Annotated in this window: 41 protein-coding genes; 26 read left to right on the forward strand and 15 right to left on the reverse strand. The window is 72.6% G+C overall.

Annotated elements, in window-relative coordinates; genetic code table 11:
* The 4 genes from E1262_RS25675 to E1262_RS25690 form a co-directional block, all read right to left on the reverse strand.
* A partial coding sequence (locus tag E1262_RS25675) for an FGGY family carbohydrate kinase (protein WP_238993057.1) occupies positions 1 to 756 on the reverse strand: 756 nt, incomplete at its 3' end.
* Positions 753 to 1,586: a carbohydrate ABC transporter permease gene (locus tag E1262_RS25680; RefSeq protein ID WP_132107005.1), complete on the reverse strand. Its 834-nt coding sequence runs from the start codon at positions 1,584 to 1,586 to the stop codon at positions 753 to 755. The genes E1262_RS25675 and E1262_RS25680, both read right to left, overlap by 4 nt.
* Positions 1,583 to 2,545, reverse strand: a complete 963-nt coding sequence (locus tag E1262_RS25685) for a carbohydrate ABC transporter permease (RefSeq protein ID WP_132107007.1) — start codon at positions 2,543 to 2,545, stop codon at positions 1,583 to 1,585. Before E1262_RS25685 ends, E1262_RS25680 begins: the two co-directional genes overlap by 4 nt.
* Positions 2,545 to 3,897 (reverse strand): ABC transporter substrate-binding protein, encoded by a 1,353-nt coding sequence (locus E1262_RS25690; RefSeq protein WP_132107008.1) that lies wholly within the window; start codon positions 3,895 to 3,897, stop codon positions 2,545 to 2,547. The genes E1262_RS25685 and E1262_RS25690 overlap by 1 nt, the downstream gene beginning before the upstream one ends.
* Positions 3,898 to 4,478: 581 nt before the next feature.
* On the opposite strand from E1262_RS25690, the gene E1262_RS25695 reads away from it, so the two are divergent.
* Complete coding sequence (locus tag E1262_RS25695) at positions 4,479 to 4,994, forward strand: hypothetical protein (protein WP_132107010.1); 516 nt, start codon at positions 4,479 to 4,481, stop codon at positions 4,992 to 4,994.
* 5 nt (positions 4,995 to 4,999) lie between these two features.
* Here E1262_RS25695 and E1262_RS25700 read toward each other — a convergent pair whose 3' ends face one another.
* A complete protein-coding gene (locus E1262_RS25700; protein WP_132107012.1) occupies positions 5,000 to 5,938 on the reverse strand; it encodes a carbohydrate kinase family protein in 939 nt (312 codons plus the stop codon).
* Complete coding sequence (locus E1262_RS25705; RefSeq protein ID WP_132107014.1) at positions 5,935 to 6,987, reverse strand: LacI family DNA-binding transcriptional regulator; 1,053 nt, start codon at positions 6,985 to 6,987, stop codon at positions 5,935 to 5,937. Before E1262_RS25705 ends, E1262_RS25700 begins: the two co-directional genes overlap by 4 nt.
* Positions 6,988 to 7,219: 232 nt before the next feature.
* Between E1262_RS25705 and E1262_RS30570 the strand changes: the two genes are divergently transcribed.
* The 8 genes from E1262_RS30570 to E1262_RS25740 all read left to right on the forward strand — a co-directional run bounded on the left by E1262_RS30570 (position 7,220) and on the right by E1262_RS25740 (position 14,993).
* Positions 7,220 to 7,372, forward strand: coding sequence for a hypothetical protein (locus tag E1262_RS30570; RefSeq protein WP_162606083.1), 153 nt, complete (start codon positions 7,220 to 7,222; stop codon positions 7,370 to 7,372).
* Between the two features lie 32 nt (positions 7,373 to 7,404).
* Positions 7,405 to 8,496: a substrate-binding domain-containing protein gene (locus tag E1262_RS25710; protein ID WP_132107016.1), complete on the forward strand. Its 1,092-nt coding sequence runs from the start codon at positions 7,405 to 7,407 to the stop codon at positions 8,494 to 8,496.
* Positions 8,484 to 9,515: an ABC transporter permease gene (locus E1262_RS25715; protein WP_203454425.1), complete on the forward strand. Its 1,032-nt coding sequence runs from the start codon at positions 8,484 to 8,486 to the stop codon at positions 9,513 to 9,515. Before E1262_RS25710 ends, E1262_RS25715 begins: the two co-directional genes overlap by 13 nt.
* Positions 9,512 to 10,279, forward strand: coding sequence for an ATP-binding cassette domain-containing protein (locus E1262_RS25720; RefSeq protein ID WP_132107018.1), 768 nt, complete (start codon positions 9,512 to 9,514; stop codon positions 10,277 to 10,279). Before E1262_RS25715 ends, E1262_RS25720 begins: the two co-directional genes overlap by 4 nt.
* A gap of 115 nt (positions 10,280 to 10,394) precedes the next feature.
* On the forward strand, positions 10,395 to 12,959 hold the full coding sequence (locus tag E1262_RS25725) for a GH32 C-terminal domain-containing protein (protein ID WP_132107020.1): 2,565 nt from the start codon (positions 10,395 to 10,397) through the stop codon (positions 12,957 to 12,959).
* A gap of 101 nt (positions 12,960 to 13,060) precedes the next feature.
* Positions 13,061 to 13,744 (forward strand): hypothetical protein, encoded by a 684-nt coding sequence (locus E1262_RS25730; RefSeq protein ID WP_132107022.1) that lies wholly within the window; start codon positions 13,061 to 13,063, stop codon positions 13,742 to 13,744.
* Positions 13,744 to 14,382: a hypothetical protein gene (locus E1262_RS25735; protein ID WP_132107024.1), complete on the forward strand. Its 639-nt coding sequence runs from the start codon at positions 13,744 to 13,746 to the stop codon at positions 14,380 to 14,382. The genes E1262_RS25730 and E1262_RS25735 overlap by 1 nt, the downstream gene beginning before the upstream one ends.
* Positions 14,379 to 14,993 carry a hypothetical protein gene (locus E1262_RS25740; RefSeq protein ID WP_132107026.1) on the forward strand — a complete coding sequence of 205 codons (615 nt, stop codon included), beginning with the start codon at positions 14,379 to 14,381 and terminating at the stop codon, positions 14,991 to 14,993. Before E1262_RS25735 ends, E1262_RS25740 begins: the two co-directional genes overlap by 4 nt.
* On the opposite strand, the gene E1262_RS25745 is transcribed toward E1262_RS25740, so the two are convergent.
* Entirely contained in the window at positions 14,980 to 16,293 is a 1,314-nt protein-coding gene (locus E1262_RS25745) for a hypothetical protein (RefSeq protein WP_132107028.1), read from the reverse strand. The two genes, E1262_RS25740 and E1262_RS25745, sit on opposite strands and share 14 nt — an antisense overlap.
* A 30-nt stretch (positions 16,294 to 16,323) precedes the next feature.
* Positions 16,324 to 17,040, reverse strand: coding sequence for an endonuclease/exonuclease/phosphatase family protein (locus E1262_RS25750; protein WP_132107030.1), 717 nt, complete (start codon positions 17,038 to 17,040; stop codon positions 16,324 to 16,326).
* A gap of 593 nt (positions 17,041 to 17,633) precedes the next feature.
* Between E1262_RS25750 and E1262_RS25755 the strand changes: the two genes are divergently transcribed.
* Positions 17,634 to 18,611, forward strand: coding sequence for a hypothetical protein (locus tag E1262_RS25755; protein ID WP_132107032.1), 978 nt, complete (start codon positions 17,634 to 17,636; stop codon positions 18,609 to 18,611).
* Between the two features lie 169 nt (positions 18,612 to 18,780).
* On the forward strand, positions 18,781 to 19,128 hold the full coding sequence (locus E1262_RS25760; RefSeq protein ID WP_132107034.1) for a hypothetical protein: 348 nt from the start codon (positions 18,781 to 18,783) through the stop codon (positions 19,126 to 19,128).
* On the opposite strand, the gene E1262_RS25765 is transcribed toward E1262_RS25760, so the two are convergent.
* Together E1262_RS25765 and E1262_RS25770 are read right to left on the reverse strand one after the other, a co-directional pair.
* Positions 19,061 to 20,218 carry a fatty acid desaturase family protein gene (locus tag E1262_RS25765; RefSeq protein ID WP_132107036.1) on the reverse strand — a complete coding sequence of 386 codons (1,158 nt, stop codon included), beginning with the start codon at positions 20,216 to 20,218 and terminating at the stop codon, positions 19,061 to 19,063. The genes E1262_RS25760 and E1262_RS25765 overlap by 68 nt on opposite strands.
* A 270-nt stretch (positions 20,219 to 20,488) precedes the next feature.
* Positions 20,489 to 21,262: an alpha/beta fold hydrolase gene (locus E1262_RS25770; protein WP_132107038.1), complete on the reverse strand. Its 774-nt coding sequence runs from the start codon at positions 21,260 to 21,262 to the stop codon at positions 20,489 to 20,491.
* A gap of 64 nt (positions 21,263 to 21,326) precedes the next feature.
* On the opposite strand from E1262_RS25770, the gene E1262_RS25775 reads away from it, so the two are divergent.
* From E1262_RS25775 to E1262_RS25785, 3 genes are all read left to right on the forward strand, one after another.
* On the forward strand, positions 21,327 to 21,947 hold the full coding sequence (locus E1262_RS25775; protein ID WP_132107040.1) for a TetR/AcrR family transcriptional regulator: 621 nt from the start codon (positions 21,327 to 21,329) through the stop codon (positions 21,945 to 21,947).
* Between the two features lie 93 nt (positions 21,948 to 22,040).
* Positions 22,041 to 22,223, forward strand: a complete 183-nt coding sequence (locus E1262_RS25780) for a hypothetical protein (RefSeq protein WP_132107042.1) — start codon at positions 22,041 to 22,043, stop codon at positions 22,221 to 22,223.
* Positions 22,224 to 22,290: 67 nt separating this feature from the next.
* On the forward strand, positions 22,291 to 22,506 hold the full coding sequence (locus E1262_RS25785; protein WP_132107044.1) for a hypothetical protein: 216 nt from the start codon (positions 22,291 to 22,293) through the stop codon (positions 22,504 to 22,506).
* A gap of 1 nt (position 22,507) precedes the next feature.
* On the opposite strand, the gene E1262_RS25790 is transcribed toward E1262_RS25785, so the two are convergent.
* Complete coding sequence (locus E1262_RS25790) at positions 22,508 to 25,144, reverse strand: alpha-L-rhamnosidase (RefSeq protein WP_132107046.1); 2,637 nt, start codon at positions 25,142 to 25,144, stop codon at positions 22,508 to 22,510.
* 108 nt (positions 25,145 to 25,252) lie between these two features.
* On the opposite strand from E1262_RS25790, the gene E1262_RS25795 reads away from it, so the two are divergent.
* A complete protein-coding gene (locus E1262_RS25795; protein WP_132107048.1) occupies positions 25,253 to 26,116 on the forward strand; it encodes an NAD-dependent epimerase/dehydratase family protein in 864 nt (287 codons plus the stop codon).
* On the opposite strand, the gene E1262_RS25800 is transcribed toward E1262_RS25795, so the two are convergent.
* Positions 26,098 to 26,985 (reverse strand): SMP-30/gluconolactonase/LRE family protein, encoded by an 888-nt coding sequence (locus E1262_RS25800; protein WP_203454434.1) that lies wholly within the window; start codon positions 26,983 to 26,985, stop codon positions 26,098 to 26,100. The two genes, E1262_RS25795 and E1262_RS25800, sit on opposite strands and share 19 nt — an antisense overlap.
* Positions 26,986 to 27,110: 125 nt before the next feature.
* Between E1262_RS25800 and E1262_RS25805 the strand changes: the two genes are divergently transcribed.
* Positions 27,111 to 27,971, forward strand: a complete 861-nt coding sequence (locus E1262_RS25805; RefSeq protein ID WP_132107050.1) for a phosphogluconate dehydrogenase C-terminal domain-containing protein — start codon at positions 27,111 to 27,113, stop codon at positions 27,969 to 27,971.
* Positions 27,972 to 27,975: 4 nt separating this feature from the next.
* Here E1262_RS25805 and E1262_RS25810 read toward each other — a convergent pair whose 3' ends face one another.
* Entirely contained in the window at positions 27,976 to 28,248 is a 273-nt protein-coding gene (locus tag E1262_RS25810) for a PNPOx family protein (protein WP_132107052.1), read from the reverse strand.
* A 362-nt stretch (positions 28,249 to 28,610) separates the two neighbouring features.
* On the opposite strand from E1262_RS25810, the gene E1262_RS25815 reads away from it, so the two are divergent.
* Genes E1262_RS25815 through E1262_RS25825 form a run of 3 tightly spaced genes read left to right on the forward strand, consistent with a single transcriptional unit; the run spans position 28,611 to position 31,194 of the window.
* Positions 28,611 to 29,495: a MetQ/NlpA family ABC transporter substrate-binding protein gene (locus E1262_RS25815; RefSeq protein WP_132107054.1), complete on the forward strand. Its 885-nt coding sequence runs from the start codon at positions 28,611 to 28,613 to the stop codon at positions 29,493 to 29,495.
* On the forward strand, positions 29,495 to 30,535 hold the full coding sequence (locus E1262_RS25820) for a methionine ABC transporter ATP-binding protein (protein ID WP_132107056.1): 1,041 nt from the start codon (positions 29,495 to 29,497) through the stop codon (positions 30,533 to 30,535). The genes E1262_RS25815 and E1262_RS25820 overlap by 1 nt, the downstream gene beginning before the upstream one ends.
* Complete coding sequence (locus tag E1262_RS25825; protein WP_132107057.1) at positions 30,532 to 31,194, forward strand: methionine ABC transporter permease; 663 nt, start codon at positions 30,532 to 30,534, stop codon at positions 31,192 to 31,194. The genes E1262_RS25820 and E1262_RS25825 overlap by 4 nt, the downstream gene beginning before the upstream one ends.
* Here E1262_RS25825 and E1262_RS25830 read toward each other — a convergent pair whose 3' ends face one another.
* On the reverse strand, positions 31,195 to 32,178 hold the full coding sequence (locus tag E1262_RS25830) for an ABC transporter substrate-binding protein (RefSeq protein ID WP_132107058.1): 984 nt from the start codon (positions 32,176 to 32,178) through the stop codon (positions 31,195 to 31,197).
* A 236-nt stretch (positions 32,179 to 32,414) separates the two neighbouring features.
* Here E1262_RS25830 and E1262_RS30575 point away from each other — a divergent pair, with 236 nt between their 5' ends.
* Together E1262_RS30575 and E1262_RS25835 are read left to right on the forward strand one after the other, a co-directional pair.
* Positions 32,415 to 32,558, forward strand: coding sequence for a hypothetical protein (locus tag E1262_RS30575; RefSeq protein WP_162606084.1), 144 nt, complete (start codon positions 32,415 to 32,417; stop codon positions 32,556 to 32,558).
* Between the two features lie 21 nt (positions 32,559 to 32,579).
* Positions 32,580 to 33,383 (forward strand): MBL fold metallo-hydrolase, encoded by an 804-nt coding sequence (locus E1262_RS25835; RefSeq protein ID WP_132107059.1) that lies wholly within the window; start codon positions 32,580 to 32,582, stop codon positions 33,381 to 33,383.
* A gap of 13 nt (positions 33,384 to 33,396) precedes the next feature.
* Here the strand turns inward: E1262_RS25835 and E1262_RS25840 are convergent, their stop codons facing one another.
* Positions 33,397 to 36,225, reverse strand: a complete 2,829-nt coding sequence (locus E1262_RS25840) for an FAD-binding and (Fe-S)-binding domain-containing protein (protein WP_203454436.1) — start codon at positions 36,223 to 36,225, stop codon at positions 33,397 to 33,399.
* 112 nt (positions 36,226 to 36,337) lie between these two features.
* Between E1262_RS25840 and E1262_RS25845 the strand changes: the two genes are divergently transcribed.
* The 5 genes from E1262_RS25845 to E1262_RS25865 are packed head-to-tail and all read left to right on the forward strand — an operon-like array spanning position 36,338 to position 42,882.
* Positions 36,338 to 37,597: a RuBisCO large subunit C-terminal-like domain-containing protein gene (locus E1262_RS25845; RefSeq protein ID WP_203454438.1), complete on the forward strand. Its 1,260-nt coding sequence runs from the start codon at positions 36,338 to 36,340 to the stop codon at positions 37,595 to 37,597.
* Entirely contained in the window at positions 37,594 to 38,841 is a 1,248-nt protein-coding gene (locus tag E1262_RS25850; protein WP_132107060.1) for a four-carbon acid sugar kinase family protein, read from the forward strand. The genes E1262_RS25845 and E1262_RS25850 overlap by 4 nt, the downstream gene beginning before the upstream one ends.
* Positions 38,831 to 40,822, forward strand: a complete 1,992-nt coding sequence (locus tag E1262_RS25855) for a glycoside hydrolase family 127 protein (protein WP_132107061.1) — start codon at positions 38,831 to 38,833, stop codon at positions 40,820 to 40,822. Before E1262_RS25850 ends, E1262_RS25855 begins: the two co-directional genes overlap by 11 nt.
* Positions 40,823 to 40,847: 25 nt before the next feature.
* Positions 40,848 to 41,513: an aspartate/glutamate racemase family protein gene (locus E1262_RS25860; RefSeq protein ID WP_132107062.1), complete on the forward strand. Its 666-nt coding sequence runs from the start codon at positions 40,848 to 40,850 to the stop codon at positions 41,511 to 41,513.
* A gap of 58 nt (positions 41,514 to 41,571) precedes the next feature.
* Complete coding sequence (locus E1262_RS25865; protein ID WP_132107064.1) at positions 41,572 to 42,882, forward strand: ABC transporter substrate-binding protein; 1,311 nt, start codon at positions 41,572 to 41,574, stop codon at positions 42,880 to 42,882.
* Positions 42,883 to 42,959 lie beyond the last annotated feature (77 nt).

The raw sequence follows: 42,959 nt of genomic DNA on the forward strand, positions 1-42,959 counted from the left end.
GGCGAGATCCTGCCCGACCTTCTTCGGGTCGACGTCGAACGCGGCGGCCTGGTCGTGCACCCCGGCGACGATCGGGGTGCCGGGACGCAGCCCGGTCGCCGCGGCCGCGCCCGCCGTCACCGCGCCGATCACCGTCCCGGCCAGGACCGGCTCGGACAGCAGTGCCGTGGGGACGTCCAGCGCGCCGAGGATCTCGTCGGACCAGCGCCCGGCGGTGACGTCGAACGCACCGGTCCGGGCCGCCATCGTCAGGTCTATCGCGGGCGCGGCGCCGAACCAGCCGGCGACGTGGTCGTCGACCGTCCGGACGGCCGCCGGGAGCGCGCCGCCGGGCAGCAGCTCGCGGACCTTGTGCACGGAGAACATCGGGTGCAGCGGCTGGCCGGTGATCGCCTGGACGCGGTCGCCGCCGAGCGCCGCCGCCAGCTTCTCCGCCGACGCCGTGCCGCGCAGGTCCATGCTCAGCGGCGCCGGCCCGAGCGCCGCCCCGTCCGGCCCGACGGGGACGATCGCCTCGCCGAGGGTGGAGAACGAGAGCGCCTCGACCGGGTCGGCGGCGACGGCCGGGTCCGCGGCCACCTCGCCGACCAGCCGGCCCACGGCGGCCCGGACGGCGTCGGCGTCGATCTCCGCGCGGCCCGGCGCCGGGCGGACGACGGCGGTGCGCTGCGCCTGCGCCGCCAGTTCGTGGCCGTCCGCGTCGTACGCCGCGACCCGCGACCCGGTGGTGCCGAGGTCGATGCCCAGGAAGCTCACTTGACCGACCCCGCCAGCCCGTTGACCAGGTAGCGCTGCACCGACAGGTACACCACCACGATGGGCACGGAGATCAGCACCAGCACGGCGAACAGCGCGCCCGGCTGGCTCAGGTAGATGCCGCGGTAGGCCAGCGGCACCAGCGTGAGCGGCTTGAGGTGGTTGTCGCCGATCGCGACCAGCGGCAGCAGGAAGTCGTTCCAGCTCATCATCAGCTGCCAGACCACGACGACGGCGGCGGCCGCCTTGCCGAGCGGGAAGTAGATGCGCCAGAAGATCGTCCACGTCGACGAGCCGTCCACCAGCGCCGCCTCGTACGTCTCGTCCGGAATGGCGAGGTACGTGGTGCGGATCATGATGACGGCGAACGGCAGGCCCAGCGCGGTGTAGGCGAGGACGAGGCCGAGCAGGTTGTCGTACAGCCCCAGCCCCTGCAGGATCTTGAACATCGCCGTCACCACGCCGGCCATCGGCAGCACCAGCGCCAGGATCAGCCCGACGAACACCACGCCCTTGAACGGCACCCGCAGCCGGGCCAGCGCGAACGCCGTCATCGACCCGAGCAGGAGCACCAGCACGATCGACGGCACCGACACCAGCAGGCTGTTGAGCAGATGCCGGCCGATCGGGTTCGTCTGGAAGATCGTCACGTAGTTGCGCAGCGTCGGCTCCTCGGGCAGCAGCCCGAGCGCCGTCGTCCCCGGGTTCGACGTCGGCAGCAGCGAGATGCCGACGACCATGACCACCGGGACCATCCACAGCACCGCGAGCGGGCCGAGCACCCAGTGCGCCCACCGCGGCGCCGCGTCCACGTCCCGCTGCCGCTTCACGATCGCTCCCCGGTGATGAAGCGCGAGCCGAACGTGCGCAGCATCGCCAGCGACGAGCCGACCGCGACGACCAGCAGGACGACCGCGATGGTCGCGCCGTAGCCGAACGACTGCAGCTGGAACGCCTGCTTGAACAGGTAGGTCGGCATCAGCTCCGACGCGTGGTTCGGCCCGCCCTCGGTGAGCACCCACACCAGCTCGAAGGTCTTCAGCGAGCCGATGATGCCGAGCAGCAGCAGCGCCAGGTGCGTCGGCTTGAGCAGCGGCAGCACGATGCGGCGGATCAGCTGCCAGCCGGTCGCGCCGTCGATGCGGGCCGCCTCGACGACGTTGTGGTCGACCAGCTGCAGCCCGGCGAGGTAGAAGAGCATCGAGAAGCCGGTCCACATCCAGACATTCACCACGATCACCGCGATGATGGCCGTCGACGGGTCCGACAGGTACGCCCGCGTCAGCACGTCGATGCCGGTGGCCCGGCCGAGCTGGGCGAGCACGCCATTGAATGGGTCCAGCAGCCGCTGCCAGACGATGCCGACGACCACCGGCGACAGCACCGCCGGCAGGAAGAACAGCGTCCGGTACACCGTCCGGCCGCGCAGGCGGGTGTTGAGCAGCCAGGCCAGCGCGAAGCCGAGCGCGGCCTGCGGGACGATCGTCAGCCCGATCCACAGCGCCGAGTTCCGCAGCGTCGTGTGGAACGTCGGGTCGGCGAGCAGGTCGCGGTAGTTGTCCAGCCCGGCCGGGGTGCCGGCGCTGACGCCGTCCCAGTCGAGCAGGCTGGCCTGGATGTTGAAGACGATCGGGTAGACCACGAAGACGGCGAACAGCGCGACCGCCGGTGCGATGAAGCCCAGCGCGACCAGGCGCTCGCGGGTGAGCCGGCGCGCCGGGCGGCGTGGGCCGGTCCCGGTGACCCGGGGGGCGCGGGTCACCTGGACGTCGGAGGTGTACGCGGCCATCAGTCCTGCTGGTCCTGCACGGCCTGGACCGACTCGGCGGCCTGCTGCGGCGTCAGCTGGCCCGCGGCGACGCCGGCGAGCGCGTCGGCGACGGCGGTGTCGATCTCCGGGCTCTGGAAGTACCGCGACCACTGCACCCGCGGCATCCAGTCCTGGGTCAGCTGGGTCCAGATCTGCTCCTGCTTGTCGCTGGTGAACTCCTGCGGGTCGAGGCCGGTCACCGCGGGCAGGTCGTTGAACGTGTTGATCAGCACCTGGGCGCCGTCGCCGGCGATCCAGTCGGTGAGCACGTCGCAGGCCAGGTCCGGGTTTGCGGCGTCGGCGGAGATGCCCAGCGCGACGTCGATGCCGCCGACCAGCTGCGGCTCCGGCGCGCCGCCCGGCAGCGTCGGGAACAGGAACGGCTCGTAGCCGGCCATGCCCTCCGACAGCGGTGCGATCTCCGCCTTCGACGGGTCGGACTGCTGGATCCACCAGGCGCCGAGCGGGATCATCGCGGCGTTGCCGGCCTCGAACTGGTTGACGCCGTTCGGGTACGAGTCCAGCGCGAGCGCGCCGTCCTGGGCGATGCCCTCGGTGAACAGCCTGCTCCAGTAGTCGAACGCCTCGACGATGCGGGCGTCGGTCCACGGGACCTCGCCGTTCTCCGCCTGGTAGACGCGGCCCGGCTCGAGGTTGTTGGCGATCTGCAGGAACACGACGTTGCGGAGCCAGCCGTCCTTCGCCGGCAGCAGGAACGGCGCGGCGTCACCGGCGTCGCGGAGGGTCGCGACCGCGGCCTGCAGGTCCTCCCACGTCGCCGGCGGCTCGATCCCGGCGGCGTCGAGCAGCTCCGCGTTCGCCCACAGGTTCACCGTCTGCACCAGCAGCGGCAGCGCGTAGTAGTGCTCGTCGCCGTCGGGGTTGCCCATGCGGGCCTGCTCGAGGCCGACCGGGTGGAACCGGCTCTCCCAGTCGTCGCCCCAGACCCGGGTGGCGCACTCCTCCAGCGGCATCAGCTTTTCGCGGTACTGCTGGGTCAGCGCCCCTGGCTGCAGCCCGACGATGTCCGGCATGGTGCCCGACGACGCCCGCGTCTGCAGGTCGACGATGTACTCCGGATAGTTGAAGATCGTCGCGTCGATCGTGACATCCGGGTTGGCCTCGGTGAACGAGTCGATCATCTGCCGCGTGGTCTGCTCGATCGGGCTCCACGAGCGGAACGTGACGGTCTGCTCGTCCCCGCCGCCGGCGGACTCCTCGGGGTCGGCGCTGCCGGCGCAGGCCGCCAGCGTGGCGCCCAGGCAGAGCGCCAGGCCGGCCTGGATGCCGCGGCGTGTCGCCTGGCGGCGGGCCGTGGGTGGGAGCGTCATTGCTTCCGTCCTCTCTGTGGATCGGCTCGGTGGATCGGCTCTGAGGGCTGGCTGCTGCGGGGCGGCGGGCTGGCCGCCAGTAGAGGCCGGGCCGCTGACCAGTGTCAACGCCGTCGCTCGCCGCCCGGCCGGAGGTTGGTGGCGGTGTCGGCCGATGCTCCGGCGGGCCGGGCGGACAGGGTGTGTCCGCTGTCCGGGCGGCCGTTGTCCGGTCACTGACAACGCCGCGGCCCGTGTCAGACACGGGCGGGCCGGCACGCTGCGGCGGGCGCCGCGTCTGTGCGCGACGACGGGCCGCTGACATCGCGGGTGGTGGTTGCTGTCCAGGACCGGCTCCGGTTCACGGTGGCACCGGCGACCGGCGCACGACAGCCCGGGTCACGATTTCGTTAATGTGAGCTGCCTCTCACCATGCGAGACGCCCCGCGAACTCGGTCCACCCGTCCGGGCGACGGCTGAAATGAATGAGGGATCCGGGTTGTCTGGCTACCCGGATCCCTCATCCATCGCCACCCGCACGGACCCACCGCAGCAGCAGGAGAGCCACTCTTCGTCCAGTTGGCTCCTCATACACTGGCGGCATGGCGCACCGGACGCCCGCTGCCGTCGTCGTGGCCGTGCTCTTCGCCGCCTGCTCCAGCGGCGAGCGGGACGCCGCCGACCCCAGCGCGCTGCCGGCGCCGACGCCGGCGGCCAGCGCGACGCCCACGGCGACGCTGGTGCCCGGGATCCCCGACTCCGCGCAGCTGTCCGAGCCGGTGGTCGTCCGGGGGCGCGTCCTGCGCGCCGACGGCACGGCAGTCGCGGAGGCGCTGGTGCAACTGACCACCGAGCCCACCGACGAACAACTGGCCACCATCGACCCGTTCCTCCATCCGCTCACCCCCGTCGCCGCGACCTCGAGCGGCCCGGACGGCCGGTACGAGCTGCGGATCCCGGCCGGCCGGCGGACGGAGCTGCCGGTGGACGAGGCCGGGCTGGTCCAGTTCGTCGTTCTGGTCGAGTCGCCCGAGGGCAGCGCCACCGAGTTCTGGACCGGGCCCGGCGAGCCGACCCATCCGCACACCGTCGATCTCGAGGTGCGCCCGGACAGCTGAGCGGGTCAGGCGGCGCCCGACCGGGCGACGGCGTCGAGTTCGTCGCGGGTGGGCGGGTTGGCGCCGGCCCGCGAGACGGTGACGGCGGCGGCCAGCGTGGCGCGGCGCACCACCCGCTCGACGACCGCGGCGGGGATCTCGCGCAGCCGCGGCCGCGCGGCGCCGCCGAGCAGGTCCTCGCGCCACAGCCCGTCGAGCAGGCCGGCGGTGAAGGAGTCGCCCGCGCCGACGGTGTCCGCGACGGTGACCGTCGCGGCCGGCACCCGCACCTCGTCCCGGCGGGTGACGGCGACGGCGCCGGCGCCGCCCAGCGTGACGACGACCAACGCCGGACCGAGCCGCAGCCAGTCGCGCGCGACGTCGGCCGGGTCACGGCCCGGTTCGAGGAAGGCGGTGTCCTGGTCGCTGGCCTTGACGACGTCGCTGGCCGCGACGAGCCGTTCGACTCGCTCGCGCAGCTCGGCGGCCGGGCCCATGAGCGCCGGCCGGATGTTGGGGTCGTAGCTGGTCGTGGTGTCCTGACGTACGGCGCCGAGCAGCCGCTCGACCGCCGCCGCCCCGGGCGCGACCGTCGTCGCCAGCGAGCCGGTGTGCAGCACCAGCGGCGCCTCCGTCAGCGCGACCGGGCCGAGGTCCCAGGTCAGCTCGAACCGGTAGTCGGCCGAGCCGTCCACCCCGAGGCTCGCGATCGCCGACGACGTCCGCGCGGCGCTCCACTGCGTGCGGACCTCGACGCCGGCGGAGGCGAGATGCGCCCTGATCGCGTCGCCGTCCCGGTCGGCGCCCAGCTCGGTGATCAACGCGGTCCGCCGGCCGAGCCGCCCGAGCCCGTAGGCGACGTTCGCCGGGCTGCCGCCCGGATGCCGGGTCTGCGAGCCGTCACGCTCGACGATGACGTCGGTGAGCGCCTCCCCCACGACGACGGCGCCGTCCACCGCCGTCATGGGCGCCCCGGCGGGATCTCGCCCGAGCCGCGCAACACGGTCGTCGTCGGCAGGAGGATCCGCCGCGGCCGGTCGCGCTCGCCGTCGAGCCGCTCGAACAGCAGCTCCGCGGCGGCCCGGCCCATCGCGGCCGGGTCCTGAGCGACGACGCTGACCCGCGGCTTGAGCAGGTCGGCGAGCGGGAAGTCGTCGAAGCCGAACAGCGCGACGCCCTGCTCCAGTCCGAGCTCCTGCAGCGCGGTGATGGCGCCGATGGTGACCAGGTTCTGGCTGGCGAACAGCGCCGTCGGCGCACCCTCGGACCGCAGCAGCGCCGTGGTCGCGCGAGCGGCGTCGTCGATGGTGTGCAGGTCGTGTACGACGTGCGCGGGGTCAAGCGGCAGCCCGCACTCCAGCAGGCCCCGCTGGTAGCCGGCGAAGCGCTGCTGAGCGGTCGGGATGATGGCGAGGTCGCCGAGGTAGGCGATGCGGCGGTGCCCGACCTCGGCGAGCTGGTGCACGGCATTGCGCGCGCCGGCCTCGTTGTCGGAGAGCACGCAGTCGGCGAGCAGGCCCTGCGGCTGGCGGTCGACGAACACCAGCGGCGTGCCGGCCTCCATCTCCGTCCGCAGGTAGCCCTGGTCCTCACCGACCGGTGCGATGATGAGGCCGTCGACCCGGCGCTCGGTGAACGCGCGGACCAGTGCCCGCTCGCGCTGCTGGTCCTCGTCCACGCTGCCGGCGAGGATGAGCACGCGCTTCTCGTTCGCGACGTCCTCGACGGCGCGCAACAGGGCGCTGGAGAACGGGTTGGCGAGGTCCTCGAGCACGGTGCCGATGGCGGCCGTGCGCCGGCTGGACCGGCGCAGCGCGCTGGCCGACACGTTCGGCCGGTAATCGAGCCGGCTGACGGCCAGCCGGACCGCGTCGACCTTCTGCGGCGTGACGCCGGCCTCGCCGTTGACCACCCGCGACACCGTCTTCATGCTGACGCCCGCCATGGCGGCGACGTCGCGCAGCGTCGCCCGCGGCCGGTACGGCGTGGTCACCGGATCGGCGTGTTCGGTCATGGACCCCTCCGATCGACACAGTACCGGCACGGGCCGCGCCGCCTCCAGGCCAGGCTTGACAACATTGTCAGACCGTCGTACCGGTCCGCATCATCGCCCCGTAACACCGCTGAAAGCAAGTATTGACACGCGGGCCTTGAGCCCTCAGACTCCCCTGACAAGGTTGTCAGACGCCACGCCTCGGCGCCTTTCATCTCCGGTTTCACGATCACTGGCAAGGGAGCTGGGACGTATGCGCAGGAGAGTCCGGTCCGCTATGGCGACGCTCGCCGCGGCGCCCGTCTTCGACGCCGTCGACGACACCATCGCCGGCGGCCAGTTCGGCCTCAACGTCGACAACGGCACCGCCGTCATCCAGAACGTCCAGGTCGGGCCTGTGTCGTGACCGTCAGCACCCACGAACAGAAGGAATCCACCATGACTCTCTCCCGCTCCGGACGGCGCCGGCTCGCCGCGCCCGTCGCGCTCGCGGCGGCCACGCTGCTCACGGCGAGCGCGTGCGGCGGCTCCGACGACCAGGCGTCCACAGCCGGCGAGGGCGACAGCGTCGCCGTCACCCTCATCACCAAGGACTCGATCAACCCGTTCTTCGTCGCCATGCAGGACGGCGCGAAGGAGGTCGCCGAGGAGGAGAACGTCGACCTCACCATCGCCGCGGGCGCCGAGGACGGCGACGAGGACGGCCAGATCCAGGCCATCGAGAACGCCATCGCCGCGGGCCAGCAGGGCATCCTCATCACGCCCAACGGCCCCGGCGTCAACCCGGCGATCGAGCGGGCCCGCGACGCCGGCCTCTACGTCATCGCGCTGGACACCCCGCCCGACCCGGCCGACACCGTCGACATCACCTTCGCCACGGACAACGTCGAGGCCGGCGAGCTGATCGGCCAGTGGACGGCGGCGCAGCTGGGCGGGCAGCCGGCCACCATCGCGCTGCTCGACCTGTTCAACGACAAGATCGTCTCGGTCGACTACAGCCGCGACCAGGGCTTCCTGTCCGGCATGGGCATCGACGTCGCCGATGAGACCCGCAACGGCGACGAGGCGCCCACGGGGAACTACTCCGGCGGCACTTACGAGATCGTCTGCAACGAGCCGACCGGCGGCGCCGAAGACGGCGGCCGCACGGCGATGGAGAACTGCCTGACCCGCAACCCCGACATCAACGTCGTCTACACGATCAACGAGCCGTCCGCGGCCGGGGCGTACGCCGCGCTCGAGGCGGCCGGTGCCGCCGAGGGCGTGCTGATCGTCTCCGTCGACGGCGGCTGCGACGGCGTCCAGGCGGTGAAGGACGGCCGCATCGGCGCGACGTCGCAGCAGTACCCGCTGCTCATGGCCTCGGAGGGCGTCAAGGCGATCGCCGACATCGCACGCGGCGGCGAGCCGCCGCAGCCCAGCGACGGCCTCGACTTCTTCAACACCGGGGTCGCGCTGGTGACGGACACGCCGGCCGACGGCGTCGAGAGCATCGACACGACCGAGGGCGCGGACAAGTGCTGGGGCTGACCATCGAACCGGGCAGCGCGGCGGCGGAGCTGGAGCGCCGCCGCCACTCCCCCGCCCAGCGCGTCCAGCACCTGCTGCACACCCACCCGGCGCTCAGCCCGGCGATCATCCTGCTGCTGACCTGCATCGCGTTCACTCTGCTCAACGACCGGTTCGCCGCGCCGGCCGCACTGTCGCTGCTGATCCAGCAGACGGCGATCGTGGCGGCGCTGGCGATCGGGCAGACGCTGATCATCCTGACTGCCGGCATCGACCTGTCCGTCGGCGCGATCGCGGTGGGTTCGTCCATGCTGGCCGCGATGCTCGCCGCCGAGCAGGGCGTGCCGGCGCCGCTGGCGCTGGTCGTCGGCGTGGCGGCCGGGCTGGTGGCGGGCAGCCTCAACGGGCTGCTGGTGACCCGGGTCGGGCTGCCGCCGTTCATCGTCACGCTCGGCACGCTGAGCGTGTTCACCGCCGTCGTGCTGATCTACACGGGCGGGCAGAGCGTCCCCGGCGCCGACCTTCCCGACGTGCTCACCTGGACCGGGACGACGTTCCCGCTGGGCGACTTCCGGCTGACCTACGGCGTGGTCATCGTCGCGCTGATGTACCTGGTGGTCGGCTGGGCGCTGAGCCAGACCGCCTGGGGCCGGCACGTGTACGCCGTCGGCGACGACTCCGACGCCGCCCGGCTGGCCGGCATCCGGGTCAGCCGCGTGCTGTTCAGCGTGTACGCCGTCGCCGGCCTGATCTACGGGCTGGCCGCGTGGGTGCTGATCGGGCGGGCCGGCGCGGCCAGCCCGAACGCGATCGCCGACGCCAACCTGGAGTCGATCACGGCGGTCGTCATCGGCGGGACCAGCCTGTTCGGCGGCCGCGGCGGCATCCTCGGCACGCTGCTCGGCGCGCTCATCGTCCAGTCGTTCGCCGTCGGGCTGTCGCTCGCCGGCGTCGACGACCAGTATCGCCTGCTCGCCGTCGGCATCCTCGTCATCGCCGCGGTGTCGGTGGACCAGTGGATCAGGAGGGTGCGAGCATGACGACGACGCAGACTCCGGTGCTCGCCGCGCGCGGGCTGGTGAAGACGTTCGGCCGGGTGGTCGGCCTCGACGGCGTCGACGTCGACGTATACGCGGGCGAAGTGCTGGCCGTCATCGGCGACAACGGTGCCGGCAAGTCGACGCTGATCAAGTGCCTCACCGGCGCGCTGATCCCGGATGCCGGGACGATCACCTGCGACGGCCGCGAGGTGACGTTCCGGCGCCCGCAGGACGCCCGCGCCGCCGGGATCGAGACCGTCTACCAGACGCTGGCCGTCGCGCCCGCCCTCGACGTCGCCAGCAACCTCTACCTCGGCCGCGAGGAACGCCGTCCGGGCCCGCTGGGCTCGGTGTTCCGCATGCTCGACAAGCAGGGCATGCGCAGGCGCGCCGAGGAGGCCGTCCGCGACCTCGGCATCAGCACGATCCAGAACATCACCCAGCCGGTCGAGTCGCTGTCCGGCGGGCAGCGGCAGGCCGTCGCGGTCGCGCGGGCGGCGGCGTTCGGCAGCCGCATCGTCGTGCTCGACGAGCCCACCGCCGCGCTCGGCGTCAAGGAGTCGAACCAGGTGCTGGCGCTGATCGAGCGGCTGCGCGAGAACGGGCTCGGCGTGCTGCTGATCAGCCACAACATGCCGCACGTCTGGCAGGTGGCCGACCGCATCCACGTCCAGCGGCTCGGCCGCTCGGCGGGCGTCATCACGCCCCAGTCGCACACCATGGCCGAGGGCGTGGCGATCATGACCGGCGCCGCGGCCGCCTGACCGGCGACCGGCAAGCCAAGGGATCGACATGAGCGTTGATGCTCCGCATCGCCGTCTTGGCGCTCAAGCCCGACGTCGCGTTTCCACGGCAATTCCCTACACCCCGAGGAGACCCATGAGATCCAAGCTGTCCACCGCGTGCGCGACCCTCGCCGTGGCCGCCCTGATCCCAGTCGTCGGGGTGTCGCCCGCGTCCTCCGTCGTGGACGTCACCGGCGACGGAGAAGTCCTCACCGAGGACTACCGTCCGCAGTTCCACTACACGCCGGCCAAGAACTGGATGAACGACCCGAACGGGCTCGTCTACTACAAGGGCGAGTACCACCTCTTCTACCAGCACAACCCGGACGCCAACTCCTGGGGGAACATGTCCTGGGGGCACGCGGTGAGCACCGACCTCGTGCACTGGACGGAGCTCCCGCTGGCGATCCCGCACGACGACGACGAGATGGTGTTCTCCGGCTCCGCGGTGATCGACTACGGCAACACCACGGGCTTCGGCTCCAAGGGCAACCCGGCGATGGTGGCGATCTACACCAGCGCCCTGAAGGGCCGGCCGGGTCAGGACCAGTCGCTGGCCTACAGCCTGGACCGCGGCCGCACCTGGACCAAGTACGAGGGCAACCCGGTCCTCGACATCGCCGACAACGAGTTCCGCGACCCCAAGGTGCAATGGCACGAGCCCACCGAGAGCTGGCTCATGACGGTCGTGAAGGCCCACGAGCGGAAGGTCGCCTTCTACTCCTCCAAGGACCTCAAGACCTGGACCCACCTGAGCGACTTCGGCCCCCACGGCGCCGTCGGCGGCGTGTGGGAGTGTCCCGACCTGTTCCGGCTCCCGGTCGACGGGAACCCGCGCCAGCAGAAGTGGGTCCTGGTCGTGAGCCTCAACCCGGGTCACCTCTACGGCGGCTCGGGCACGCAGTACTTCGTCGGTGAATTCGACGGCACCACGTTCACCCCCGACGACGACGGGTCCTTCGAGCCGCCCGCAGAGCTCGGCGTGCTCGAGGACTTCGAGAGCGAGACCTTCGAGGACTGGACCGCGACGGGCACGGCGTTCGGACCCGGGCCGGCCGCCGGTGCGGCGGCCGGCACCGACCAGGGCGGGGTGAGCAACTTCACGGGTGAGCGGCTGGTCAACAGCTTCCACGGCTACGACGGGAGTACCGGCACGCTGACGTCGCCGACGTTCACCGTGGAGGAGGACTACCTGAACTTCCTCATCGGTGGAGGCAACCACCCGCACCAGCCCGGGACGGTGCTGGACCCGCCCGTTCCGGTGCCGGCGACGATGATCGCCGACTTCGAGGGCGGCAGCTACGGCGAGGGCTGGACGACCACCGGTGACGCGTTCGGCGCCGCACCCGCGACCGGCACCCTTCAAGGCCAGCAGGAGGTCACCGGCTTCGAGGGCGACGGACTGGTCAACACGTTCCTCAACCAGGACAGCTCGGTGGGCACCCTCACGTCCCCCGAGTTCGAGATCACCAACGACTACATCAACTTCCTCATCGGTGGCGGGCGTCACCCGATGTCGGAGGCCGATCCCACCGCGGTGAACCTCCTGGTCGGAGGCGAGGTCGTGCGCACGGCGACCGGCAGCGACGGAGAGCGCCTCACCTGGTCCTCCTGGGACGTCTCCGAGCTCCGCGGGCAGACCGCCCGGCTGCAGGTCGTCGACCAGAACACCGGCGGCTGGGGGCACATCAATCTCGACTCGGTGATGCTCTCCGACGCCCCGGCGCAGATCGCGTCCGACGAGACCACGGTCAACCTGATCGTGAACGGAGAGACCGTCGACAGCGAGACCGGGGCCGACAGCGAGCGGCTGGACTGGGCGTCCTTCGACCTGCGCCGCTACCAGGGCCAGCAGGCACAGGTGAAGGTCATCGACGCCAACAGCGGCGGCTGGGGCCACATCCTGGCCGACCACTTCACCTTCTCCGACCAGCCCACACCGTCGGTGGTCGAGCGCGCTGACTGGGTCGACTTCGGTAGCGACAACTACGCCGGGGTCTCTTGGAACAACGTGCCCGGTGGCAAGCGCTACCTGATCGGCTGGATGAGCAACTGGAACTATGCCGGTGCCACGCCGACCGCGCCGTGGCGCGGGGCGATGACCGCGCCACGCGAACTGGCCCTCGAGACCATCGACGGCGAGGTCCGGCTGACCCAGCGGCCCGTCACGTCGCTGCGGTCCCTCCGCGACGGCGAGGCGATCACCGCTCGGAACGTCACTGTCGGTGAAGGCTCGCTCCCGTTCGCCCGCGGTCGCGCGGACGGCAAGGCCCTCGAGATCGACGCGACCTTCTCCGTCGCCGACGCGGACCGGTTCGGCCTCAAGGTGGCCACCGGGCCAGGCCAGGAGACGGTGATCGGCTACGACGTCCTGACCCAGGAGCTGTACGTGGACCGCACCCGCTCGGGCGCGGTCGGGTTCAACCCCGGGTTCTCCGGCGTCAATCGCGCACCGTTGCCGGCCCGGGACCGCAAGGTGCGGATCAAGGTCCTGCTGGACTGGTCCTCGGTGGAGGTATTCGGCGCCGACGGCGAGGTCGTGCTCACCGACCAGGTCTTCCCCGACCCCGGCAGCGACGGCGTCGAGCTGTTCGCAGAGGGAGGCACCGGCAGGCTCGACCAGATCCGCGTCTGGAGGCTGGACTCGTACCACCACTGAGTCGCCAGCACAGCGACGCCGGTACCGCGGCCGCCTGAGCGGTCGCGATACCGGCGTGCTCGGCAGCGGCGCTCCAGGCGCGCGCCTTACACTCTGGTTCCGTGATGGCGGAGTCGGGCGGCCGGCTGCGGCGCCTGGCCCTCGGGGCCCCGCGCCAGCACCTGACGCTGACGGGGAGCGCGGCCGGCGCGGTGGTGTTGGCCGTGCTGGTCGCCGGCGGGTTCGACCCGCTCGAGAAGCCCGAGGCGGACGTCGCGCCTCTGGCCGTCGGCGAGGCCGCCGACATCGGCCCGTTCACCGTCACCGTCGACCGCATGCGGGTGGTCGACGAGCTGCCCGGCATCTCCGAGGGGGACGACGACACCCGGGTGCTGGCGCTGGTCGGGACGGTGACGGCGACCGGCACGACGACGCAGTACGGAGCCATGCTCTCGGAGAGCGTCGCGCTGGACGGCGTGCCCGGCGTGCCGGCGGAGGTGCTGCCCGGCGAGACCACCGACCCGGGCGAGCCGGTGCCCGCCGGCGACGTGTACGTCATGGCCGACGGCACCCGTCTCGACGCCGTGCAGCCGGGCCTGGAGTACGAGGTCGCGTTCGTGTGGGAGCAGGACGCGCGGGCCGACGTCCCCTCGGAGGCGCGGCTGGTGCTGATCGGGCGGACGCTGCGGCAGAGCTCGATCGACCACTCCGACGAGTGGCTCGACCCGCTGCCCGTCGTCGCCGGCGACATCGAGGTGACCGAGCCGTCAGCCGAGCCGACCGAACCGGCCGAGGAGGACTCCTGATGGGCGGCCGCCGGGTCGCGCGTCCGCCGGCGAGGCGGCTGAACGGGCTGCCGCGGCGGGCCGCGTTCGCCGTCCTGCTGGTCGCCGCGCTGGCGACCGGTCGCGCCGTCGAGGGCCTGATGCCGGTCGACGACGAGACGGTCGCGCCGTTCGAGCGGACCGGTGGCATCGGCGACCGGGTCGAGGCGCGCTGGGGCGACGTGCAGGTGACCTCCGTCGCCGGCTCCACCCGCATCGAGGACCCCTACGGCACGGTCCATGTGACCGGAGGCGTGTACGTCGTCGTCGACTGGACGTACACCGCGGCCGGCGAGCCGCAGGTCCCGGCGTACGTCGCACTCCGCGACACCGAGGGCCGGGTGTTCCGCACCAGCGTCGAGCGCAACCCGTACAGCTCCGGTGGCGCGGCCCAGCCCGGCATCCCGCGGCGGGTGGCGGCCGCCATCGAGGTGCCCGCCGACGCCGTCGCCGGGGCGCGGCTGGTGGTCACGCTGGAGACGAACCCCGAGGACCACCGCCGTGACGACATCGTCGTGGTCGACCTCGGGCTCACCCAGGACGACGCCGACGCGTGGGCGACGTCGGAGGAGCCGGTAGAGGTGGCGGAGCCCGCCGACGGACCCGGAGCTGCGTCGTGAGGCCACCTGGCTGGTGGCGGCGCAACCGCTGGGGTCTGGTCGCGCTGCCGGTGGCGCTGGCCGCGGCGCTGGCCGCCAGCTCGTACCGCGTCGAGGCCTACTGGTGGCTGGAGAAGCCGCGCGACCTCGTCGACGCCGAGCGGGGCGAGTGGGTGACGTTCTCCGCCAGCCAGTACGACCGCACCGGCGACGTCCCATTCACCGTGCGGGTCCGGCTGGACGGCGTGCGCCCGGCCGAGGCCCCGTTCGGTGAGGACGACGAGCTGGACCTCCCCGACGGCGTACAGGCCGTCGCCGTCGACCTCTCGCTGGCCGCCGCCCCCGACGTTCCGCTGACCAGCTGTGACCTCGTCGTCCGCGACGCCTCCGGCACCGAGTACGCCTACCAGTCCGCGTCGCCGTCGATCAGCCAGGCGACGTCGCCGTGCGTGCCTCCGGACGCGCGCGGGCCGGAGCTCGACCTGTTCGAGGGCATCGACCCCGACACCGGGCCGCGCCGCCCCGACGAGTGGACGGTCAGCCCGGTCGTGCTGCTCCCCGACGGCATCGAGGTCGCCGAGGTCCTGCTCAGCTGGGGTCCGCCGGAGGGGCTGCTGATCAGCGCAGAGTGACGGTCTGCCCGTCGCCGCGGGTGAGAACGCGGTCGATGGCCGCGCCCAGCAGGCACACCACCACGACAGTGCCGATGACGTGCGACACCATGCTGGTGTGCGGGGCGAACGCCAGGTAGGCGTCCAGCGGCAGCGGCCCCAGCAGATCGCGCCAGAACAGCTCGACGGCGTACTCCAGCCGCTGCGCGGCGACGAACGCGAGCGCGAACAGCAGCATCGGCGCCAGCCCGGCGACGGCGAGCCGGCGCAGCCCGCTGACCAGCGCGCCGAAGCGGTCGCCGAGGCCGCCGGTGAGCTCGTTGCCGACCTGGCGGGCCGGTGCGTGCATGCGGCGGACCAGCCCGCCGCGCGGCCGTCGGTGCGAGGCCTGACGGCGCCGCTCGGGCTCGCGCAGCTGCTGCCCGTAGACGACCGCGCCAACCGTCAGCCAGGCGACCGGGATCACCAGCAGCGCGTCTGCGTCGGCGAGCAGCTCGAACAGCCACCGGCTCCCCACGTCGACGGCATTGCCCACCGGGCCGAAGAACGCCAGCAGCGACTGCCACCCGTCGGCGATGGCCCGCGCGACCGCCCGCTCCTGGATCCACGCGACGGCGGCCTCCTGGTGGGTGGCGAGCATACGGGCGAGGGTGACCAGCCAGAGGACCTCGACGTAGGCGGCGGCCCACGGGACCCACTTCATCGGCCGGCGCCGGGCCAGGACGCCGAGACCGTACCGCAGCACGATCGCGATCGCCACCAGCGCCATCGCCAGCCAGCCGGTCGCCAGCGCCGTCCGGTCCTGGTCCACCTCGCCGGTGCCCAGCAGCAGGTCGGGGTTGTTGAGCAGCTCGTCGGTGACCGCGGTGTTCACGAACCGGAACACGTCCTCGGAGAGGTAGCCGTAGGAGGCGTAGATGGCGAGGAACGGGATCATCACGCTGCCGAGCACGGTGACGACGCTCGCGTGCCTGCGCGTTGCCGGGTCCTCGCCGGTCGCGGCCGCCTCGTCGGCGGACGCCTGCAGTGACGGCAGCGAGTGTCGCAGCGCGTACAGGGCCGCGATCAGCGCTGACACCGCCGCCAGCGGACCCAGTACCAGCACCAGCACACCCAGCGTCCCGCTGTAGTCGCTCAGCTCGACCGCCGCCCACAGTGCGGCGTACCGGCCGGCCTCGCCGGCGAACAGGATCGCCAGCAGCACCGGCCAATGCCGGGCCAGCAGCCGCCCCGCCCGTCCCACGACAGTGAACAGGTCGGCCACGGCGGAGCGCAGGGTCGCGCCCAGCCCGGGCCGGGTCGGTCTCTCGGTCAAGGTCATCGCAGGTCATCCTGGGTCGGAGCGGACGCCTCAGGATAATGGCTGGGCGAGCGTGGCGAGGAGCGGCAGATGGTCGGAGCCGGCGCGGTCGAGCAGCTCCGCCCGCACCGTCAGCGACGGCGACGCCACCACATAGTCGATCGGCTCGGCGGGCGATGCGGTCGGGTAGGACGCCTGCGCCGACTCCGGGCGCACCAGCACCGAGCCGTCCGCCGGGACCCACGACGCCGCCGGCGTGTTGAAGTCGCCGCACACGAGCCAGGGCGCGTCGAGGCCGCGGCTGAGCGACAGCAGGCGGTCCAGCGCGGCGGCACGGGCCGGGGCCGAGCGGCGGGGCAGGTGGGTGCTGCCGATCCAGAGGCCGCTTCCGCCGAGATCGAGCCGCACCAGCAGCACCGTCCGCGCCTCGGAAGACTCCGAGCCGTCGTACAAGCCTGGCGGCCAGCGCAACTGCCACTGCTGCACCGCCCGGATCGGCGCCTTGACCAGCAGCGCGTTGCCGTAGCCGCCGCGCGGGCCGGCGTCGTCGCCGTAGTGGACGGTGGGCGGGAAGACCCAGGCGAACCCGAGCCGGCCGGCCAGCTGGCCAAGCGTCGACGGGCCGCCCCACGGCTCGTCGACCTCGACCAGCGAGACGATCTGCGGGTCGGTCTCCTCGATCAGTGCGGCCACGGCGTCGGCGTTCGAGGCGTCGGCATCGTCGCACCAGGAGTGGATGTTCCAGTGCAGGATCCGGGTCTCCGGCATGGCTCGTCAGGCTAGACGATCCCCCGTCGCTCCGACGGGCAGGTCATCGGCCGGGGGTGCGGCGTTGGCCTCCCCCTGCCGCCCATTCTCTCTTGGCCGGGTGTCCACGTGGTGAGATTTCCCAGTGATCCGGAGGGCATCATGAGGTTGTCTCGAGCCTCAACACGCCTGCAATCGTGGTGAGGCTCGGGTAATCCTGGTGGTGTACGCGATCGTGGATGATCATCGCTGTCCACAGACAGCAGCGCCACACCGAACCACGGCTGCGCGGGGTCGAGGTGTGCCCAGACTCCCCCCGTCCCCTGATAGCTGCCCGTTCTTAGACCGCGCAGCCGCGGGTCAAGCGGTCCTCGCCGGCGCGAAGCGCCCAACAGTCCGCTTGAGGCGCGGTTGCGCGGCTAAGACAATGCGCAGCAGGGGGACGGTGGACGTGGCAACCCCCGGCCGACGCGGCATCCCCGGCGAGCCGAACGCGACCGACCCACGGATCGGGCAGAAGAGCCTCATTTTGAGCCTGTCATCTCAGGAGATGGCGCGGCTGGTGGTGGCACACGAGGGAAGGAACCAGCCCAGTCGCATCGTAGATTGGCGCTGTGACGCCCGACGGCCGCCTGATCCGCCTCGACGAGCTGCGCGAATGGGACGGCCCAGGCGAGCTGGTGGTGTTCCTCGGCGTGACGACGGCGGGCTCGCGCAGCCACGACGTGTTCCCCGGCTGGTCCGACGCACTGGGTCGGCCGGACTGGACGCTGCGCGGCACCGACCTGCCCCTGACCGCGCCGGACGCGGCCTACGCCGAGCTCGTCGCCGCCGTCGCCGCTAACCCGCGGGTGGCCGGGGCTGTCGTCACCAGCCACAAGCTGCGGCTCCACCGGGCCGGCGCGGCGCTGTTCCGCCGCGCGGACGTCCTCGCCGGGCTCACCCATGAGGTGAACACACTGGTCCGCATCCGGGACGGCGTCGACGCGCACGCACGCGACCCGCTCGCGCTCGCCGCCGTCCTCCGCGGGTTCGACGAGGCCGGGCGCGCGGACGTCGTCGTGTACGGGGCCGGCGGCGCCGGGACGGCGCTGCTGCTGGCGCTGACCCTCGACGTCGAGGCGACCCTCGCCGCCGGCCGCCCCGTCCCCGCGGAGGGTGGGCCGCGCACCGTCACCGTCCTCGACACCGACGACGGCGCGCTCGCCGCGCTGCAGGCCACGGCCGAGCGGGGCGGGGTTCTGGACGACCGTCTCCGGCTGCTCGACGCCCCCGGCCCGGCGCCGCTCCCGGACGGCGCGCTCGTCGTCAACGCGACCGGGCTCGGCAAGGACCGGCCCGGCTCGCCGCTCCCGTCCGGCACCGTCCTGCCCCCGGCGGCGACAGCCTGGGACTTCAACTACCGCGGCGACCTGACGTTCCTCTCCGACGCCCGCGCGCAGGGCGCCACCGCCGTCGACGGGTGGGACTACTTCGTCGCGGGGTGGGGTGCGGCGCTGACGGCCATCGCCGGCGTGCCGCTGACCGACGACCTGCTGGCCGGTCTGGCCGCGGCGGCCGCGGCCCATCGGCCCGGCCGACCTCGCTCCTGACCGCTGGAGCACAGCCGACACGTCCAGGACGGCCTGCCACTCCTGCCGCGCCGGGTCGGCCACGCCGAGCGCGAGCCGTGACGGCGTAGGGTGGAGGCGTCCCGGAATCGCGACATCCCAGCCTCGAGGTGCCTGCCCGAGCGGGCCCACCTGTCGCGGAAGGAATGTCATGGCCATCTTCCACCGCAATGGCAATGGCCCTGAGGAGTCACTCACGGAGTGGCCGGCACCGGTCGGAGCCGGTGCGGCGCGTGCGGCACCGGCGGGACGCGGTCGCGCCGCCTGGTTCGCCGGCTTCGTCGCGGCGCTAGCCCTCACGATCCTGGTCGTGTTCGTACTGCAGAACACCCGCGACGTCGACCTCGCCTTCCTCTGGCTGGATGGGCGCGTTCCGCTGGCCCTGGCCCTGCTCGTCGCGGCGGCCTGTTCGGCTGTCTTCGTGACGCTGATCAGACGCGGAACTGCGCGACCATCGGGCACCGGTAGGCATACCGGCCGCGCAACCCCACCCGGTTGAGATAACGGACGATCACGCGGTAGGCGCCGAAAAGGCTGGTCTCGGTGTAGCCGACCAGGTGCCGGGCGCAGTACTCCCGCACGATGGGCTGTGCCCGGCGAAGATTCGGCCGGGGCATGCTCGGGAACAGGTGGTGCTCGATCTGGTAGTTGAGCCCGCCCATGAAGAAGTGGATCAGCCGGCCGCCGCGGATGTTGCGCGACGTCAGCACCTGACGGCGGAGGAAATCGACTCTTTCGTCCGGCGCGACGATGGCCATGCCGATGTGATTCGGCGCGAAGGAGGCACCGAGGAGCAGCCCGAACAGGGCCATCTGGACGCCGAAGAAGGCCGCGGCCTTGCCCGGCGGCAGGACCAGCAGCAGCACGGTGATGTACCCGCCGAGACGAGCGGTGATGAACGCCGCTTCCCACCAGCGGTACTTGAGCGGTTGTCGCCGCACGATCGTCTGGATGCTCGCTACGTGCAGCGAGAGCCCTTCGAGCAGTAGCAGCGGGAAGAAGTAATAGCCCTGACGGGGCGTGAGTCGAGCGGCCAGGCCCCGCCGGGCCTGCGCGACGGCCGGGGTGAACGCCAGGACGCCGGGCCCGACGTCAGGGTCCGCGCCCTCCTTGTTCGGGTTCGCGTGGTGACGGCTGTGCTTGGACTGCCACCAGCCGTAGCTGAGCCCCGTGAACAACCCGGAGAAGACCCGCGAGGTCCAGTCGTTCCACCGGTGCGAGGCGAAGACCTGGCGGTGGGCGCTGTCGTGCCCCAGGAAGCCGAACTGGACCAGCACGACCGCGAGCGCGGCAGCGAGGAGCAACTGGAACCAGGAGTTGCCGAGGAACGCGAACGCCACCCAGATCCCCGCGAACGCCGTCACGGCCGCGGCGATCCTGGACCAGTAGTAGCCGTACCGCCGCCGCAGCAGTCCGGCGTCGCGGATCTGCCGCGCCAGCTCGGTGTACGTGCTGACGTGACGGGCACGCGCGGGGACGCGGGCCTCCACCGTGGCCGGCGGACCGGCTCCGTCCCGGGCCGGCGGACCGGCTCCGTCCCGGGCCGGCGGATCGGCTCGTCGTTGGCTGCGCAGTCGTTCAGTGGTCATGTCGGCTCCTTCTGCTCGTGTGGGCGGCACGGGGCCGCCGGGCCGCCAGGCACTGCCGCGGACCCTGTCCCGGTCGTCGGGGAGGAACGTGAACGCGGTGAGCGCCGGCGATCGTGCGGCGGTCGCGACGATTCAGGTCATGGTGTGATCGCCGCCCGTATTCCGGCCTCAGCGGCTCATCTGTCCTGCCGGCGCCGCTGGACCCCGACGGGATCCATACCGTGCACCGATCTACTGCGATTACCCGGCTCGCCCGGAAGGCATGCGCCCTCAGCTCCGGCCGGTGACGAACCAGCCGGTGAGCTGCGCGGCGAGCTCGGTGTCGTCGATGCCGTGCCAGCCGCCGGGGAGCTCGCGGTGCTCGCCGGCGGGCAGCCGCGACGCGACATCGCGGGCCGCGCCGCGCAGGTAGTCGTCGCTCCCGCTGCTGCTGAGCACGAGCACCGGCGTGTGCACCTCGGCGAGCAGTTCGGCCGTCATCGTCGCGGTGAGCTCGGCGTCGTAGAGCAGGGTGGGAGCCAGCGCCTCCAGGCCGGGCCAGGCCGGATGGGCGCGCAGCTGCTCGATCCACTCGTCCGGGACGCCGACGGCACGGTTGAAGAACTCGACGGCGGCGCCACGCTCGCCACGGCCGATCAGCTCCCGCAGTCGACCGGTGAACTCCTCGTCGGCCGGCCGGCCGACGATGAACGGCGGCTCGAGCAACGCCACCGTCCGGATCGGCAGCCCGGCGGCGGCCGCCCTCAGTGCCACGGCGGCGCCGGAGCTGAACCCGTAGACGTCCGCCTCGCCGCCGGCCAGCTCGATCACCGCTGCGAGGTCGTCGACCTCCCGCTCGGGCGCGTACGGCGCGGTGTCTCCGCTGTCGCCGCGGCCGCGCCGATCGTAGGTGTGGACGGCGAACCGCTCTGACAGCGCCGGGATCGCACCGGCCATTGGACGCAGCCCGTCGAACGCGCCCGCGGGGTCGATCATGACGAGCGCCGGACCCTTCCCCGAGCGGCTGACGGCGATCGGCGTCCCGTCGGCGGATCGAGCCTGCATGTCGATCATCCTCTCTGGATACTGAACTGTTCAGTACTCGCTCCAGTACTGTACAGTTCAGTTCATGGATCGGGCAAGAGGCCGTGGCACACCGAAGGAGCCACTCATCCTCGACGCCGCCCGGACGGTGTTCCTGCACCGGGGGTTCGGGGCGGCCGGCGTCGACGAGATCGCCGCGATCGCCGCCATCTCCAAGGTGACGTTGTACAAGTACTTCCCCAGCAAGGAGGCCTTGTTCGACGCCGTCATCCGGCGCGACATCCAGCGCGCCGAGCGGCTCTCCGACGACCACCTCGACACCCTCGCGGCGACCACGGACCTCCCCCGCGACCTCAAGGCGTTCGCGCGCGAGTTCGTCACCACCGTCACCGCGCCGGACCTGCTGCGGATGCGCCGCTTGGTCGCGGCCGAGGCCGAGCGGTTCCCCGACCTCGCCCGCACCTGGGACGAGCGCGGCCGGCGGCGCGGCCTCCAAACGCTGCGCCGGCTCTTCGGCGACCTCGCCGGGCGCGGACTGCTGGCCGGCGACATGGACGTCGCGGCCGAGCAGTTCCTCTGGCTGCTGCTGGCGGCGCCGTTCAACGAGTCGCTGTTCACCCCGGCGGCGACGCCCGCACCGCGCGACCTCGATGCCCACGCCGATACCGCCGTCGCGACGTTCCTCGCCGCATTCGGGCGGAAGTGACCGGTTCCTCCCCGATGTGGTGGATTCGCTGGCCAGCCGGGCCAGTTGTCACTTACGGTCGAAATGACGCTGCCCGATGACGAGAGGACGACGATGTCCGACCGCCACGCTCTGGCGCCGCTGCGCCGCTGGCTCATCGACTCCGGCACACCGGCCAAGCTCGCCGTCCTGCTGATCCTGGCCGTCCTGATGATCGCCACCTCGGTCGTTCTGCTCACCAGCACGACCGACGGCGGCGACTCCGGCCTGATCGAGATCGAGACCCCGGCCGGCTGACCGGCGTCGCCGCCGCACATGGTTGCGGCGGTCCCTCCTGGGTACGCGGTCCGTGGGAGGGATCTCGATGGAACGAGGCAGTGACAAGCACGGCCCGCGCGCCGACGACGAGCTGAAGCACCAGCTCGACGGCACGATCCGCGGCAACCGCTCGAGCCGGGCCGAGGAGTGGCACGACCCCGAACCGCCCGCCGATGACGATCCCGCCGCCACGGACCGCGCGGGCGTACCGACCGAAGTACCGGCCGAAGTGCCGGAGGACGAGACCGACACCGACCGCTGACCTACGTCAGCGCGGACCGGTTCTCGTGCCGGCCGGGCGCGAGCGCGACCGTGACGCCGTCCGGCAGCTCGAGGCTGCCGGTGGTGCCCACCGGCAGCTGCGTCGCCACGACCAGCGCGCCGGCCTCGACGCGCCACTCGATGGAGACCTCGCCGTACGGTGACCGGTGCCGGGCCCGCGCGAAGGTCAGCCCGCCGCCCGGCCGCGGCCGGAACCGCACGCGGCGGTAGCCCGGCTCGGCCGGCGCCAGCCCCGCCACCACACGGTGCAGCCAGTCGGCCACGGCGCCGAGCGCGTAGTGGTTGAACGACGTCATCGTCCCCGGGTTGACGGTGCCGTCGGGCAGCAGGCTGTCCCAGCGCTCCCAGATCGTCGTCGCGCCGTGCGTGACCGGGTACAGCCAGGACGGGCAGTCCCGCTGCAGCAACAGGTCGTACGCGGTGTCCAGCTCGCCGGCGTCCGTCAGCGCGTCGCTGACCAGCGGCGTCCCGACGAACCCGGTGGCGATGCGGTTGCCCTCGGCGCGGACCAGCTCGCCCACACGGCGACCGGCCGCGGCCCGCAGCTCGTCTGGGATCAGGTCGAATCGCAGCCCCAGCGCGTACGCCGTCTGCGCGTCGCTGGTCATCCGGCCGTCGGGCAGCACATAGGTAGCAGCGAACGCATCGCGGACGGCGTCGGCCAGCGCCGCGTAGTGCTTCCGCTCCACGTCACGGCCCAGGACGCCGGCCAGCCACGACAGCCGGCGTGCCGACGCCGCGAAGTACGCCGTCGCGACCAGATACCGGTCGGTACGCGCATCGGCCGGGTCCTGCGGCGGCGCGGCCGGGTCGAGCCAGTCGCCGAGCTGGAAGCCATCGTCCCAGAGGTGGTCGGGGCCGGCCAGCCGGTCGACGAGGTCGACCCAGCGGCGGGCGCTCTCGAACCGGTCCGCGACGACGCCGGCGTCGCCGTACCGCTCGTACAGCGTCCACGGCAGGAACGTCACGACGTCGCCCCACGCCGCGCCCGGCCGGATCGGCGTCCACGTCTTGTGCGCCGGGATCACCGGGACGTACCACGGCACCGTCCCATCGGGCAGCTGCTCGCGCTCGACGTCGCCCAGCCAGCCGGCCAGCATCCCCGCCACGTCGTAGAGGAAGCTCGCCGTCGGCCCGAACACCTGGATGTCGCCGGTCCAGCCGACCCGCTCGTCGCGCTGCGGGCAGTCGGTCGGGAGGTCGACCATGTTGCCGCGCATGCTCCACACGACGTTCTCGTGCAGCCGGTTCACCAGCGGGTCGGAGCACTCGAACCACCCGGTGCGCTCCAGGTCGGTGTGGTAGACGCGGGCGACGACGTCACCGGCGGCGACGGCGGCGTCGAGGTCGCCGGGCCAGCCGGTGACCTCGGCGTACCGGAACCCGTGGAAGGTGAACCGCGGCTCCCACTCCTCGCCGTCCGGGCGGCCGGCCAGTGTGTAGCTGTCGGCCGAGCGCGCGTCGCGCAGCGGGCGGGTGTAGAGCTCGCCGTCCTGCAGGACCTCGGCGGTGCGCAGCGTGACGGTGCTGCCCGCAGGCCCCGTGACGCGGAAGCGGACCCGGCCGACGAGGTTCTGCCCCAAGTCGAGGACGCGCTTGCCGCTGGGCGTCGTGAGCACCGCCACCGGCCGGACCTCCTCGGTGCAGCGGACCGGCGGGCCGGTGGGCGCGCGAAGGGTCGCGGGGTCGCGCTCGCCGACGGCGACCGGCGTCCACGCGGCGTCGTCGAAGCCGGGCTCGGACCATCCGGCGTGCTCCAAGCGCGCGTCGTAGTCCTCGCCGTCGTAGTTGCCGGTGCGGAGGATCGGGCTCGGCGCCGCCCGCCAGGCGCCGTCCGTCGCGACCGTCTGAACCCGGCCGTCGCCGTAGGTCAGCTCCATCTGCGCGAGGAACGACAGGTCGCTGCCGTACAGGTTGCGGAAGCCGCCGTACCAGCCGAGCCGGCCGCGGTACCAGCCGTCGCCGAGCCAGGCGCCGAGCACGTTCGGGCCCGGCCGGAGCAGCGGCGTGACGTCGTAGGTGTAGTAGCGCAGGTGCTTCGGGTAGACCGTCCAGCCCGGCGACAGCGCCTCGTCACCGACCCGCCGCCCGTTGACCTCCGCCTCGTACAGCCCGTGCGCCGTCGCGTACAGCCGGGCCGCGACGAGGTCGCCGCCGACGGTGAACTCACGACGCACCAGCGACGGCCGCCGGTCGTCGGACTCCGGGTCCTCGTCCCACGCGCCGCCCACCGGGACCGCCGACCAGTCGCCCGGCTCCAGCAGCCCGGCCTCGAGCACCGTCGGCTCGCTCCAGCCGGTGGTCGCGCCGTCGTCGCCGTGCAGCCGGACCCGGACGGTCACCCGCTCGCGCGACGTCAGCGGCTGCGCCGGCCACGGGACCAGCACCTGGTCCGCCGAGTCGATGGTGACGACCTCGGGCGCAGCGCCGGTGCGCGTCAGCTCGACGTCGTAACCGGTCTGCCGCCACGGCCGGTCCGCCGTCACCGTCCAGGACAGCCGCGGGCGGCGCTCACCGATGCCCAGCGGCTGTCGGCCGTTTGTAGCCGACCGCAAGGTCTGACGCCAGTCCCCGGATGAATAGTGCTCGACCCGTGGGGCGGACGGCGTGACGGTCATCGGCACTCCCTCGGCTGGCGGAACGGTGGCTGAGACGTTTCAAGGCGGCAGACTACCGGAATCTCCACAGTGATTGACACGATTCAACCTGCCGGTCACGATGGGGCCATGCGGATCGCGGTCACCGGCAGCTCCGGCCGGCTCGGTACGGCCACCGTCGAGCGGCTGCGGGCCGGCGGGCACGATGTCGTCGGGTTCGACCTCGCGGCCCCGGCCGGGCAGGGGTTCACCCGGGTCGACCTCGCCGACTACGGGCAGACGCTCGACGCACTACTCGGCGTGACGGCGCGGCACGACGGCGTCGACGCGCTCGTCCACCTGGCGGCGATCCCGGTGAACGGCCTGGTCCCCGACGTCACCACGTTCCACGCCAACCTGACGGCGTCGTTCAACACGGTCTTCGCCGCGCTCCGGGCCGGGGTGCGCGCCGTCGTCTGCGCGTCGAGCATCACCGCGATGGGTTTCCCGTTCGACGAGCCCCCGCCGTACCTCCCGCTCGACGAGGACTTCACCGCGGCGAACACCACCTACGGCCTGGTCAAGGTGCTCGAGGAGACGATGGCCGGCCAGCTGGTGCGGTGGGACCCAGGGCTGTCGGTCACGGCGCTGCGCTTCACCAACATCGTCACGCCGGACGACTACGGCACGTTCGCCCGTGCCGGCGACCCGGCCTACCGGCGCGACCTCCTCGGCTCGTACGTCGACGTGCGCGACGCGGCCGCCGCGGTCGAGCTGGCGCTGGCGGCTGCCCGCCCAGGGGCCGTGGTCTACGACATCGCGGCCGCCGACACCGGCCTGACCATCCCGTCGGCCGAGCTGGCCCGCCGCTGGTTCCCGGACGTGCCGCTCCGCCGTGAGCTCCGCGAGTTCGAGACGCTGATCTCGATCGACCGCGCCCGCGCGCGGCTCGGCTACGCGCCGGCGCACACCTGGCGCGAGGAGTACGCCGCGGGTCAGGCGGTGCCGCGGTGATGCGTCGCCGACCGCGTCGTGGTGCCGATCCGGTACAGGCTCGTGCTCGCCGCCACGAACAGCTCGGTGCCGTCGTCACCGCCGAAGCAGACGTTCGCGACCGGCTCCGGCACCGGCACGACGGCGACCCGCTCGCCGTCGGGCGTGAACACCTGCACGGAGTCCTCGCTCGACGACCACACCCGGCCCTCCTCGTCGACCCGGATGCCGTCGGCCGCGCCCGGGCGCACCGTCGCGAACACCCGGCCGTCGCCGCACCGGCCGTCCGCCACGTCGTACGCATGGATCGACCGCGCCTCGGGGTCGGCCTGCAGGTAGCCGGTGTCGGCGACGTACAGCACCGACTCGTCCGGCGAGAAGGCCAGGCCGTTGGGGTGGACCATGTCGGTGACGACGGCGCTCAGCTCGCCGCTCGCCTCGTCGTAGCGGAACACGTGGCAGCCGCCGTACTCCTGCTGCCCCGGGTGCCCCTCGCGGCCGCTCTCGTGGATGCCGTACGGCGGGTCGGTGAACCAGATCGAGCCGTCGCTCGCCACCACCACGTCGTTGGGCGAGTTGAACGGAAGGCCGCCGACGGCGTCGACGATCGGCGTGACGACGCCGTCGATGTCGCGCTCCACCCGGCGCCGCCCGTGCGAGCACTGGACGACGTGGCCGTCGAGGTCGAGCGTGCGGCCGTTGGTGAACTCGACGCCGGTGCCGTAGACCGTCGTCTCGCCGGTCGCGGCGTCCCACTCGAGGATGCGGTCGTTCGGGATGTCGCTCCAGCGCACCCGGCGGCTGCGGGGCAACCAGACGGGGCCCTCGGCCCACACGGTCCCGGTGTACAGCCGCTCCAGCGCGGCGCCGTCGGCCAGGGGGCTCGTCACGCGCTCAGGATGCCAGACCGACCCGCCGGCGCTCGTCGTCAGGGCGAGCACGCCGGCCCCGACCACACCGACACCAGGGAGAAGGCGTCTACTGCGGCCCGCCGCGTGGCGTCAGGGAGGCGACAATGAGCGAGAACCTGAGCATCGCCGTCATCGGCGCAGGCGGCAAGATGGGCATGCGAGTCTCGGACAACCTGCAGCGCACCGGCCACACCGTCCGTTACGCGGAGAACTCGCCGGCCGGTATCGAGCGGGTGACGGCGGCGGGGCGTCGTGTCACGCCCAGCGCCGAGGCCGTCGCCGGCGCGGACGTCGTCGTGCTGGCCGTGCCCGACCTCGCGCTCGCGGCCGTCTCCGCCGAGGTCGTCCCACTGCTGCAGCCCGGCGCCATCCTGCTGACGCTGGACCCGGCCGCCGCCTACGCCGGCCTGCTCGCCCGCCGCGACGACGTCGTGCAGGCGGTCGCGCATCCCTGCCACCCGTCGGTGTTCCTGGAGCGGACGACGCCCGAGGAGTACGCCGACACGTTCGGTGGCATCGCCGCGCCGCAGGACGTCGTGGCCGCCATCGAGGCACCGGCCGGCGACGTCGGCACCCGGACGACCGCCGAGACCGTCATCCGGACCATGTACGCGCCGGTGCTGGACGTGCACTGGGTGACGGTCAAGCAGCTGGCCCAGCTGGAGCCGACGCTGGTCGAGACGGTGGCGTGTATGGTCGGCGCGTTGCTGGCGGAGGCGCTGCAGGAGGCCGTCGGGACCATGGGCGTCCCGGAGCCGGCCGCCCGGGCGATGCTGCTCGGCCACACCCAGGTGGCGCTGGCCAACACGCTGCGCGGCTCGAACCCGTTCTCCGACGCCTGCCTCATCGCGATGGACTACGGCCGCGAGTCGATCGTCCGCGACGACTGGAAGAAGATCTTCCGCGACGACGAGCTGGACCGCGTCCTGGCCCGGATGCTGCACCTGGACCGGATCGTGCGGTGACGGCTCAGTAGACGCGGGCGCGGGTGGGCGTCACCCGGATCACGGTGGAGTAGTCGTCCAGCACGTCCTCCGGCCTGGCGCCGACCGGCTCGATGGTCGCGCGGTACTTGGCGATGTAGCGGTCGGCCTCGTCGCCGGTCAGCGGCCCCGGCTCGACGACGGACCGTGCTGATCCAGATCTCCGTCTCGTCGTCGAGCCGTCGCTGCGCGGTAGCGGTGGCGGTGTCGTCCAGACAGGAAAGCATCGTCGATCCTTCCGTCGAGTGATGCCCGTCACAGCACCGTCTCGGCGCAAGGTATTCTAGCGTGGTCCGTCTCACATTCTGACTGGAATCTGACCGGAATATGAGATCACACGACTTTCCGTTTGGAGACCACTGGTCCAATCGGGAAGATGGACGCATGTCTCGCGCATCGTCCGACACCGCCCGGATCGTGTCTACGGCCCTCGGCCGCGGCATGTCCATGTGTCCGATGCGAATGCGCCGCTGCCGCTGACGCCGTAGCCGCGTCACCGAGGCAGCAGCACCCCTCCCCAGCCCACCGGCACCGGCCGGCGACCCAGCCGCGCCCTCCGCGGGCTCCCCCGCGCCCATCCCGCGCACCCCGCACCGCACCTCACAAGGAGAGCAGCACGCCATGAACCGTCGCATCGTCCTGCCCCTCGCACTCGCCGGAGCCGCCGCAGTCCTGGCCGCGTGCGGCGGGGGCGACACCGAGACCGCGTCCGGCGAGTCCGGCGACCCGATCCGCATCGGCGTGGTCGGCGCCAGCGAGGACTACTGGCAGGCCTTCACCGAGCTCGCCGACGAGGAGGGCATCGACGTCGAGCTGGTGAACTTCACCGACTACACCCAGCCCAACCCGGCGCTCTCGCAGGGCCAGCTCGACCTCAACCAGTTCCAGCACCTGCAGTACCTGGCCGCGTACAACGTCGCGAACGACGACGACCTGACGCCGATCGGCGCGACCGCGATCTACCCGCTCGGCCTGTACTCGCAGAAGCACCAGTCGCTCGGGGACATCCCCGAGGGCGGCGAGGTCGCGATCCCGAACGACGAGACCAACCAGGCCCGCGCGCTGCTCGTCCTGCAGGACGCCGGCCTGATCACGCTCGAGGGCGGCGGCAGCTCGACATCGCTGCCGTCGGACGTCGTCGAGGAGGAGTCGCGGGTGACGGTGACGCCGGTGGCCGCCGAGCAGACGGCGACGGCCCTGAACAGCGTCGACGCGTCGGTGATCAACAACGACTTCGTGGCCGACGCCGGCCTGGAGCCGACCGACGCGCTGTACCAGGACCAGGCCGACAGCCCGGGCGCCCGCCCGTACATCAACGTGTGGGTCGCGCGGTCCGAGGACGTCGACAACGAGACGTTCCTGAGGCTGGTCGACCTGTACCACTCGCCGGAGGTCGAGGCGGCATCGGCGGAGGCGTCCGGCGGCACGGCCGTGTTCACGGACAACCCGGCCGACGAGCTGACCGAGATCCTCGACGGGATCCAGACGGACCTCGCCGCGCACTGATGGCACCCCTGATCAGCTTCCAGGACGTCAGCAAGGTCTTCGGGTCCGGCGACCGCGCCGTCCGCGCCGTCGACGGCGTGACGCTGGACATCGAGGCCGGCGAGATCTTCGGCGTCATCGGCTACTCCGGCGCCGGCAAAAGCACGCTGGTGCGGCTGGTCAACGCGCTGGAGACGGTGACGTCGGGGCGGCTCCGCGTGGACGGCCGTGACGTCACCGCCCTGCGCGAGGCCGAGCTGCGCTCCGTCCGGGCCGGCATCGGGATGGTGTTCCAGCAGTTCAACCTGCTCAACTCGCGCACCGTCGCCGGCAACGTCGCCTACCCGCTGAAGGTGGCCGGCTGGTCGCGCGAACGCCGCGCGGCGCGGGTCGCCGAGCTGCTCGACTACGTCGGCATCGCGGACAAGGCGAAGGCCTACCCGCGGCAGCTGTCCGGCGGGCAGAAGCAGCGCGTCGGCATCGCCCGCGCGCTCGCGACGTCGCCGCGGATCCTGCTCGCCGACGAGGCCACCAGCGCGCTCGACCCGGACACCACGCAGGACGTGCTGGCGCTGCTGCGCCGGGTCAACCGCGAGCTGGGCGTCACCGTCGTCGTCATCACCCACGAGATGGACGTCATCCGCTCGCTCGCGCACCGTGTCGCCGTCATGGAGGCCGGGAAGGTGATCGAGCACGGCCCGGTCTACGACGTGTTCGCCGCGCCGCGCGAGCGGGCCACCCGCCGGTTCGTCGCCACGACGCTGAAGGACCGGCCGACGCCCGAGGCGGTCGAGCGGCTGCGGCACCGGCACCCGGGCCGGATCATCACCGTCGGCATCCGCGAGGGGGCCGGCGGGAGCGTCGACGTCACCGCGGCGCTGCGGGCGCACGGCGTCGACGGGACCATCGTGTTCGGCGGCATCACCGAGATCGACGAGCGCCCGTTCGGCTCGCTGACGCTGGAGCTGACCGGCCCCGATGCGGCCATCGACGCGCTCGTCGCCGACCTCCGCGACCGTACCGACGTCGACGACCTCGGGATCGCGGGGGTGCCGGCATGAACCGCGACTGGTCCGAGCTGTCCCCGATCCTGTGGGATTCGGTGCGCGAGACGCTGTACATCGTCGGCGTGACGGTGGGCGTGGGCGGCGTGCTGGGGCTGGCGCTCGGCGTGCTGCTGTACGCGACCCGGCGCGGCAACCTGCTGGAGAACGTCTTCGTGTTCACCGTGCTGAACGTCGCGGTGAACGTCGTGCGGCCGATCCCGTTCATCATCTTCATCACCGCGGTCGGGCCGGTGACGCTGGCCGTCGTCGGCACCACGATCGGCAACGACGCGGTCATCTTCGCCATGTCGATCATGGCGACGTTCGTGACCGCCCGCATCGTCGAGCAGAACCTCGTCGCCACCGATCCGGGCGTCATCGAGGCGGCCCGGGCGATGGGCGCGTCGCGACTGCGGATCCTGGTGACGGTGCTGGTGCCGGAGGCGCTCGCGCCGCTGATCCTCGGCTACACGTTCCTGCTCATCGGCATCGTGGACATGTCCGCACTCGCCGGGTACGTGGGTGGCGGCGGGCTGGGCAACTTCGCCATCGTCTACGGCTACCAGCGGTTCAACTGGGAGGTCACGCTGGTCACCGTCCTGGTGATCATCGGCATGGTGCAGCTGGCGCAGCTGCTCGGGAACTGGCTGGCGCGTAAGGCCCTGCACCGCTGACTAGGCCGTCGCCGCCTCCTCCAGGTAGGGGCGCAGCTGCTCCAGGCCGTGCGGGATGGACAGCGGCGACGGCGTGTTCAGCCCGACGACGGTCGGATAGTCGAGCACGGCGACGGTGCCCGGCAGCTGGTCGAACCCCGGGACGTCCGCGAGGTCGCCCTCGTCGCCGCCGTTCACCAGGAACGCCAGCAGTTCGGCCTGCAACAGGTCGGATCGCTCGGTGCTGACGTTGATGCGGGCGTCGCCCGTGGCCTCGCCCTCCGCCTTGACCGGCCCGTACATCGTCATGCCCAGCTGCTGGAAGAACACGCTGGAGCCGTCCTGCTCGTCGGCCACGATGTACATCGAGTCGCCGACGATGTACTGCGCCAGCGAGAACGTCTTCCCCTGCAGCCCTGGCAGCGCCTCCGCCGCCGCGGCCACCTCGCCGTCGACCCTGGCGATGACCTCCTCGGAACGCTCAGGCTCGCCCAGCACCTCCCCCGCCGCGCGGACCAGGTCCTGCCACGGCGTCACCTCGTGCTCGTCCAGCCCCGGAATGGTCGGCGCGATGCCGGACAGCTGCTCGTACGTCGCCTCGTCGGCGATCGAGAAGGTGCCGACGATGAGGTCCGGCTCGAGCTCGGCGATCTGCTCGATCGGCGGGCCGTCGTCCACCGGTAGCGGCTCGGCGTCGGCGGGCAGCTCCTGCCATGGCACGCCCGACTCCGGCATGAACGAGTCGACCGAGTACCCGACCGGCTCGACCCCCATCGCCAGCATGACGTCGGTCCACTGCAGGTCGATGGTGACGATGCGCTCCGGCACCCCGGTGATCTCCGTGCTGCCGTACATGTGGTCGACGGTGATTGTCTCGGCGTCGGCGCCGGCCGAGCTCGCGGCCGGATCGGCGTCGTCGTCACCACCACAGGCGGCCAGGCCGGCCGCCAGCGTCAGGGCGAGCGCGACGGGCGCCGATCGAGACGAACGCGCGGAAAGGTTCATGCAGGCAACCCTAACTTAGGATCGACTAACCATATCCGCCTGGCCGCACGCGTCCCGGGAGCACGTCACCCTGCCCAGTGACCGTTTCGGGGACCAGATCGGCACGGCACGTGGCACCCCGGCGAGTGAAGTGTGCGCCAGGCGCGTCACGATGCGACCTCACCATGACGGCGGCACGAGCCCACAGAAGCAGCAGAAGAGCCTCATTCCTGCGGGGTACCGAGACGTTCGACGAGATGCACGCCGCCGCGGCGTCGGTGCTGGCCGCGATCCCCGGTAGCGTCAAGAAGGAGATGCCGGGCGCCGACCACACCTGGGAGACCGCCCCGATGGCGGCCGAGCTGGCGGCCTTCGTCCGGGCGGCGGCGGAACGCGGCTGAGCGCGGCCGACGGGAGGCACGATGCGGATCGGCGAGATGGACCTGCTGCCGATGTCCGACGGCACGTTCGTCGCCCGGCCCGCGTACCTCACCCCCGGCCCGGTCACCGATCCACCGCCCGCCCCGTTCGGCCCCGACGGCGTGGCCTGGCTGCCCATCGGCAGCTTCCTGGTGCGCACCGGCGACCGCGTCGTCCTGGTCGACGCCGGCCTCGGCCCGGCCCGGACCGAGCTGCCGCACGGCATGGCGCTGGTCGGCGGCCAGCTGCTGGTGGCGCTGCTGGCGGGCGGCACGCACCCCGAGGACGTCACCGACGTCGTGTGCACGCACCTTCACTCCGACCACGTCGGCTGGTTGTTCGACCGCGACTGCCGGCCGGTGTTCCCCGGGGCGACGGTGTGGTTCGGCGCGGCCGACGGCGCCCTCTTCGTCGACGGCGACGGCGAGATGGCCGACCACGTGCGCGCCGGCTTCCGCGGGCCGGCGGCCGACCTGCGGCCGGTCGACGGCGACCGCACCGTCGCTCCGGGCGTCGACGTCCTCGCCACGCCGGGGCACACGCCCGGGCATCTGGCTGTCGTCGTCTCCTCCGGCGACGACCGCGTGGTGCTGGCGGGCGACGCGATCACCGTCCCGGTCCAGCTCGCCGAGCCGGCGTGGCACTCGTTCGGCGACGTCGACCCGGAGCTGGCCGATCGCAGCCGAGAACGGCTCTGGGACGAACTCGCCCGGCCGCGCACCCTCGGCACCGGCGCGCACTTCCCGGAGCTGCGCTTCGGCCGCGTCGTCACCAAGCCCGACGGCCGCCGCACCTGGGCGGCCTGACGGCGCGGCGGCCTCAGGCCGGGCGGGTGGCCTCCTCCAGCAGCTCCAGCACATGGCGGTAGGGCCTGCCGGTGGCGCGGGTCATGCCCAGCTCGCAGGTGCGGTTGCAGGACGCGTACCCGTCCGCCTCACCCAGCGCGGCGACGGTGGCCGCCTCGGCCTCCGTCGCGCCCTGCGTGAGCTCGGGATGCAGTAGCCCGCGGTCGCCGGCGAACCCGCAGCAGCCCCAGCTGCTCGGCACCACGGCCTCGCGGGCGACGGCCGCGCCGAGGGCGGCGAGGTCGTCGACGTCGCCGAGGTGGACGCTGGCGCAGGTCGGGTGGAGCACGACGCGGTCCAGCATGCGCGCGTCGGCGATCGGCGGGAGCCGCTGCAGCACCGACGACCGCACGAAAGCCACAGCGTCGACCACCGTCACGCGCGACCACCGCTCGGCGTCGGGCGCGGGCAACTGCGCCGCCAACCCGGCCAGCCCGTGCGAGCAGGACGACGCGTCGGCCACCACCGGCAGCCGGCCGTCGGAGGTCAGCGGCCAGAGCGCGTCGAACACCTGCTGCGCCATGACCGCCGCGCCCGCTTTCAGCCCCTTCGACACCCATGGCGTCCCGCAGCACAGCGACGGCGTCCGCTCGGCGATCGCGACCGGCATGCCGGCCCGCGCGGCCAGCGCGAGGAACGCGGCGGTGACGCCGTCGCCGCCGCTCTCCGGTGCGAACAGCGCGCCGATGCAGGCCGGGAAGTACACCGCCTCGGCCGCGCCTGGAACGGGCCACGAGGACGACGGCCGGGGCCGGCCCGGACCGGGCAGCGAGCCGTCCGCCGCTGGGATCCACTCGGTCCCGAGCACGGCCCTGGCCAGTGACGACGCGCCTGACACGACCGGGCCGGGCAGCGCCGACGCGACCCGGAGGCCGGCCCGGGCCGCCGTCACGCCAGCGCCCCAGTGACGGGCCGCGGTCGTCCCGGCCCGCTGCGCGACGCGGCCGAGCGAGTCGGCTCGGCGCGCCTTCATCGCCTGCCCGGTGTCGATCTGCACCGGGCAGGCGGTGACGCACAGCGAGTCGGCGGCGCAGGTCTGCACGGCGTCGTAGCGGTAGTCCTTCTCCAGTTCGGCGCGCACCTCGGGCGTCGCGACGGCGATCTCGCGCAGCAGCGCGATCCGCTGCCGCGGCGTCGTCGTGACCCCGCGGGACGGGCAGACCGGCTCGCAGTAGCCGCAGTCGACGCAAATGTCGAGCGCCGGGTCGACCGGTGGCACGGTCTTGAGGTGGCGCAGGTGCGCCTGCGGGTCGTCGTCCAGCACGACGCCGGGCGCCAGCACGCCGCGCGGGTCGCACAGCGCCTTCACCTCGCGCATGACGGCGTACAGCTCGTCGCCGTACTGGCGGCGGACGTACGGCGCCATGATGCGGCCGGTACCGTGCTCGGCCTTGAGCGAGCCGTCGGCGCCGAGCACGAGGTCGACGAGGTCCTCGGTGAACGCGGCGTACGTGTCCAGATCGCGCGGGTCGTCCAGCCGCGGTGTGATCATGAAGTGCAGGTTCGCGTCGCGCGCGTGCCCGAAGATGACGGCGTCGCCGTATGCGTACCGGTCGAACAGCCCCTGCAGGTCGCGCACGGCCGGCCCGAGAGCCGGAGCCGGCACGACGATGTCCTCCAGCAGCGCCGTCGTCCCCTGCGGCCGCGCCCCGGCCACCGTCGCATACAGGCCCTTGCGGACGTGCCAGGCGGCGGCTCGCTGCCCCGGGTCCGTGGACAGCCCGCCGGGCACGCTCAGCGGCAGCCGGCGAACGACGGCGCCGACGTCACTGCCCAGCGCGACCAGCTCGGTCGCCGACTCCGCCGCGACCTCGACCAGCAGCGCCGTGTGCTGCTCCACCCGCAGCGACCGGAGCACCTCCGGCGCGCCCGGGTCCGCCCGCGCCACCCGCAGCGACGTCGCGTCCATCAGCTCGACGGCGCCCGCCCCGGCGCCGACCAGCGCGGGCAGCGCGCCGACGGCGGCGTCGAGCGTGCCGAACACCAGCAGCGTGGTCGCGACATGCGGCAGCACCGGCAGCGTGTCGAACGTCGCCGACGCCACGAACGCCAGCGTCCCCTCGGACCCGACCACCAGGTGAGCCAGGATGTCGGCCGGCGCGTCGTGGTCGAGGAACGCGTTGAGGCCGTAGCCCATGGTGTTCTTCATCGAGAACTGGTGCTCGATCCGCCCGCGCAGAACAACGTCGGCACGCAGCCGGTCGCGGATCCGGGCCAGCCCCGCATGCAGCTCCGGCTCCAGCGCCGCCAGCCGCGCGTCTGCCCCGGCCGCGGCGGTGTCGAGGTAGGTGCCGCTGGGCAGCACCAGCTCCAGGCCCGCCAGGGTGCGGTACGCCGTCGCCGTCGTCGAGCTGGTCATACCGGAGGAGTTGTTCGCGACCACGCCGCCGACGGTGCAGGCCGCCTCGCTGGCCGGGTCGGGTCCGAGCCGCCGCCCGTACGGCGCCAGCGCGGCGTTCACCCGGCGCACGACGGCGCCCGGCTCGGCCCGCACACGGGCACCGTCGTCGAGCACCGTCACGCCGCCGAAGTGCCGGCGCGTGTCGACCAGGACGCCGTCGGTCCCGGCCTGCCCGGACAGGCTGGTCCCGCCGGAGCGGAACGTCAGCGGCACGCCGTCGCGGTGCGCGGTCGCGAGCAGCGCGGCGACCTCGGGGACGGACCTCGGCGTCACCACCGCGGCTGGCGTCAGCAGGTAATGGGAGGCGTCGTGCGCCATCCGGGCACGGTCGGCGATCCGCTCGCTGACCTGGCCGGCGCCGACGGCTGCCCGCAACGCGTCGAGGTCGATGACGGGGCTCACGAAGCGAACCTATCGCTGAGGTAAGACCACTTGCGTCACCCCCTTGCCCGCTGTATCGTCGCTGCACGTACATGCGAAGTCGCATATCTATGCATCACTCGATGGAGGCAGCGTGAGCGGCAACGTCCTGGCGACCTACGAGATCGCGACCGCGCTTCCGCTGGAGAAGGCCGCCGCCGTCATCGCCGGCGAGCAGTCCAGCGGCACGTTCGTCGCCGTCGCCCGCGAGTCTGCCGAGCTGAAGGCCCGGCACGCGGCGACCGTCCGCTCCATCGACGAGCTGCCGCTCAGCGGCCGGCCGCCGCTGCCCGGCGCGATCGGCGACTGGGCGCAGGCGCGCCGCGCCCGCATCGTCGTCGAGTTCCCGGTGCACAACTTCGGCGCGTCGGTGCCGAACCTGCTGGCCGCCGTCGCCGGCAACCTGTTCGAACTGCGCGAGCTGGGCGAGCTGCGGCTGGTCGACCTCGAGCTGCCGGACGTGTTCGGCACCGCCTACCCGGGCCCCGCGCACGGCGTCGACGGCACCAGGGCGCTGGTCGGCAAGGCCGGAGCGACCGGGCCGCTGATCGGCACCATCGTCAAGCCGAGCGTCGGCCTAGGACCCGAGGAGCTGGCCGAGCTGGTCGAGGAGCTGGCGCTGGCCGGCATCGATTTCATCAAGGACGACGAGCTGCAGGGCAACCCGCCCGGCTTCCCGCTGGCCGATCGCGTGCACGTCGTCATGGACGTGCTCAAGCGCGCCGCCGACCGCACCGGCACGATGCCGATGTACGCGTTCAACATCACCGACGACATCTCCAAGCTCGCACACAACCACGACCTCGTCCGAGCCGCGGGCGGCACCTGCGTCATGGTGGTCGTCAACGCCGTGGGCTTCGCCGGGGTGCAGTACCTGCGTGAGCACGCCGACCTGCCGATCCACGGACACCGGGCGATGTTCGGCGCCTTCGCGCGATCGCCGCAGCTGGGCATCGCGTTCCGGGTGTTCCAGAAGCTGGCCCGGCTGGTCGGCGTCGACCACCTGCACACCAACGGCATCGCGAACAAGTTCTACGAGACCGACGAGGAAGTCGTGGCGTCCATCACCGACGTGCGCGCGCCGCTGCTCGGCGGCTACCACGTGGTCCCGGTGCTGTCGTCGGGCCAGACGCCGGCCATCGCCGACCGCACGTGCGCGCAAGTGGGCGATGCCGGCGACCTGCTGGTGCTGGCCGGCGGCGGCATCCACGCGCACCCCGGCGGCTCCGGCGCTGGTGTGAAGGCGATGCGAGACGCGTGGGACGCCGCGGTCGCCGGCGAGCCGCTCGCCACCCGGGCCGAGCGCTCGCCCGAGCTGGCCGCGTCGCTGGCGCAGTTCGGAGCCCGCTCATGATCGCGGCCGCCTTCTACGGTGACGACTTCACCGGCTCGGTCGACGCGCTCGTCCAGTTCCGCCGGGCCGGCTGCACGGGCGTGCTGGTGACGTCGCCGGACGGTGTCAAGGGCGCGCTCGGCGGCGACCCTGACGTCGTCGGCATCGCCGGCATCGCGCGGTCGCTGCCGGCGGACGAGCTCGACGCCGAGGTGCGGCCGGCGCTGGAGCTGCTGCGCGACCTGGACGTGCCGGTCGTGCAGTACAAGGCCTGCTCGACGGCGGACTCCTCCCCCGTCGTCGGCAGCCTGGGCCGGGTCATCGAGATCGGTCGCGACGTGTTCGGCCCGGCCGCCGTCCCGGTGCAGTTCGCCCAGCCAGACTTCGGCCGGTACACGTTCTTCGGCCACCACTTCGCCCGCGACGGCGAGGTCGTCTACCGGCTGGACCGCCAGCCGACGATGGCGCATCACCCGGTGACTCCGGCGACGGAGTCCGACCTCGCCCGGCACCTGGGCGCACAGACGGCGCAGCCGGTCGGAGCGCTGCACTGGACCGCGTACGACGGCGATGCGGACGCCGTCGTGCGAGCGTGGCGCGAGTCCGCCGCCGCGGCCGTCGTCTGCGACGGGTTCGCCGACGAACACCTCGACCTGATCGGCCGGGCGGTGCTCACCTCGGACGCCCAGCGGTTCGTGCTCGGCGCCGGCGGGCTGAGCCTGGGCATCGGCCGGGCGCTCGGCCGCACCGGCGGCGTCCCGCCGACGAGCGCCACGCCGGCGCCGGGGCCGACGCTGGTGCTCAGCGGCAGCGGCTCGCCGCGCACGGCGGCGCAGCTCGCGGCCGCCGAGCGGACCGGCTGGAGCACCGTCCACCTGCTCGTGCCCGGCGCCGCCGACGAGGCGATCGCCCGGCACGCCGCGGGCGCCGACGTCGTCGTGCACACCACGCGCCCGGGACCGTCCGCCACCAGCCGCGAGATCGAGGAGCGGCTGGCGCAGGTCGGCGCTGCCTGCCTGGCCCGCGACCCGCGCACGCGGCTGATCGTCTGCGGCGGCGACACCTCCGGCAACGTGCTGCGCCGGCTCGGCGTCGACACGCTCTCGGTGGCGGCGCTGCCGTGGGACAACGTCGCGCTCTGCCACGCGATGGGCGGCCCGTACGACCGGCCCGTCGAGGTCGTCCTCAAGGGCGGCCAGATGGGCCACGAGGACCTGTTCGACGACGTCCGGTCCGGCCGATCGAGAGGCAACGATGCTCACTGACACCAGCAGCAGCCCCTCCGCGGCGATGACCTCGCTGCCGCCGCGGTCGGCCGCGATCACCGGCGGAGGCCCGCTGGCTCGGCTGCGCGACCAGGCGATCGCCGTCACCATCCCGACGATGGGCGAGATCATGTTCGACGCGGACGTCGCCCATGCGTACGAGAACTTCCTCGTGGCCGCCGGCGAGGTCGAGGGCACCCACGTCGGGCCGCCGTTCATGGACGGCGACTTCTACAAGTGGCTCGAGGCGGCGGTCATCGTCGACGGCGAGGCCGGCGGCGAGTCGCCGTTCTCCGAGTGGATCGGCAAGGCGGCCGCGGCGATCGCGGCCGCCCAGCAGCCCGACGGCTACGTCCACACGAAGACCACCATCTCCGAGCGCTCCGGCGGCGACCTGCGGCCCCTGCGGCAGCGGACGGACTTCGAGACCTACAACTTCGGCCACCTGATGACGCTGGCCTGCGTCCACCACCGGATGACCGGCGACGACGCCTACCTGAGGCTGGCGACGAACGTGGCCGGCTACCTGCGGACCGTGGCCGATGAGTCGCCGGAGACGCTGGCCGACTGCAACATCTGCCCGTCCCACTACATGGGGCTGGTCGAGGTCTACCGCAGCACCGGCGACAAGCGGCACCTCGAGCTGGCCGGCCGGCTGCTCGACCTGCACGGCGGCAAGGGCCGTGCCGGCAGCGACGACAACCAGGACGTGCTGCCGGTGCGCGAGCAGCGCCGAGCCGCCGGGCACGCCGTCCGCGCCAACTACCTGTATGCCGGCATGGCCGACTATGTGCTGGAGACGGGCGACGAGGCCATGCGGACGGCGCTGGAGAGCATCTGGGCCGACCTGGTCGGCTCGAAGCTCTACGTGACGGGCGGCTGCGGCGCGCTCTACGACGGCGCCTCCCCCGACGCCGCTCAGGACTACTGGTCGGTCACCCGCGTCCACCAGGCCTACGGCCGGCCCTACCAGCTGCCGCAGACCACCGCCTACAACGAGTCGTGCGCGTCGCTGGGCCTGGTCATGTGGGCCTGGCGGATGCTGGCCATCAGCGGCGACGCGAAGTACGCCGACGAGATCGAGCGGGTGCTCTACAACGCCCTGCCGGCGATGATCGGGCTGGACGGCAAGACGTACTTCTACACCAACCCGCTGCGCCAGGTCCGCGCGCTGCCGTTCGCGCTGCGCCGGGCCGGCAACCCGACGGACAGCACGCCGCCGCCGTCGGAGGCCCGGGTCCGCCAGGAGTTCATGACGGCGTGCTTCTGCTGCCCGCCGAACGTCGCCCGGTTCATCGCCGAGCTGCCGTACCTCGTCGCCTCCCAAGGGCCGCGCGCACTCTGGGTGCACCAGTACGTCGCCGGCACCGTGACGGCCCGGCTCGACGGCGTCGACGTCACCGTCGAGCAGACCACCGCGTACCCCGCCGAGGGGACGGTGCGCCTGGACGTCCGGGCCGCGTCTCCGGTCAGCGGTGCGATCCGGGTGCGCATCCCCGGCTGGGCGCCCGGCGCCCGGGTCACCGTCGACTCCGAGCCGGTCGACGTGGTCGAGCAGGGCTATGCGGTCATCGACCAGACGTGGAGCAGCAACACCATCGTCGTCGAGCTGCCGATCGCGCCGCGGCTCGTCGTCGCCCACCACTTCGTCGAGGAGGCGACCAACCAGGTCGCCGTCATGCGCGGCCCGGTCGTGTACTGCGTCGAGAGCGCCGACCTGCCCGAGGACACCGGGATCGAGACGGTGTACCTGCCGCGGTCCATCGCCTTCACCGAGCGGCCGGGTACCGGCCAGTTCGCCGGGCACGTCCTGCTGGACGGCACGGCGGCGACGCTGCCGGCGCCGGTGCCCGACGGGCAGCTCTTCGCCGACCTCGACGATGCCGAGCCGCGACCGTTGGACGTCACGCTCGTCCCGTACGCCGTGTGGGGCAACCGCGGGCCCGGCGAGATGTCCGTCTGGATCCCGCTCCTGCACTGATCACCCCGGATCGGAGGAACCCACCATGACGCGCATCGCGTTCCTGCACACCGGGGCCGTGGTGATCCCGGTGTTCGCCGAGCTGGCGGCCACCCACCTGCCCGGCGTCGAGGTCCAGCACCTGCTGGACGACAAGATCGTCGCCGACCTCGGCACCGACCCCGACGGCCGCGACGTCGCCGGCCGGCTGGGCGCGCTCGGCCGGGCGGCGGTCGCGGCCGGTGCCGGGGCCCTGGTGTTCTCCTGCTCGTCGATCTCCGGGTACGCCGGCCGGCTGCAGGAGCAGCTGGGCATCCCGGTGCTGCGGATCGACGAGGCGATGGCCGACCGCGCGGTCGAGACCGGCCGGTCGATCGCCGTCATCGCGACGCTGCCGACCACGCTCGCCCCGACCGCGGCCCTCCTGCGCGAACGCGCCGCCCTCCATGGCGCGGACATCGCCCTCGACGAGGTGCTGGTCGAGGGCGCGTTCGCGGCTGTCAGCTCCGGGGACCGCGCGACCCATGACGCCCTCGTCGCCTCGGCCGTCCGCGACCAGAGCGCCAGCCACGACGTCATCATCCTCGCCCAGGCGTCCATGGCCGGCGCGGCCGCGGGCTCGGACACCGGCGTCCCCGTCCTGACCAGCCCGGAGCTCGGGGTCCGGCGGGTCGCCGAGACCCTGCTGCCGCGTCCCGCCGCCGGCGCCTGAGCCGCGCGCCTGCCGCCGTCACCGTCCCCCGTCCACGTCCGAGTCAAGGGAGACTCCCATGACCACCACCCACCTCTCGCGGCGGTCCTTCATCGGGGCCGGACTCGCCGGAACGCTCGGCCTCTACCTGAGCGGCTGCGGTTTCGGCCGCCAGGAACAGGCCGCCGAAGGCCAGACCACGCTGTCCATCTGGGACTCGTTCACGACCGATCCCGTCAACAAGTCCGTCGACGCGCTCAACGACGCGTTCGCGGGAGCCAACGACGGCGTCTCGATCGACCGCAACATCGTCCAGTACGACCAGCTCACGGCGCTGGCGAAGACCGCGATGGCCTCCGGCGACGGCCCGGACCTGGTCTACTACTCCGTCGGCAAGGGCAACGCCGGCATCCTGGTCGACGCCGGGCTGCTGGCGCCGCTGGACGACCTCGCCGAGGAGGCCGGCTGGACGTCGTCGATCGCGCCGTTCGCGCTGCGCGAGGCCACCTTCGACGGCGTCCTCTACGGCCTGCCGAACGAGTCGGAGATCAGCGGCTGGTGGTACAACAAGTCGCTGCTGGACCAGCACGGGCTGGCCGTCCCCGAGACCGCCGACGACCTGCTGACGCTGGCCGAGGCGGCGACGTCGCTCGGTATCGTGCCGGTCGCCTACGGGCAGGGCGACTTCTACACGTCGTTCTGGCTGTTCTCGCAGCTCGCCTGCAACATCATGCAGAGTGACGCACTCGGCAAGCTGGTGTACGAGAACGACGGTGTCTGGAACTCCCCCGAGATCGTCCAGGCCATCCAGACCGTCTTCGTCGACTGGCACCAGGCCGGGGTGTTCGGTGAGAACGTCAACGCGCTCAAGGCCCAGGACGCCTCCGACCTGTGGTCCGGAGAGCAGGCGTTCCTGCTGGTCAACGGCTCGTGGGCGACGGGCTCGCACGCCGAGGCGCTGCCGGACCGCGAGCTGGGCATGATGCCGCTGCCGTCGCTGGACGGCGAGCACCGGGTCTTCTCCGCCGGCAGCGGCGGCGCGTACTGGCTGTCGGCCAACGCGGGCGAGACGGACGCCGCGAAGGACTTCCTGAAGTTCGTGTTCAGCGACGACGCGCTGCCGATCTGGATCGAGCAGGCCCAGCTGGTGCCGCCGGTGCAGTTCGACCCGTCCAGCTACGAGACGAACGAGCTGCAGAACCGCATCGCCACCGCGGCCTCGGGCGACGGCGACCCCGAGAAGAACCTCGGCTACCAGGTCAACCACGGCCTGGCCGCGGCGCCGTTCCTCAACATGATGACCGAGGGCTTCCAGGCGATCATCGCCGGCGACAAGACGCCGCAGCAGCAGGCCGACGACCTCCAGGCGGCCTGGGAGGAGGGCTTGTGAGCAGGACCGCCGCGCCCGACCGGGCGTCGGCCGGCTCCCGGGTGGACGGGCCGGCCCCGCCGCCCCCGAGCCTGCCC

This window comes from Jiangella aurantiaca (assembly GCF_004349105.1).
Taxonomy (GTDB): Bacteria; Actinomycetota; Actinomycetes; order Jiangellales; family Jiangellaceae; genus Jiangella; species Jiangella aurantiaca.

What these genes read in the sequence shown, in the direction of transcription:
- E1262_RS25685 (WP_132107007.1), bottom strand. Translation starts at nt 2,545, where the DNA reads ATGGCCGCGTACACCTCCGACGTCCAGGTGACCCGCGCCCCCCGGGTC.
- E1262_RS25690 (WP_132107008.1), bottom strand. Translation starts at nt 3,897, where the DNA reads ATGACGCTCCCACCCACGGCCCGCCGCCAGGCGACACGCCGCGGCATC.
- E1262_RS25695 (WP_132107010.1), top strand. Translation starts at nt 4,479, where the DNA reads ATGGCGCACCGGACGCCCGCTGCCGTCGTCGTGGCCGTGCTCTTCGCC.
- E1262_RS25700 (WP_132107012.1), bottom strand. Translation starts at nt 5,938, where the DNA reads ATGACGGCGGTGGACGGCGCCGTCGTCGTGGGGGAGGCGCTCACCGAC.
- E1262_RS25705 (WP_132107014.1), bottom strand. Translation starts at nt 6,987, where the DNA reads ATGACCGAACACGCCGATCCGGTGACCACGCCGTACCGGCCGCGGGCG.
- E1262_RS30570 (WP_162606083.1), top strand. Translation starts at nt 7,220, where the DNA reads ATGCGCAGGAGAGTCCGGTCCGCTATGGCGACGCTCGCCGCGGCGCCC.
- E1262_RS25710 (WP_132107016.1), top strand. Translation starts at nt 7,405, where the DNA reads ATGACTCTCTCCCGCTCCGGACGGCGCCGGCTCGCCGCGCCCGTCGCG.
- E1262_RS25720 (WP_132107018.1), top strand. Translation starts at nt 9,512, where the DNA reads ATGACGACGACGCAGACTCCGGTGCTCGCCGCGCGCGGGCTGGTGAAG.
- E1262_RS25725 (WP_132107020.1), top strand. Translation starts at nt 10,395, where the DNA reads ATGAGATCCAAGCTGTCCACCGCGTGCGCGACCCTCGCCGTGGCCGCC.
- E1262_RS25735 (WP_132107024.1), top strand. Translation starts at nt 13,744, where the DNA reads ATGGGCGGCCGCCGGGTCGCGCGTCCGCCGGCGAGGCGGCTGAACGGG.
- E1262_RS25745 (WP_132107028.1), bottom strand. Translation starts at nt 16,293, where the DNA reads ATGACCTTGACCGAGAGACCGACCCGGCCCGGGCTGGGCGCGACCCTG.
- E1262_RS25750 (WP_132107030.1), bottom strand. Translation starts at nt 17,040, where the DNA reads ATGCCGGAGACCCGGATCCTGCACTGGAACATCCACTCCTGGTGCGAC.
- E1262_RS25760 (WP_132107034.1), top strand. Translation starts at nt 18,781, where the DNA reads ATGGCCATCTTCCACCGCAATGGCAATGGCCCTGAGGAGTCACTCACG.
- E1262_RS25765 (WP_132107036.1), bottom strand. Translation starts at nt 20,218, where the DNA reads ATGACCACTGAACGACTGCGCAGCCAACGACGAGCCGATCCGCCGGCC.
- E1262_RS25770 (WP_132107038.1), bottom strand. Translation starts at nt 21,262, where the DNA reads ATGCAGGCTCGATCCGCCGACGGGACGCCGATCGCCGTCAGCCGCTCG.
- E1262_RS25775 (WP_132107040.1), top strand. Translation starts at nt 21,327, where the DNA reads ATGGATCGGGCAAGAGGCCGTGGCACACCGAAGGAGCCACTCATCCTC.
- E1262_RS25780 (WP_132107042.1), top strand. Translation starts at nt 22,041, where the DNA reads ATGTCCGACCGCCACGCTCTGGCGCCGCTGCGCCGCTGGCTCATCGAC.
- E1262_RS25785 (WP_132107044.1), top strand. Translation starts at nt 22,291, where the DNA reads ATGGAACGAGGCAGTGACAAGCACGGCCCGCGCGCCGACGACGAGCTG.
- E1262_RS25790 (WP_132107046.1), bottom strand. Translation starts at nt 25,144, where the DNA reads ATGACCGTCACGCCGTCCGCCCCACGGGTCGAGCACTATTCATCCGGG.
- E1262_RS25795 (WP_132107048.1), top strand. Translation starts at nt 25,253, where the DNA reads ATGCGGATCGCGGTCACCGGCAGCTCCGGCCGGCTCGGTACGGCCACC.
- E1262_RS25805 (WP_132107050.1), top strand. Translation starts at nt 27,111, where the DNA reads ATGAGCGAGAACCTGAGCATCGCCGTCATCGGCGCAGGCGGCAAGATG.
- E1262_RS25815 (WP_132107054.1), top strand. Translation starts at nt 28,611, where the DNA reads ATGAACCGTCGCATCGTCCTGCCCCTCGCACTCGCCGGAGCCGCCGCA.
- E1262_RS25820 (WP_132107056.1), top strand. Translation starts at nt 29,495, where the DNA reads ATGGCACCCCTGATCAGCTTCCAGGACGTCAGCAAGGTCTTCGGGTCC.
- E1262_RS25825 (WP_132107057.1), top strand. Translation starts at nt 30,532, where the DNA reads ATGAACCGCGACTGGTCCGAGCTGTCCCCGATCCTGTGGGATTCGGTG.
- E1262_RS25830 (WP_132107058.1), bottom strand. Translation starts at nt 32,178, where the DNA reads ATGAACCTTTCCGCGCGTTCGTCTCGATCGGCGCCCGTCGCGCTCGCC.
- E1262_RS30575 (WP_162606084.1), top strand. Translation starts at nt 32,415, where the DNA reads ATGCACGCCGCCGCGGCGTCGGTGCTGGCCGCGATCCCCGGTAGCGTC.
- E1262_RS25835 (WP_132107059.1), top strand. Translation starts at nt 32,580, where the DNA reads ATGCGGATCGGCGAGATGGACCTGCTGCCGATGTCCGACGGCACGTTC.
- E1262_RS25850 (WP_132107060.1), top strand. Translation starts at nt 37,594, where the DNA reads ATGATCGCGGCCGCCTTCTACGGTGACGACTTCACCGGCTCGGTCGAC.
- E1262_RS25855 (WP_132107061.1), top strand. Translation starts at nt 38,831, where the DNA reads ATGCTCACTGACACCAGCAGCAGCCCCTCCGCGGCGATGACCTCGCTG.
- E1262_RS25860 (WP_132107062.1), top strand. Translation starts at nt 40,848, where the DNA reads ATGACGCGCATCGCGTTCCTGCACACCGGGGCCGTGGTGATCCCGGTG.
- E1262_RS25865 (WP_132107064.1), top strand. Translation starts at nt 41,572, where the DNA reads ATGACCACCACCCACCTCTCGCGGCGGTCCTTCATCGGGGCCGGACTC.